Origin of the sequence: Vibrio sp. 1641, from assembly GCF_033339995.1 — a bacterium.
GTDB lineage: Bacteria > Pseudomonadota > Gammaproteobacteria > Enterobacterales > Vibrionaceae > Vibrio > Vibrio alginolyticus.
The window spans coordinates 519,042-576,712 of sequence record NZ_JAWOVP010000003.1; the positions used below are offsets into that span (position 1 = coordinate 519,042).

Sequence of the window (57,671 nt, forward strand, 5' to 3'; positions counted from 1 at the left end):
CAGTTCGACCCGGCTCAATTTGAAGAGGGTATCTACCGCTTCGAACACGGTGAACTACCAGAATGGCTAGAGAACCAATCCAAAGAACTAAAACAGTTCAGTAAAAAAGCAAATCAGAGTGTGGCAAAAATTGCCGACCTTATTGCGGAAAGAGTAAAGGACGGGGAGCTTGCGACAAGGTTGGCTGAACCAGCGCTTGCAGAGCTCGGTTTCTACATTCAAAGGTTAGAAAACCTAGCGCAAGTATGGCATTTAATGGCTGAACCAACTCGTGAAAAAGGTGCGCCTTTAGCTCGCTGGTTAGAAACCCACCCCGATCGCGAGGGTGATTTCATTGTGAGTGTTTCGCCACTTGAAATTGGATGGCAACTCGACCAACAGATTTGGAGCAGATGTATTGGCGCCATTTTGGTTTCCGCAACGATGCGTGCATTAAACTCTTTCCATTACTTTTGCCATCAGGTTGGTATTGATGGAAAACCAGAATCAGGCACTCAGTTTTTAGCGCTTGCGTCACCATTCGATTACCAAAACCAGGCAGAATTGCTCATCCCTGCGATGAAATATGAACCACCAGCGCCTCAATTTACTGAATATCTTATCGAGATATTGCCTAAGTACTTGGAAGACAAGAAAGCCAACTTAGTATTATTCTCATCCTATTGGCAGATGAACCAAGTCGCGAAGGCACTCTCTTCGGAGTTCATAAAAAAAGGCTGGGCGTTGCAAGTTCAAGGTGAAAGCTCACGTCAAGAAATTCTAAAAAAACATAAAAAGTTAATAGAATCAAATAAAACCAGCGTCTTATTTGGTACTGGCAGTTTCTCTGAGGGGCTAGACTTACCTGGCGAATTACTTGAAAACTTGGTGATTACAAAAATTCCATTTGGCGTTCCAACCTCCCCTGTTGAGCAGGCTCATTCCGAATACATTGAGAAAAAAGGAGGAAACCCGTTTATGCAAATAACTGTACCAGACGCAAGCAAAAAGCTGATCCAGAGCGTAGGTCGCTTACTGCGTAAAGAGAGAGATTCTGGTAGAGTAACGATTCTTGATCGACGCCTAGTCACTAAGCGATACGGACAAGCCTTAATCGACTCACTACCTCCATTTAAACGTAAAATAGAATATTAGAAGAATCACCATTTATGGAAATGATTGAGCCAACCATGCTGTTGGTGTTGGCGCTTGTCGCTTTTGTCGCTGGATTTATTGATGCAGTTGCCGGTGGTGGTGGCATGCTTACCGTACCTGCTCTACTGTCGCTGGGCTTGCCGCCTCATATTGCACTAGGCACCAATAAACTTGCCGCTACCTTTGCTTCTTCTACTGCAGCATTTACGTACTACAAAAAACGTCTATTCAAACCTCAATGCTGGAGGCGTGCATTCGTGGCAACACTCGTCGGAGCGACATTAGGTACGCTATTTGTAGATGCGATTAGTACGGATTGGCTGGAAAAAGGATTGCCGCTTGTTATTTTGGCGGCAGCGTTGTATACCGTTTTTCATAAAACACCCCACTCTGCTCATCAAAGTCCAATACCCGAGCCTTGCCCAAAACTTCATAAAAAACAGTACATGCAAGGCTTATCCATAGGATTCTACGACGGACTCGCAGGGCCTGGAACTGGGGCTTTTTGGACAGTAAGTTCAATGGCGCTGTACCGGCTGAATATCTTGCTCGCCTCTGGCTTAGCAAAAGCAATGAACTTTACCAGTAACTTTACCTCTTTGATCACTTTTGCATTCCTCGGACATATCAACTGGGTGCTAGGCTTAACAATGGGAGTATGTTTAATGGCTGGTGCTTTTGTTGGCGCGCACTCCGCTATTAGATTTGGTTCTAAATTCATTCGTCCTGTATTTGTTACTGTCGTCAGCATACTAGCCATTAAATTGGCTTATGACGCATGGTTTGTAGGTTTGTCATGAACATTTCTCAACTCCAGGAAAATCTAGAACAAATGGCGAAGCAAGCCGCTGTTCTTGACCGTCAAAGAGGCGAACATCATGTTCCGCTTTTTGATGAGCGTTTATTTGGTTGCCGCTCTCGCTTACTTACTCCTTGCGTAAAAGAAGCAAAAGCCACGCTGGATGCGATTGTGCGTGAGCAAAATGAAGGTAAGCTCACCGCTTTGCGTGCTGAGTACCTCACTGAACGGTTAGTGGCGCAAATCGGTGCGATTCAACGCGAGATTTCTACCACTAAAATTCGTAAGAATGAAATCAAACATAGCAGCCATTTCCGTAAGCCTATCAACGTGCTTTATCAGGAACTCGCTCAACACCAAGAGTGGGCAAGACGCTTGCGCGAGATGGTGTTAGAAAAAGAACGTGCTGTCGAAAGCGCTCCTAGTTTTATGCGTGCCGACGCTCAAAAAGTATTACTAGCAACCGAGCAACGTTTAGCGCGTTGTGAAGCAGCACTTCTTAAGCTAGAGAACCAAATTACACATAGGGAAAAACATCAATAATGGCTGACCAAACAACCTCGCCTTTAGATGACGCACCTGAAGAGATCAAACTGGCTGTCGATTTAATCTATTTGCTTGAGAGCAATGAGATAGATCCAGAAGTTGCGCTTAACGCTTTAAAGATCGTGCAAAACGACTTAGAAAACAAATTAAAAGCAAAGTAGCTCAGAGCGTTTCACTCCTTTCACCGAGACTCATTTTCAGTGCTCTTACACAATGATACTATTCATAAAAAGTACGCCCCAAAAGGATAAATAATGAAAGTAATCAGCTTTAACATCAATGGACTACGTGCGCGACTGCACCAACTCCAAGCGCTAATCGACAAACACCAACCTGATGTGATTGGTCTTCAGGAAATTAAAGTTCACGATGAAGCATTCCCGATTGAAGCTGTCGAAGCCATGGGCTACAAAGTGTATTTTCATGGTCAAAAAGCACATTACGGCGTAGCAATGCTTTGTAAGCAAGAGCCTCTACACGTACAAAAAGGGTTCCCGACGGATAACGAGGAACATCAAAAGCGCATGATCATGGCAACGTTTTTAAATGAAAACGGCGAAAAGGTAACTGTGCTAAACGGCTATTTCCCTCAAGGGGATAACATCAGCCACGAAACCAAATTCCCATACAAGCGCCAATTCTATAAAGATCTGATGACCTACCTAAACGATCATCACAATAACGACGAGCAATTGATTGTTATGGGTGACATCAACATCAGCCCTATTGATGCAGATATCGGTATCGGCGAGCCAAACCGTAAACGTTGGCTAAAAACAGGTAAATGTTCATTCCAACCTGAAGAACGCGAATGGTTGAAAACCTTACTAGACTGGGGCTTTGTGGACACCTTCCGTAAGCTATACCCAGAGGTGAACGATCAATTTTCGTGGTTTGACTACCGTTCTCGCGGTTTTGATGATAACCGTGGCCTACGAATTGATGTCATTTTGGCAACCCCTTCTCTAGCGGAAAAGTGTATTGAATCTGGTATCGACTATGAGCTTCGTGGTATCGAGAAGCCTTCAGATCACGCACCAATCTGGTCAACATTTAAGTAATATATTGCAAAGCTATAAGCGAGACTCAACGCTAAGCTTAGTCCAATAAAAAGGGAGACTCAGTCTCCCTTTTCATACAAATTACCAGTTAATCACTGATTCAGCGGCCAAACCGTTTGACCATCAATAGTTATCGGTGTTTGAGCAAATTCGTTCAGACAGTAGCCTGTATTACTACTTGCAAAGTAAGTGAGCGGCATCGGCGGTAGATTCAGCGCCACAACCTGCTGTTTCGCTTTTTCTGTGAACGAGAACCCCCACATATCGAGATAGCTAGTCATATCTCGCTGAGAGATGTAGCTCAGAGCAATAAGCAACCAGTCGTTGTTCGAGATGCTATTTGCTTCTTCCCGAGAGTAGTTGGCAAAACCAATGCTCAATCGTCTCTCATCCCAAAGCGCGTCGTCCGATTTTAAGCGGTTAAACTCACGTTCAATCAGGTGCAAGCGCGCCAATAAATGCCAACCATTTTTAAGCACACCTTCATGCTGCGCCGCCATCATCATTTGAATGTAAACACGAGCGCCCCAACTCCAACTGGTTTGATTTTGCGCAGCCATGTATGCGTTTGGATCCGCTTGAGTTCGGCTAGCTTGCAATAATTCAAACTGGCCTTTGAAATCCAAGCTTTGGCAAGTTGAAACTTTTCCCGTATTCTGGAAGAAACGAGACTTACTGTAATACGAGTAGTAATTGGTCGTTGAATGCCCTTCCCAGCCTGAAAATCGGAATCGACCTTTTTCTAAACCATGACCAAGCTCATGTAAATCACCGTGACCGAGTGGGCTGAATGACCAGTAAGCATCGTAAGGGTTACCCGAACAACCATAACCACACGTCGCTTGGTCAGCGTTCATGTGCTTCACTATATCAATATTGGCGATTTCCCAACCTTGGTTTTGGGCGTATTGAATAATTTCAGGCACTTCATCTATGCCCGGCCCTTGGAAACCTGCCAGCACATGCGGGTAGTTGTGAACATATTCTTCTGTTGCAAGCGCCATTTCCGAAGGGGTAGACCACATTTCATCGTTGACCGACTCCAACATTTTGTCGCGCTTTGAGTGTACTTCAAACCCAGGAGTGATCAGCTCAGCCCAATCGAATAAATTGGCTTCTAACTGTTGAATAAAAGCGTCGTTGTCCTTCTCACTTCTCCAAACTGGATGCTGTGCCACATGATTAAATTTCAGTTCAACCGGAACATCATTTTTGTCAAAGTGAACCTGTACTGGACCACCATAAGGAGAAGTCAGCGTGATGGTTTCACCCGGCTTCACTTCATAGCCGAATGAAGTCAGCAGTTTTGGTCGCGTGTATCCATCTTTGCTGAACTCATGAGTTGCACCACTTCTTAAAGTGTTGATGACAATCTTAGTCGCCACATCATTGCTGTCATTACGTTTAACCGTAAAGGTTTCCCCAGGAAGCGCATACACACCAGCCGAACGGAAGTTACGCTTTGATTCCATATTAATCGTTGCACTGATTCTCTTTATGTCAGGGCTAAACTCACTACGGCTGAAGTTCCCCATATTTGGTTGTTTTGGGTTTACGCTTCGGCTGTTGTATTGCACGTAATCGGCAAAGTACGACTTTAGGAATTCGGTCGTTTGGGTTGATTGTTTGTCCATCGGGAAGACAACCGTTTGACGATAATGATCAGCCAGCAATACCATGAGTTTTTCGTATTGGTAGCCGTTTTGATTAAACAAATCTACTTTTTGTTCATCAAGCTTTTGCAACCAATGGCGAATGCTGTTTGCCCCTGCATAAAATTGACTGTCCATATTCGCAGTGTCAGGGCAGGATTTGTCATCACACTTTGACAAGTCAACGTTGAAATTTTGAGATTCAAAACGAGACAACAGCGCTTGTTGTGTGATGACAGAGTCCGGCACAACGTTCATCAACGATGAAGGTTCCCAGTCGACCAAGCCTAACTTACGCCAATAGTTATCTCCCACATAATCAACATGGAATTTTTCCAAAATGTCTTGGCCAAGTTCAGTTAGTCCTCCATCCCAATGCAGGTATAGAACAGGAATTTGGGCTTGCTCAGCGTATTCCAAAGCTTCGAGTACTGGTTTGTTGGTATCTCCAGATTGCAGATGCTGTGACAAGATCAATAAGTTTGGAGTATTGGTTTGCAAGCAGCTAAGTAGCTTCGAACCATCGCATAGGCTGGCCTCGTTAAACGCCAACTCTTGTGAAACATTGTCTTTTAGCCAATTCCGAGTCGCTTGCTCATCCGGAAAGTAATAAGACTGATCCATTTGCGCGATGACGACGTTTGAAGTAACTCCGCCCGACAACCAAGTGACCAGGTTACTTAACCATTGCGTCATCGCAGAGTTGGAAGAGTCGGGAAAACGTTGTGCCGTTCTAAATGGGTTACTCCCTAATAGTGCGTAACGTTGACCATTAGACTTTTCCCCGGCAACGCCAATTGACAGAGCTTGATCTTTGTAACCGCTTGCCATGGCCTTATTGGTCATCAAGATGGTGTCGTTGAAGCCATACTGAGGTGCCAAGATCGCGGCATCATGGGTTGGATCCCAATAAAGACCTGAAAGGTTTTTCGCAATTGCAGATTTGATCGTATTCGACTGCATCTTGTGAGCTTCTACAACCTGACGACTTTTACGAATGAATTCGCTCGGGTCAGAAACGAGCAGTGCATTACCAGTTTCAAGAGCTTGTTGAACTGGAGCTGGCGTTGGTTTTACTTGAGCATTAGGTTGTGATTCTCCCTCTCCCCCACCACATCCTGTGGCTAAGGCGGCAATGCCCAACGATAGAATTGTTTTTTTCATTTTTACTTACTAAACAATGAGTTTACCGAATGTTAATGTAAGTTGATGAATAATAAGAAAGAGTCTTTTACATCGACTGAAAAAATAGGAATGAAGATAACAAAATTATCAAAAGCAATAGCACCCACTCCGATGCTATTGCCTCTATTGATAATTAGCTTAAAGGACGCAGATAAGCTAAGAAACGCTTCTCTGCCACTTTAAAACACCACAAGATCATAAACGTCAGTGCCATGTAGAACAGCCCCGCCGTCAGGAAAGACTCAAATGGTGCATAGTAGCGCGAGTTAACTAGACGCGCAGCACCAGTTAAATCCATGATGGTAACGATGCCCGCGACTGCACTTCCGTGCAGCATAAATATGACCTCGTTGGAATAAGCGGGTAATGCTCGACGCAATGCACTCGGCAAGATAATACGTCTGTATGTCATAAACTTACTCATGCCATAGGCTTTCGCAGCTTCCACCTCACCTTTCGGCAAACCATTAATCGCACCACGAATAATTTCTGCGGTGTAAGCCGATGTATTCAGAATAAAAGCGACCAAAGCACAGAACCAAGCGTTCTCCCACAAGGTATCTTTCACAGGGAAAAACTGATCCATGCCGTAGTAAATCAAATACAGCTGAACCAATAGCGGCGTTCCACGGAAAAAGTAAATGAATCCCCAAGAAGGTAAGCTTAGAGCGTAATTGGTACTATTGCGTGCCACGGCTAATGGGATAGAGACACACAAGCCAATAACCAACGCTAATCCCACTAACCAAACTGTTGTCCAAAGTCCCTGAAGATAAGTTGGAAAGCTTTCAATAATCAAAGAAAAGTCCATAACTTACCTCGCATGAATACTGAACTTACGCTCAACAAGCTTGAGTAGCCCGGTCGAAACGCTGGTAAAAAATAGAAAGATGAGCGCGACAGCCATGTAAAAGGTGAACGGCATTTTCGTTGTACCTGCTGCCAATGAGCTCATTCTCACCATGTCATCCAGACCAATAATGGAAACTAACGCTGTGGTCTTAAGTAACACTAACCAGTTATTACCAAATCCAGGTAATGCATGACGAATCATCTGAGGAAGTAAGATTCTTCTAAACGATAAAGCAGAACTCATCCCATAAGCTTTCGCCGCTTCTAATTCACCCTTGTCCACCGCCATGATCGCTCCACGAAAAGTCTCCGCCATGTAGGCGCCAAAGATAAAACCAATCGTGAGTACACCAGCTATAAATGGGCTGACATCAATATAATCAGGTAAGTAAGACGTCCATTCATGGTTTGGATCACTCGAGGCAAACCACTCGTTGAGCGTTTCGTTGATGGAGTAAAGGCTGTTATTTAAAAGTATTTGTCCACCAAAGAAAATTAGCATCATCAGAACCAAATCTGGAATGCCGCGAATGACGGTGGTGTAAAGAGTGGCAATCGCCCTTGCCCATTTGTAAGGCGCTAACTTAGCTAATGCGCCAAGCATGCCTAAGACCATGGCGAGAATGAGTGAAAGCACTGCAACTTCTATTGTTACTAAAGCTCCTTTCAAAATCGAAGCTTCGTATCCTTGTAAATCTAGCATAGGTGAGTTCCTAATCCCTAAACTCAAAAAATCGACCGTTGACTACTTCTAGGAACAAGCCAACGGTCGCTTAATTACGGTTTATTCACCGTACACATCGTAGTTAAAGTATTTACCAGCAATTTCTTGGTAAACACCTTTCTCACGTAGTGAAATAATTGCTGCGTCGAGTTTCTTCGTCAGATCTTTGTCTTGTTTACGAACAGCGATACCCATACCTTCGCCAAACCATTTTGGATCGGTTAACGATGGTCCAACAAACTCATAAGCTTCGCCACCTGCTTTGTTGATCACACCCTCTTCTAGAGCAGACGCATCACCTAAAACGGCAGCAATTCGACCATTTTCTAGATCAAGATACGCTTCATCAAAAGAGCCATAACGCACAATTTCAACATCATCGCCGTAGTTGTCAGTTAAGTACTTGTCATGTGTCGTCGCACGTTGCACGCCAATTTTGACATCTTTAAGATTATCAAAATCTAGACCCGCACCTTTCTTAGCGATAAATTTATTTGGGATTTGTGCGTACTTGCCAGTGAAATCGACTTTTTTCTTGCGCTCTTCAGTGATAGACATTGCTGCGATGATGGCATCGTACTTACGTGCAAGAAGAGAAGGGATAATACCATCCCAATCTTGAGCGACGATTTTGCACTTCACTTGCATCTCTTCACAGAGTGCATTTGCCATATCTACGTCAAAGCCTTTTATTGAGCCATCAGTTTCTGTCCAGCTAAACGGAGGGTAAGCACCTTCGATACCAAAGCGAACTGTTTTCCATTCTTTCGCTTGGGCAACACCTGATACTGCCGTTGCAGCAATCGTTGCTGCTAATAACCACTTTTTCATTTCCATACTCCTGTGATTGCTATTTTATTTCGTTTTGTTTGTTGTGTTGGCTTAGGAGGCAATAGTCTGCCGCCTAACAAATATTAGTAAATGGATGAGATAAACTGCTGTAATCGTTCTGAATCCGGGTTTGTAAATAGCTTAGCTGGATTTCCCTGTTCTTCCACTAAGCCTTGATGTAAAAACATCACATGGTTTGATACGTCACGCGCAAACGCCATTTCGTGCGTGACCACCAGCATAGTTCGCCCTTCATCTGCCAAATCTCTCATTACCCCCAGAACTTCTCCTACAAGTTCTGGGTCAAGCGCAGAAGTTGGCTCGTCAAACAACATCACCTCTGGGTCAACTGCTAGCGCACGGGCAATAGCTGCACGTTGCTGCTGACCACCAGATAAGTGCCCAGGGTAATAATCTTTACGCTCATACAAGCCTACTTTCTTAAGCAAGACTTCTGCATTTTCAATCGCTTGAGCTTTTGGCACGCCTAAGACATGAACAGGCGCCTCAATCACGTTTTCTAGTACGGTTAGGTGAGACCAGAGGTTGAAACCTTGGAAAACCATTGCCAGGCGTGAGCGAATACGTTGGACTTGCTTTTCATTAGCAGGAACAGATTCACCTGCTCTGTTGTTCTTCATTTGGATTAATTCACCATTTACCCAAATTTCGCCCGCGGTAGGCGTTTCTAGCAAGTTGATACATCTGAGAAAGGTACTCTTGCCTGAGCCGGAAGAGCCAATGATGGAGATAACATCTCCTTTGTGCGCGGCAAGTGAAATGCCTTTTAAAACTTCATTTTGTCCAAATGTTTTGTGCAGGTCTTTTATATCTAGCGCTGGTACATCATTCATGCGCCCTACTCCCTGTGTTTTTGTCACTGCAATTAAGGGACTCCGCCCTCTCTAATTCGGAACAAATTAGCACCGCCCCTTGAAACTTGCAACAAATTATTAACCTAAATAATTCGAATAGAAAGATACGATAGACAAATTAATATGCAATATATAGCAACATATTCTTCAAAAGTTGAATATTAAATATAAAAAAGCCCCTTTCAAAGGGGCTTAATAAATTTACAAAAGTGTTAATTGAAACCTATTCGAGGTCGCAATGAATTAATTAAAACGACTGACTACCAACGAGTTTGAAGTACGTAATGTCACTTCATTTTCCAAGCCTTCTTTTTCAGAAGTAATGATGCCATCTAGGTCTTCATCTAGTTCAGGCTCTGACGCTTCACCATTGGAAAAGAAGCTCATAAAAACTTTAGAATCAATATTACTATCTTCATTCACTACCAAAGCAGTGCGATTAAAATCGTCCGAAGCTGAAACTTTCAAACCGTTAACGGCCGATGTTGGGAAGTTGTAGTAATGCAATTCTGGAACAACAACAGAATCACTATCACTTGTTGTGAAAATGCGATGTGTGACTCTGTAGTCGCCTGAAGTTGCAAAGTAAGCGACACGAGTAAAGCCTTCAGTAGACGATGTTAAGCCCATGTCCAGATCAATCACGGACTCTGCACTTCCTTGCGTTGATACACTTGGTTTTGTGTTCGGCAGGTTATCAATATTTAAGTAAGCACTCGGATCAACGTCAATATCCCATCCGTCAGAGATCGTTTCGTTAAGTAGAGACTCCCAACCATTAACTTGATTCTCTGAGAACGCCATGTATACCCAAGTTTCTTTATTCGTTGCACTAGGGCGATTATATTCAACGGCCGTTTTATCCAGCTTCAACGCGTCATATGCAAAGCCGTTAGTAACAAAGCCAATGTTGAGCGAGTCGTAAGTATAGTCAGAAGACGAATAAATGTTTGACGTATTATCCGCCCTAACTAAGGCTATCTCACCAGTTCCCCACGAACCAATACCATACTGGTAAAGCGCTTTGTCGCTTGAACCTGATTCATACTGAAACAATGCCGTTGGTTCACCTTTAAGCCCCATCAGTTCATCAGTAGGCAACATATCAGGGTTCGGAGACGTGAAAATATCGGTTTGCGAGACAAAGTTGTAATCTCCGCCACCTGATTCAGCGTTTCGGTAATCTAAGTTAGTAAACTTATTGCTTGCTAAGTTACCGCCAGTAAAGCATTTGTTCAAAGAGTCTCGGTTTAGTGCAAAAGTAGCATTACGTAGTTTCTTATCTTGCAAGAACTCTTTTGAAAACGTGTTTACGCGAGCTTCTTTGCCGTTAAATTCTATTGCTTGAAACGTTACAAAGCCGCCGTCAGGGATATCTTCAAGATAAAACTTAAAGTTATCAGTGGTAGGTTTGATAATGTCTCCGGATCTTTTGCCATCGACATCAGAGTAGTAACCGATAACGTAGTTGGTCACTTGCTCTTTTGACGCTGCACTATAGGTTAAAACCGTTTTATCGCCGTTCAGCTCAGTTTTGTGGTCATATACAGTACAACCTTTCGTAGTTGCTTCACTTTCAGTCATTGTTGCTGGTATAGCAAAATCAAAAGTAAACGCAGTTTTCGGCGCTGCACCACCGCCACCGCCGCCACCGCCGCCGCAACCGACCATTAACCCTGAGATGATTGCCACTAGTGGCAGTACTTTAAGCTGTTTCATGTCTTTTTCCTAAACTGAGCGGCAATGATTAGCCAAAAAATTGTCTTTGCTCTGTCCAAAGCAAGAATAAAGCCAGCTTTATATAATCACCGTGAATATTGACATTTAATCTGCATCTCGTGCAAAAGGACAAAAAGTTCTAATTTTATGCAACTTGTGTAATGAAATTACACAAGATCTCCGCATCTCATTCGCATGCCAGAAACTTTCTGTAGTTTTATTTCACAACCATTCTTAAAGTGATCTAAATCAATCACCCTAAATGGCTATCTTGCTAGACTCCTGCCAAAAGATGAGGCTTTTTTTGCGCCTCAACACAATAAGTTATTAGCTATGCTTAGGCACAGTGTCGACGTGTAACAAATCTAACAATAGCTAGCATAAGCGTGCCGCAGGATGCGGATTAACACAATTGAATGAAGAATTCATAACTTTTAAATATATGAGGAATCTATGTCAGACGCAGTTAACAAAACGCACTCTGATTCAGATATCGAGACCAAGAGCTACCGTGAGCTTCATCGTCCAGCATCTGAGTTCGCAAGCCGTTCAGACTACCTAGACCACGAACTACAAATCATGAAGCCACGTCGTTTTGGCTTGAACTTGCCAGGTCGTGACTTCCGCTTTGAGCTTGAAGACCTTGTTCCAGCGCTTGCTGGTACTATCGGTATTATCGCAATGTACTCTGCGGTAATGATGTCTTGGGCTGAAGGTCTTACTGCAGCATGGGACCACGTAAACTTAGGCAAGGACTTTGCTATCGAAGTTGCGCGTGTAGAAATGCTCATCCCTGCACTTCTTTTCTGTGTACTTGCCTCTGGTTTTATTAACCCTAAAGCCAACCTAGCAGGCAACCACGGCCCAATGATCCCTCTTATTGGTACCATCGCTCTTGCTGGTGCTCACCCTCTTGCATTAGCAATTCTCATTGGTGTGTTTGGTTTGATTTTGAGCCTCTTAAAAGGTGGGTCAAAACTGGTTAACCTCACCTCTGAAGGTACGGCTGGTGGCCTTCTTATTTTCTTAGGTTTAACCGGAACCATGAGCCAAATTAACTCTATTCAAGCTTGGGCTGTTGGTTTGCAATCCGATACGGTTGCCGCTGGTAGCATGGGTTACATCGGTCTAATTGTTCTTGCGGTTACCATTGGCTTATACGCGTTCCTTGCTAAAGTGAACAAACGCTGGCTAGCGATCCCTGTTTGTGCCTTCACTGGACTTGCAATCGCACTTGCTCTTGGCGCAGGCTTCGATATTAAATTCGTAACCGAGACAGGCCTTCCAAACCTAAATCCAATCTACTGGTGGGGTTCAACAGAAGAAGGTTGGATGCTTGGTCTTCCTAATATGGAACACTTCATCGCTTCACTACCATTCGCCATTCTTGCGGTAGCAATGTGGTCACCTGACTTCTTGGGTCACCGTATCTTCCAAGAGATGAACTACCCACGTAAGAGTGAGAAAGTGCTGATGGACGTTGATGACACAATGACAATGTGTTCCGTTCGCCAAATGGTCGGTACTGCAGTGGGTGGTGGTAACATCACATCATCTTGGGGGACTTACATGATCCCTGCTGCAATCGCGAAACGCCCTATTCCTGCTGGTGCCATCTTACTAGGCTCTCTATGTATTATTGTTGCAATCCTTGGTTTTCCTATGGACGTTGCAGTATGGCCTCCAGTTATGCGCGTTGCTCTTCTCGTTGGTGTATCTCTACCACTGCTTGAAGCTGGCATGCAGATGGTGAAGGACTCGAAAGACTCACAAGCAGCAGGCATTTGTATCTTTGGTTCTGCCGTTGTTAATCCAGTTCTAGCTTGGGCACTAACTATGCTTTTAGATAACAACGGTTTAATTGGAGATAAAGAGCGCGCGTCTCGCCTATCATTTGTAGACAAGATTGTGATCCCAGTAAGCGTACTTGTTATCTGTTTAGTTGCTATGCTTGCAGTTGGTATGCTTGAAGGCCAGTATGGCATCCAAGCTTGGCTATAAGCTAGCAGTCCAGAAATTTGTGGGTAGCGCTCGTCGCTACCCCATTTTTATCGAGATTTTTGAGGATTTATTGATTTAGTTTAAGGTTTGCAAAAAAATTTTAGTTTAACCTCTAACTGTTGCTTAAAAAGAGAAACGTTAAAACTAGTGACAATATTTATAGTTTTGTAAATCGAATACGTAAATTTAAGACTATAAATATTGTTATTCATAAGAGTGTACTGTTCCCCTCTTTTATCTGGGGATAGCTGGCTCAACGGCGAAGCAGTACGTATTTTTTTCTACTAAAAAGGTAGGTATGTCATGGCAGAGCAATTTGCTAAAGCTTGGGAAGGTTTTGCTGCAGGCGACTGGCAAAACGAAGTAAACGTTCGTGATTTCATTCAGAAGAACTACACTCCGTACGAAGGCGATGAATCTTTCCTAGTTTCTGAAGGTACTGAAGCGACTAACAAGCTTTGGGCTAAGGTAATGGAAGGCATCAAACAAGAGAACGCGACTCACGCTCCTGTTGATTTTGATACTTCAGTTATCTCTACCATCACTGCTCACGATGCAGGCTACATCGAAAAAGACCTAGAAACTATCGTAGGTCTTCAAACTGACGCTCCTCTAAAACGTGCGATCATCCCTAACGGTGGTATCCGCATGGTTGAAGGTTCATGCAAAGCCTACGACCGCGAGCTAGACCCACAAGTTAAAAAAATCTACACAGAATACCGTAAAACTCACAACCAAGGCGTTTTCGATATCTACACTCCTCAAATCATGGCGTGTCGTAAATCTGGCGTACTGACTGGTCTTCCAGATGCATACGGTCGTGGTCGTATCATCGGTGACTACCGTCGTGTTGCTCTATACGGTATTGACTTCCTAATGAAGGATAAATTCGCTCAGTTCTCTTCTCTACAAGAGCGTTTTGAGAACGGCGAAGACCTACAAATGACAATGCAGCTTCGTGAAGAGATCGCAGAGCAACACCGTGCTCTAGGTCAAATCAAAGAAATGGCTGCAAAATACGGTTGTGATATTTCTCGTCCTGCTGAAACTGCGCAAGAAGCTATTCAGTGGACTTACTTCGGTTACCTAGCTGCTGTTAAATCTCAAAACGGTGCGGCTATGTCTCTAGGTCGTACTTCTACGTTCCTAGACATCTTCATCGAACGTGATATCGCGGCTGGTAAGCTAACTGAAGAACAAGCTCAGGAAATGATCGACCACTTCGTAATGAAACTACGTATGGTTCGTTTCCTACGTACTCCTGAGTACGATGATCTATTCTCTGGCGACCCTATCTGGGCAACTGAGTCTATGGGTGGTATGGGTCTTGACGGTCGTACGCTAGTTACTCGTACAAACTTCCGTTTCCTAAACTCACTATACACTATGGGTCCTTCTCCAGAGCCAAACATCACTGTTCTTTGGTCTGAGCAACTACCTGAAGGCTTCAAGAAGTTCTGTGCGAAAGTATCTATCGATACTTCTTCTATTCAGTACGAAAATGACGACCTAATGCGTCCAGACATGAACTCTGACGACTACGCGATCGCATGTTGTGTATCCCCAATGGTTGTTGGTAAGCAAATGCAGTTCTTCGGTGCTCGTGCGAACCTTGCGAAAACAATGCTTTACACCATCAACGGTGGTGTGGATGAGAAGCTAAAAATCCAAGTTGGCCCGCAAATGCCTAAGATCGAAGGCGATGTTCTTAACTACGATGAACTGTGGGAGAAAATGGACCACTTCATGGATTGGCTAGCGAAACAATATGTGACTGCACTAAACGCTATCCACTTCATGCACGATAAGTACAGCTACGAAGCGGCACTAATGGCTCTACACGACCGTGACGTTAAACGTACTATGGCTTGTGGTATTGCTGGTCTATCTGTTGCGGCTGACTCACTATCTGCAATTAAATACGCAAAAGTTAAGCCAATTCGTGACGAAGACGGTCTAGCAATCGACTTCGAAATCGAAGGCGATTACCCTAAATTCGGTAACAACGACCCACGCGTTGATGACATTGCATGTGAACTTGTTTCTGTATTTATGGGCAAAATCCGTAAGCTTAAGACTTACCGTGATGCAATCCCTACTCAGTCAATTCTTACTATCACTTCAAACGTGGTTTACGGTAAGAAAACTGGTAACACGCCTGACGGTCGTCGTGCTGGTGCTCCATTTGCTCCAGGTGCAAACCCAATGCACGGTCGTGACGAGAAAGGTGCTGTAGCATCACTAACTTCAGTTGCTAAACTGCCGTTTGCTGACGCACAAGATGGTATCTCTTACACATTCTCTATCGTACCTAACGCGCTAGGTAAAGATGAGGGTTCACAACGCGCTAACCTTGCTGGTCTTATGGATGGTTACTTCCACCACGAAGCGGGTATCGAAGGTGGCCAACACCTAAACGTGAACGTTCTTAACCGTGAAACTCTAGAAGACGCAGTTAAGCACCCAGAGAAATACCCTCAGCTAACAATCCGTGTATCTGGTTACGCTGTTCGCTTCAACTCTCTAACTGCAGAGCAACAAGCTGACGTAATCGCGCGTACATTCACTGAGTCTCTATAAGACTATAGCGAAATAACGTTCTAGTAATACAACAAAGGCTGATGCTAAGTAGCATCAGCCTTTTTTATTTCTTGAATGAAAGTTGTGATATCGCGAAAGACTTTTGCCCGCATTCTTACGTATGATGCGAAAAAAGTTAGCAAATAAAGTCTATGAGATTTAGTAAATTAATTATTCTTACCCTTCTTTCTCCAGTTGCAATAGCATCCACTAAGTCTACGGTTTCTTTTACCATCGACAACGATGGTATTTTTGGCGTCGATCAAGACTATACGAATGGTGTTTTCCTTTCTTACGCGACAGACCAACTGACACAAGAAAGCCAATGGAAATGGCTGAGTCTAGCTAACTCAGAGCACGCCAATATCGATAAAATAGAGTTGGTTCTTGGCCACAAAATGTGGACTCCAAGCGACATTGAAGCCGATTATCCACTAATCAATGATCGCCCATATGCCGGTTACCTACACACCGAAATCAACTACCTTTCCCTAACGAGTGACAAAGCTGTACGGTACAATTTCACCATAGGAGCTACGGGTGAAAGTTCGCTATCAGAAAAGGCGCAAGAAATCGTTCACGGCATAACAGGATCGACGGACCCTCAAGGTTGGGATTACCAGATTGAAGATAAAGTTGCGTTCAGCCTTGGTTACCGCGTATTTAACAAATTGATGCGCAGCGAAGAACAAAAAACACAATGGGAGATCACCAACATTAACGACATCAATGCGGGTAACTTCCGTAGTGATGTCTCTCAAGGCGTCATGTTTCGTTGGGGTACAAACCTAGCGAATAGCATCGGAGCAGCCAATATCAGTGTCGAAAGCCCTTTCTCAGCAAGTATGATCGCTCAGAACACGTCGAGTTGGTTCTTGTTCACCGGGTTTGAAGGTCGTTACCGCTTTAATGACATGACTATCGAAGGAGATCGTCCTGGCATTCCTGAACCGTCAGCGCCATACGACGTCACACTGCAAAATTGGCAAGCAAGTGCCGTCGCGGGGGTATCTTGGTACAACCAAAATTACGGTGCAAGCATCACCTTTACGATTAAAACACCGGATTATGAAGAAGCCCAAACCGATGTTTATGGGACAGGCTCGTTCTCCGTGTTCGCCTTTTTCTAAAAACTGGATTATCCCAGCATCGAAGTCAATCTAGATACACGGCAAGTTCTCGGGGTAGGTATTAACCACCTCGTGTTCAAGCGTTTATGTAGATTGGCTCCATCTATTTTCTTTCTTCAAATAACCTTGCCTTTAGTACCGACAAAGCTGTTTTAACCCTGCTTTTTGTAATAAAATAACAGCTAGAATTTACTAGTAATGAGAGCAAAAGATGTCAACAGCTGGTCGTATTCACTCATTTGAGTCATGTGGTACCGTAGACGGACCTGGTATTCGATTTATCGTCTTCTTGCAAGGTTGTTTAATGCGCTGTAAGTATTGCCATAACCGCGATACTTGGGACACGCATGATGGCAAAGAAGTCACGGTTGAAGAAATCATTTCCGAAGCGAAAAGTTACCGCCACTTCATGAATGCATCAGGCGGTGGCGTTACTTGTTCTGGCGGCGAAGCGATGCTTCAACCGGAATTCGTACGTGATTTTTTCCGCGCTGCTAAAGCCGAAGGCATTCATACATGTCTAGATACTAACGGTTATGTTCGTAAGCACACTGATGTTATCGATGAAGTACTGGATGCAACAGACTTAGTCATGCTTGACATCAAACACATGAAAGACGAAGTGCACCAAGATCTCATTGGTGTATCCAACCGACGCACATTGGACTTTGCTCGTTACTTGCAAAAAATCGGAAAGAAAACATGGATTCGCTATGTCGTCGTGCCTGGTTACACAGATGACCCAGAAGCAGCACACATGCTTGGTGAATTTATTAAAGACATGGATAACATCGAAAAGGTCGAGTTACTTCCTTACCACAAATTAGGGGCTCATAAGTGGGAAGCGTTAGGCTTAGAATACCCACTCGAAGGCGTAAACCCGCCACCGAAAGAAACCATGGATGAAATTCAATCCATTCTTGCTCAATACAACGATAACGTAAAATACTAAGTGAACCGCAAGACTAACCTCTTTAAAATACCAGCTTATTGCTGGTATTTTTTTGATTATATCTAAGCCTTATCAGTGAGTTTCTCTGCGGTCATTTAGGTATAAAAAGAACGATAGAAATGATTGCGTCATGTTCGCATAGGAAGGAAGTAACATGGATTTGTTTAACTTAGGCTCTCTTGTTGTCTCAATTTGGATAGTAGTAGTCTACTGCCTACCAGATTGGAAAAAAGTCGTTTGGCCCAAACTGGAAAAAGAAAAAGGATTTCAGCACCTCGTTTTTGCAACGCTCTTCTTTTTCAGTATTTTATGGACAGCTCAAGCAGGTGTAAAAGAAGGATTACAGATTCATTTTCTTGCACTAACAACGCTGACGATGATGTATGGTTGGCGCATGGCATTTCTACTCAGCATTCCCGCTATGTTGGTCAACCACCTACTACATGATGTGTCCTTGCTACTCTTACCCACGTCGTTAGTTCTATCAGCCCTAATTCCGATTTTCATTAGTTACTTAGTGTTTCTTCTGAGTTACCACTACTTGCCACGAAACATTTTTGTTTTCATCTTCGTTGCTGGATTTTTCAATGGCGCGATAACAGGAAGTCTGCACCTCATCATTAACTCTTTTTATCACCTATCAGTTGGTCACTACGATTGGGAAACCATTCAACATAACTACTTTGTTTTTGTGCCGTTGCTCGCCTTTCCTGAAGGTCTACTAAATGGTATGGCACTGGCGGTTTTAACCGTATTCAAGCCAGAGTGGCTGAGAGTATTTTCAGACCGAGACTACATATACAATCATTACCATAAATAAGTGTTTTCAAACTGGTCAAAAGTGACAGTTCTTGCCATTTTTTAGTATTAAATATGTGTTGAGATCATGTTTCACTCATGTCTTAAGCGTTAACCTAAGCACATTAAAAATGTATTAGATATCTAGTGAGGTCACCATGGAAATGTCAAACGCTCAACGTTTGATTCTATCAAACCAATACAACCTTATGTCTCAACTTGATCCAAGTAATGCGGCCAAATACAAACGCTTACAAACGATCGTTGAACGTGGTTATGAACTACAAATGCGAGAGTTGAACAAAGATTTCGGCTGCCTCTCAGAAGCAGAATGTCGTGAGATCATCGACGTTATGGAGATGTATCATGCGATGCAAGAATCTTACAACATGCTAGACAATGAAGACCGCAGCAACGTAGATCAGCGCCGCTTGAAGTTCTTGGGATTTGATATCGCTTCAGAAGCGCAACAAGTACATTACGTACGTTTTCTCATCGATTCTGAAGGTTTGTACCCTCAGTTTGACAAGGCAGATCATCACTTTAACAGCCAAATGCCGATGCTAGATAAATACCGCCGTATGCTGCAAACTTGGCGTAACTGCCCTCGTCAGTATCATTTATGTGAAAACGAACTAGCGCAAATCTTCAGCGCATAAAATGGTCGTCTAAGATGAGGAGAGCGCCCGCTCTCCTTGTTATTTACCCTGTCACAAACTTATCTAAGACTTTGCTCTCTTCCTACCTCTTTCACTTACCTTGCTCAATGTAGAACAACGAATCACTGAGACTCTTCTGTCTTTGCCAAATATTTGATTTCTATTGCACCTATTCACGACATAAATTCGTCCTTAATAAAAGAGTGATTCAAATGTCACTTTTACAATAAATTCATAATTGTTAAGCAAAATTGCAAATCCCCGACTAGGCTTAAGTAGAGAAAGGCTGTGATTGAAAAATTCATATCCACCGCTCACCGTTGTAACGAAAAAACCGTCCATAAAGCAAAGTCTTTGGTGTCGCCAATCTTACATTCTGTACGAACCAAATGTGATAACAGGACGTATATTCAAACAACAACGAGCATAACTGTTGGTGGAAAGCCTGAATCAACGTTCGTCGGTAGACTGACTATTAAAGGGGAAAGCGACATGAGTATTTTCGACCACTATCAATCAAGATATGAAGCTGCAAAAGATGAAGAGATGTCGTTACAGGAGTTTTTAGCCCTGTGTAAAGATGACAAAAGCGCTTATGCTAATGCAGCAGAACGCCTACTGATGGCGATTGGTGAACCAGAGATAATCGATACGGCAAAGGATCCGAGACTAAGCCGAATCTTCTCGAATCGTGTTATCTCTCGTTATGAAACCTTTAAAGACTTTTATGGCATGGAAGATGCCATAGAACAAATTGTGTCTTACCTAAAACATGCGGCGCAAGGCCTAGAAGAGCGTAAGCAGATTCTTTACCTACTTGGCCCTGTAGGTGGCGGTAAGTCTTCGCTTGCAGAAAAGCTTAAGGCTCTGATGGAACAGATGCCTATTTATGTTCTTACTGCTAACGGCGAACGCAGCCCAGTGAATGACCATCCGTTCTGCCTATTCAAAGCCACAGAAGATGGCGATATTTTGAAAAAAGAATATGGCATCGAGCACCGTTATCTTCGCTCGATCATGTCTCCTTGGGCCGCTAAACGTCTTCACGAGTTTGGTGGTGATATCACCAAATTTAAAGTAGTGAAAGTACGCCCTTCTATCCTTGACCAAATCGGTATTGCCAAAACTGAACCAGGCGATGAAAACAACCAAGATATCTCATCATTGGTTGGTAAAGTCGATATTCGTAAGCTTGAACACTATTCGCAAGACGATCCAGACGCTTACAGCTACTCCGGTGCGCTGTGTAAAGCAAACCAAGGTTTAATGGAATTCGTTGAGATGTTCAAAGCACCAATCAAAGTGCTTCACCCGCTGTTAACAGCAACGCAAGAAGGCAACTTCAACGGTACAGAAGGCCTTTCTGCGATTCCATTCGACGGTATGATTCTGGCTCACTCAAACGAATCTGAGTGGCAGACCTTCCGTAACAACAAGAACAATGAAGCGTTCTTGGACCGTGTTTATATTGTGAAAGTACCTTACTGTCTACGTGTTTCAGAAGAAGTCAAAATCTACCAAAAACTTCTTGAAAACAGTGAGTTGTCTCAAGCCCCTTGTTCACCAAGCACGCTCGAGACTCTGGCACAATTCAGTATTCTTTCTCGACTTAAAGAGCCTGAAAACTCGTCCATCTTCTCTAAGATGCGCGTATACGACGGTGAAACGCTGAAAGATACGGATCCAAAGGCAAAAAGCTATCAAGAGTATCGTGATTATGCTGGTGTCGATGAAGGCATGAACGGTCTCTCAACACGTTTTGCCTTTAAGATTTTGTCACGCGTATTTAACTTCGACCAAACCGAAGTGGCAGCCAACCCTGTACATCTATTCTATGTGATTGAACAACAGGTTGAGCGCGAACAGTTCCCTGCTGAAACAGCAGAGAAATATCTCGAGTTCTTGAAAGGCTACCTAGTACCTCGATACGTTGAATTTATCGGTAAAGAGATTCAGACCGCTTATCTTGAGTCTTACTCTGAATACGGCCAAAACATCTTCGACCGATATGTCACCTATGCAGACTTCTGGATTCAAGACCAAGAGTACCGAGATCCAGAAACTGGTCAGCTATTTGATCGCTCTTCACTGAATGCTGAGCTAGAGAAGATCGAAAAAACAGCTGGTATTTCTAACCCGAAAGATTTCCGAAACGAAATCGTTAACTTTGTGCTTCGTGCGAAAGCGAATAACAATGGTCAAAACCCGGTTTGGACCAGCTACGAAAAACTGCGCACAGTAATCGAGAAGAAAATGTTCTCCAATACCGAAGAGCTACTTCCGGTTATCTCATTTAATGCGAAAACCTCTTCTGAAGATCAGAAGAAGCACGACGACTTTGTCGCTCGCATGATGGAAAAAGGCTATACCGAGAAACAGGTTCGCCTACTTTCTGAGTGGTACCTACGAGTACGTAAGTCATCCTAACCCAGTATTGAGTTAGGTCGCTTGTGAAACATGAAGAGGGCTATTTCATGGCGCAATTTATAGACCGAAGGCTCAATGGCAAGAACAAGAGCGCTGTTAATCGACAGCGCTTCTTGAAGCGCCACAAAGAGCAAATAAAAGAGTCGGTAGCAGACGCAGTGAATCGACGCTCGATTACGAATACGGAAACGGGCGAAGACGTCTCTATCCCTCACAAAGACATCAATGAGCCTATATTTCATCAGGGCAAAGGTGGTGTTCGCGAACGAGTTCATCCCGGTAACGATCAATTCATTACTGGTGATAAAATTGAGCGTCCCAAAGGTGGCGGTCAAGGTAGCGGCTCTGGAGAAGGGAACGCCAGTCCAGATGGAGAAGGCCAAGACGAATTTGTATTCCAAATATCAAAAGATGAGTACCTCGATATTTTGTTCGAAGATCTCGAGCTGCCTAATCTAGAAAAAAACCAAATTGCCAAAATCACTGAATGGAAAACACACCGTGCAGGCTTTCAAACTGCCGGTATCCCTTCCAATATCGCCGTAGTACGTTCTCTGCAACAATCTCTTGCGCGCCGTACTGCAATGACTGCTGGTAAGAAACGACTTCTTAAAGAGTTAGAAGACGAACTTGCTCGCATCAAAAATATTGAACCTGCTCAGCAGTTTGAAGAGAACCGCTTGAAGGCTGAAATTGAAGAACTGCGCAAGAAAATCGAAAGCGTGCCGTTCATCGATACCTTCGACTTACGCTTCAAGAACTATGAGAAACGCCCGGTACCATCGAGCCAAGCGGTCATGTTCTGTCTAATGGACGTATCCGGTTCGATGGACCAGGCAACGAAAGACATCGCAAAACGCTTCTATGTTCTTTTGTACTTGTTCTTAACTCGTACCTACGAGAATGTCGAAGTCGTCTTTATCCGCCACCATACCCAAGCGAAGGAAGTGGACGAGCACGAATTTTTCTACTCACAAGAAACCGGGGGTACCATTGTATCTAGCGCGCTCAAGTTAATGGATGAGATAGTAAAAGAGCGATACCCGATTGGTCAGTGGAACATATATGCAGCTCAAGCATCCGACGGTGACAACTGGGCAGATGATTCGCCAAGATGCCGGGATCTGTTAGTGAACAAATTACTTCCAAACTGTCAGTACTACTCTTACATAGAGATCACGCGGCGCTCGCACCAAACTCTATGGCATGAGTACGAAAAACTCACTGAAGAGTTTCCTAATTTCGCAATGAAAAACATTCGCTCTGTGGAGGATATTTTCCCAGTCTTTCGTGAACTATTCCAAAAAGAAACGGCGTAAGGAGGCTAGCGATGAATACCGCAACGAGAAACCTCTCAGGAGAGGCGCCTAAGAAGCGTAACAGTAAAGTGTTGCCAGATGGACCAGATTGGACATTTGAGCTGTTAGAGCGATACCACAAAGAAATTAAGCGTGTCGCGGAGCATTATCGCCTAGACACTTACCCTAACCAAATAGAAGTGATTACTTCAGAACAGATGATGGATGCCTATTCAAGCATCGGCATGCCAATCAATTACAACCACTGGTCATTTGGTAAAAAATTCATTCAAACAGAGCAGAACTATAAACATGGTCAAATGGGGCTAGCCTACGAGATTGTGATTAACTCCGACCCTTGTATTGCTTATTTGATGGAAGAAAATACGGTAACAATGCAAGCACTCGTGATAGCACACGCGTGTTACGGCCATAACTCTTTTTTCAAAGGTAATTACCTATTCCAAACGTGGACTGACGCCAGTTCTATTATCGACTATCTGCTGTTCGCCAAAAAGTACTTAGCCGAATGTGAAGAACGATATGGCGTAAAAGAAGTGGAAAAGCTGCTCGACTCTTGTCACGCGTTAATGAACTTTGGTGTAGACCGCTACAAGCGTCCAGAGAAAATCTCAATTACAGAGGAAAAAGCAAGACAAGAAGAACGCGAAGCATACCTACAATCTCAAGTTAATGAGCTTTGGCGCACCGTACCGACAGCCAAGACGAAAGAGGAAGACATTAAAGAGCGATTCCCAAGTGAGCCTCAGGAAAACTTGCTCTACTTCTTCGAAAAACATGCGCCGTTACTAGAGCCATGGCAACGTGAAGTTGTTCGGATCGTCCGTAAGATCAGTCAGTATTTTTATCCGCAAAAACAAACGCAAGTTATGAATGAGGGCTGGGCAACGTTCTGGCACTACACCATACTCAACCATCTTTATGATGAGGGCTTGGTGTCTGAAAAGTTCATTCTAGAGTTCTTACATAGCCACACCAGTGTCGTGGCTCAGCCGCCTTATAACAGTCCTTACTTTAATGGTATTAACCCCTACGCGTTAGGCTTTGCCATGTTCCGAGATATTAAGCGTATCTGCGAAGAACCAACTGATGAGGACAAGGAGTGGTTTCCAGACCTAGCAGGAACCGACTGGTTAGATGCAGTGCATTTCGCGATGCATAATTTCAAAGATGAAAGCTTTATTAGCCAATACCTTTCTCCGAAATTAATGCGTGATTTCAAGCTGTTTGCGATCAACGATGATGATCATAAGAACTTTATTGAAGTCGCTGCTATACACGATGAGATGGGTTATAAACGCATTAGAGAAACCTTAGCCGCTCAGTATAACTTATCTAATCTTGAGCCAAACATTCAGGTGTTCAATGTCGATGTCCGTGGTGATCGATCGCTTACGTTGCAGTACGTTCCTCACAACCGCATCCCACTTGATGATAGTTACGAAGAAGTTCTAAAGCACGTGTATCGATTATGGGGCTTTGATGTCATTCTCCAAGAAGTGAAAGACACCGGTCACCGAGAGGTGTTAGCGACCTGCCCTAAACGGAACCAATACGACACTAACATTTAACTAATACCGCGATACAAGTAAAACAAAAAGGCTCCTAATTCAGGAGCCTTGTTTATTCTTAAATCTATATGAGCATTTGTTACGCTTGCTTCTCAACAATCGCGCGCACGGCTTCTAGGTCTTCGGGCGTATCAACCCCTGCCGCTGGTGCTTCTTTCGCTACCGCCACATGAATTTTTTCACCGTACCAAAGCACTCGCAGTTGCTCAAGACACTCAATCTGCTCTAATGCACTTGGTGCCCAGTTGACATACGTATTAATGAAACCAGCTCGATAAGCATAAATACCAATATGACGCATTAATGGGTTGGCAATAGTTTTGTCTTGTTTAGCAAAGTTATCGCGATCCCAAGGGATGGTTGCTCGACTAAAGTACATCGCATAGCCTTGCTCATCTGCGACAACTTTAACAGCGTTCGGGTTGAACACTTCCTCTTCCGAGTCTATTTCTACAGCTAACGTCGCCATCGGGGCTTCACACCCAGATAAGTTATCAGCAACCTGACGAATGATGGACGGCGGAATCAAAGGCTCATCCCCTTGCACATTAACAATAATGTGGTCTGACGGAATAGCCATCTTTTCAACAACTTCGGCAAGACGCTCCGTACCTGATTCGTGGTGGGGAGAGGTCATACAAACTTTACCACCAAATGACGAAACCGCTTTCGCAACACGCTCGTCATCAGTTGCAACGATGACATCTTCCGCACCCGCTTGTAGCGCTTGTTCATAAACCCACTGAACCATAGGCTTACCACCAATATCCGCTAGCGGTTTACCAGGCAAACGGCTCGATGCGTAGCGCGAAGGGATGACAACCGTAAAAGACATTAGCGTCCCTCATCCATGCTCATAGTGCGAGCTTCAGGCTCTAGCAGAACTGGAATACCCTCTTTGATCGGGTAAGCAAGGCGATCCAATTTGCAGATCAACTCTTGATTATCTTTATCGTACGTCAGCTTACCTTTGCAAACAGGGCAAGCTACAATCTCAAGTAGACGGTGATCCATAAGCCGCTTTAACCTCTTTTATTCTATTTAAAATTTGCTCTGCATCGTTTGACTCAAACTGGGCAGATACAGGCAGATACCACCAATTATCTTGCGCATAATGGCTGCACTTGACGGCATCTTTCTCGGTCATAATCACATTGGTCCCTTGTTGAGCCAATGCTTCTAATTCTTGTTGATCAAAGTCTTGATGGTCAGCAAAACCTTTTGTGACTTTAACATTTGCGTTCATCGAGTTTAGTGTATGAAAAAAACGCGGAGGATGCCCAATGCCCGCAAATGCGACGAGATCTTTCAACTCCGAGACATCCACATGTTGCTTAGTCTTAAGATTAATAGCTTTAGAGGGTGCTAAAGCCATTGCGATTTCGCCCGTATGCGCTTGACCGCCATTGGTGATGATAAAGTCGACTTCTTTAAGTCGCTCAATACCTTCACGTAAAGGACCTAATGGAATCAGGCTTTCATTCCCAAACCGGCGATTCCCATCCACAATCACTAACTCAATATCACGGCCTAACGCATAATGTTGTAATCCATCATCCGTAATTATGATATCCACATCCAAATCTAGCAGTGCTTTCACAGCATTTGAACGCACAGGATCTACCGCAACAGGTGCTCCTGTACGGCGATGAATCAACTTAGGTTCATCGCCACAATGCTTCGCTGGCGTATCTTCTTTTAGCACTAACGGATAGACAGGAGCCTTTGCCCCATAACCACGAGAAACAACCCCCGGCTTAAAGCCCATTTGCTGTAGTTGCTCAACAAGCCACACAACAACTGGTGTTTTACCATTGCCACCAGCAGTGATATTGCCAACCACAACAACAGGTATTGGCGCATTATAAGCTTGCTTACGGCCAGTTTGGTATTGCTTTCGCTTTGACTTGCTTATCGCTCCAAATAATAAACTCAGCGGCCACAAAAGCGGCCACAAGAGGTATTTTATTGGATGGTTTTCAAACCAGATTTTTTCAATCACCGCGCTTATTCACCAAACTGAATACGGTGCAATTGTGCATACGCACCATTTTTCTTAATAAGCTCAGCGTGGTTGCCACGTTCAATGATGGCACCATCATCAACCACAAGAATTTCATCGGCTTTCTCGATTGTGGATAAGCGGTGCGCTATTACAAGTACCGTTTTATCTTTTTGCAGCTCATCAAGTGCAGCTTGAATAGCTCGCTCGGATTCGGTATCCAAAGCCGAAGTTGCCTCATCAAGAATCAGCACTGGAGCATCACGCAATAGAGCTCGCGCAATCGCAACACGTTGGCGTTGACCACCAGACAAGCTAGCACCATTTTCACCAATCATGGTATCAAGTCCATCATCCATTTTGCCGATGAACTCCATCGCATGCGCGAGTGTTGCCGCTTTCTCGATATCACTGCGCTCGTATTGGCCATCCGTTGCGTACGCAATATTGTTTGCTATCGTGTCATTAAACAAATGAACATTTTGCGATACTAGTGCAAATTGCTGACGTAAATTCTTTAGCTCGTAATCACGAATATCATGCCCATCTAATGTGATAGATCCACTGTCAACATCATAGAAGCGGTTGAACAAGTTCGCGATGGTACTTTTACCTGAGCCAGAACGGCCAACTAGCGCCACCGTTTTTCCTCTTGGAATATCGAAGCTGACATTTTCCAATGCTGGTTTTTCTGCACCAGTGTAAGTAAAGCTTACGTTTTTAACTGAAACATCGCCATTTGCGCGTTCAACTGTCAACTTACCTTCGTTTTTCTCAGGCTCGAGGTCAATTAACGCGAAGAGCGTTTGGCTCGCGGCCATACCACGTTGGAACTGAGAAGTAACGTTAGTCAGCGCTTTAAGTGGGCGCATCAGACCAAACATTGCAGAGAACACAACAGTAAATGTACCTGGAGTCAGTTGCTCTTTAATCGAATCAATACTTGCTAAATAAAGAACGGCAACAATTGCAAGTGATGCAATCATTTGGATGATAGGGTTAGCCGCCGCTTGAGCCGTCACCAACTTCATGCTTTGTTGACGCATTTGGTTGCTGACTTTTTCAAATCGTTGACGTTCGATGTCTTGGCCGCCATAGCTCAACACAACTTTATGGCCTTTCAGCATCTGCTCTGCTGATGCAGTTACGTTACCCATCATGGTCTGCATATTTTTGGATATTTTTCTAAAACGTTTAGAAACAACACCAATACCCCATGCCACAACGGGAGCAACAGCAAACAGCACTAGCGACAATTGCCAGCTGTTGTAAAACATCAAAACTAACAGACCAATGATACTTGCACCTTCACGGACAATGCTCACCAACGCTTGGCTAGTTGCCGCTGATACTTGCTCTGAGTCGTAGGTTATACGCGACAATAAGTTGCCCGTCTTTTCCTTATCAAAGTATGACACTGGCATGTGCATAAAGTGATTGAACACCATGCGACGGACTTGCATAACTACGTTGCCAGATACCCAGCTCAAACAGTAGGTGGAGACAAATCCACTTATGCCACGGATGAACATCATGGCAAAAATAATCAATGGAAGCGTGCGTAAAAAATCAGATTCAGCGTTCCCAAAACCTTCATCGAGTAGTGGTTTTAGTAGGGAAATCATATAGGTATCTGATATGGCATTAATAACTAATGCAATGACTGCAACGACAAGACCTGACTTATAAAGGCGAATAAATTGCCATAGACGCTTAAACGTCTGCCAAGTCGTTTCATCAGTATTTATCGACATAGAAGTGCTTTATTTTCTTACATTAAGACTCTCATTCTACTCCCTTACGCAGCATCTGCCTATACCAAGGCTCAAATGTATCGCTACGTTTGGTTTCTGAGCGCCAATTATCACGGTGAATAAAGAAGCTTACCTGACCACCCTCACCAGTATCAAGCCAAGTAATGCCAAGCTTTCGGTATGAAGCAACGACACTTTCCGCTGGCATTCCCCATCGATTGTTTTTTGCTAAAGAAGCAACCGCCACACTCGGGCTCACCGCCTCGATAAATCGAGGATTCGATGAACTTTTACTCCCGTGGTGAGGGACTAGCACCACATCGCTTTGTAACTTTCCGGGTTCTCTAAGCAAAATCCACTCGCTAATGGCCTCAATATCACCAGTAAAAAGCATACTAAAGTTAGAAATAGGGTCAGTAAGTCGTAATACACAGGAGTGCGGATTATACGCACGTTGAACAAGTGCAGGAGGCCAGAGCACTTCCATGTTTAATCCTTGCCATTTCCATTGGTCACCTCTAGTGCAAGGCTCATATCCGATAAAGAATTGACTACTAAGTTTACGCTGTGGAGAAAAGGCATCTTCAATGAAAAAGCGGCCGCCTGCGTGATCATTATCGAAATGGCTTAGAATCAGTGTATCTATGCTTTCATAACCTCGTTGATGCAAAACCGGAGTGACGACCTGCTCTGCGATACTGCCGCTTTGCCATGCTTTACCAGTGTCATACAGCAACACCTTGTCGTCTTTTTCTACAACCACTGCAAGGCCATGACCTACATCTAATACATCGATACGCCAATGCGGTTCATACTCCGATGCAAGCTTGATACTAATAACGATGCCGAGTAACAAATACCACGCGTACTGAGACATGAACCGTTGAAATATTAAGCAAACCACTATCGCCATAACCAGCATTGTCATTTCCATGCTAATAGGTTGCCAAGAACCTATTGCGTACTGTATTGACGTGCTCAATGGCTGTAATGACCAGTCCACCGAATGCCACAGAGGCTTCGCTATCATTTCAAGAAACAAAGATGAGAACAGGGCTAGAAACATCAAAGGTACAACGATAAATCCGAACCAAGGAATAAATACCAAGTTGTAGGCTATTGAGGACAAACTAAAACCGGAGAAGAAATGGCCACCAACAGGTACGATTAAAGCGCTCAACATCAATTGAGTAAGCAATAACGCTTTTAATCGCGCTTTCCAACCTCCCCTTTGATGTCGAATCAAATTAATTGCGAACAATACCGCACAAACGGAGAGGTACGATAACCAAAAGCTCATACTGTAGGATGCAAAAGGTTGGACAAGCAGTTGTAGAGATACTGCAAGCAAAAGAACTCGCCAAGAAGTCCAGTGCACCAGAGTATACTTCAGGAGAACGTAAACAACGCATACCGACACTGCTCGCGTAGTAGGCAGAGAGAAATCCGCTAACCAAGCGTAGGCAACAGCGAAGATCAGCCCATATAAGCTAGGTAACAACTGGTATTGGGGTAATAGATAACGAACGGTACCGCCCACGACTAGCCCAAAAGTAAACGCCATACCAATATGTAAACCAGAAATGGAGACCAAATGCAGTAAACCACTGTCCCTGAGCGCTTGCCAATCTTCCTTAGACAACCAAGAACGGTCAGCAAAAACTAACGCACTTATTAACGAGAAATGATGAAGGGAAGACACATCATCAGCGACATCGGCAATAATGGATTGACGCAGAGATACATTAGAACGAACAATCCACTTAGCATCTTTGTTAACAACCGCTCGGGCGATAATATTTTTACCCATCGCGTGCTTTTCAGCATCAAAGCCAGCTTCGTTGCGTAGACCTGTAATCGGCTTTAACGAGATGGATGTCGTAAACTCACTGTTAACATCGAGTGGAAAAGGCGTAATAAGACGGATTTTAGGTTTAAGAAAAGGTAACAGAGTTTGAGAATTTACCGCTTCTATAGCGACAATACCTTCATAACCGTGACTTATTTGCGTAAAAGGGCTGTCAACTTTACCAATTATGGTAATATTCTCCCCTGCTTGAAAAAGGGCTTGTCTCTGAGACTCCAATACATTGCCGTGGACGATGACAACCATAAAGCCCGCAATTGCGCCTATGCTAATTAAGCCACGACGTAATTTGATTATTGAGCCAGTGGTTATTATTCCCAGCAGCAACCAACGCCAATCTGGTATTGTCGGCCACCAAGCCGACGAGATTACGCTCGCTACAAATAACGCCAAGGTCCAACTTTTTTCTGAGAGAGTCATGCTGTCCTATGCCTAGAAAGCTGATAAAACGCTTCATGCCAGATCATGAATTGATCAAACGCCAAAAAGCATTGAAGGTCTTCGGCAATGTGTTGTACAACCCGAACTTGTGGTGCTTAAACCGCCGCTCGGCATCAGGGGCTTTTGCTGTCGGGTTATTTATGGCTTTTGTTCCGCTGCCGAGCCAAATGATCATGGCCGCTGGTTTGGCCATTATGTTGGGTGTCAATCTGCCCCTCTCCGTCGCTTTGGTATGGATCAGCAATCCTATCACTATGCCTGTGCTATTTTACTTTGCGTACAAGCTAGGTGCTCTAGTGATGCGTCTTCCCCCGCAACCTTTTCACTTTGAACTATCGTGGGAATTCATCATGCAGCAAATGAGCACCATTGGACCTCCATTTCTATTGGGCTGCGCAATTTGTGGGGTTGTATCCGCGATTATTGGCTACTTCGGAATTCGAGGGCTTTGGCGCTACTCGGTGGTACGGAGCTGGCAAAAACGCAAAATAAGATAAGACCTTACTGCGTAAAAATCAGCATTTGAGCTATCAGTTGAGGGGCATCTAACAGTTAGAATGAAACGCGATGTTACTCAAGTAGGATAAATACAAAAAAGGACCGAATTCGGTCCTTTTTGTTTTTCGCATATTGTAAAACAATCCGCTATTTAGAACTCAGTACAGCCGCCGGATTCAACCTTGCGGCACGCGAAGCAGGATACCACGTCGCAAGTAAACTAAGCACTATCGCCGTCACTGACACCAATGCCACATCTGGCCAGTGTAGTTGTGATGGTAAGAAGTCGACGAAGTAAATATCACCCGATAAAAACTGATGACCAATTAAGCTCTCTAACCCTTTAATTAACGGAGTCAGGTTTAACGCCACTAAGACACCGATAACACTGCCGACGAGACTACCAAATACACCAGAGAATACACCTTGCCAAACAAAGATCCGTTTGATTAGGCTATCTTTTGCTCCCATTGTTCGCAAAATTGCAATTTCCGCCGCTCGGTCTTTCACTGCCATCATCAACGTAGACACAATATTAAAACATGCCACGCCAATCACCAGTACCATCACCAAGTACATAATGGTGCGCACGAGCTGAATATCGCGATACAAAAAACCAAACTTTTGCTGCCAGCTTTTCAAATACACGTAAACATCAACCATGCTACCAACCTCGCGAACAATAGAAGGCGCATTGAGAACATCGTCAGTTTTTAGTGAAATGCCTGTGACCCCTTCCCCTAACCTCGCGTATTGCTGCGCATCAGCTAATGGTACTAACGCTAGAGAGTGGTCGATTTGGCCATTCAACGTTAAGAACCCTGACACCTTCACGCGCACACGCTTAGGAGCCTGCACTTTATTTGCGCCGCCTGTTTGCGGAATCATTAACGTCACATAATCCCCCACGCCGACATTTAGCTCGTTTGCTACACCTCGGCCTAAGATCACTTGCTGCTGACCAGCATAAAAGTTTTGCCAAGCAGCTTGGTCAATAAAATTCGACAAACTAGACACCGCTTGCTCGAAAGTAGGCTCTACACCACGAACTTCTATCGCTTTTAGCTTACTGCCTTTTTCTGCCAAACCCGTAAAACGAACATACGGTGCTGCCGCAACAACATGTTCATGTTTTAGAGCTTGATTCATCGTTTTGGTGTAGTCCTGAAGTGGTCCATTAACACCTTCTAACTCGCCGTGTGGGATCACAGACAACACACGCGATTGCAGCTCGCGCTCAAAGCCATTCATTGCAGACAAACCGATAATGATCACAGCAACGCCAACCGCAATACCAATAGTCGAAGAAAGCGATATGAAAGACACCATCTTGTTGCGCTTTTTCGCTCGACTGAAGCGACCACCAATCATCAAAGCTAAAGAGGTAAACAAAACTAGCCCTCCGCAGATGCTGTATCAGTCACAAAACGATCTACGAGCAAACCATCTTGCATGTGCATTTGACGATCCATTTTTGCTGCCAGCTCTTTGTCATGCGTGACAACCAAAAATGCAATGTTTGACTCTTTATTGAGCTCGCGCATCAAATCATAGATAGACAGTGCCGTATTGTGATCTAAGTTCCCCGTAGGTTCATCAGCCAAGACCAGGTCAGGTTTATTCACCAATGCACGCGCAATCGCAACACGCTGACGCTCACCGCCCGATAACTCGGAGGGTCTATGTTGCATCCGATGACTCAAACCAACTTTATCTAACAGCGCTTTAGCCGCCTGTTTTGCATCCGCTACTTTAGCACCGCCAATCATCAGTGGCATCGCCACATTTTCAAGCGCAGTAAAGTCAGCCAACAAGTGATGAAACTGGTATACAAAACCAAGGTGCTTGTTGCGTAATGCCGCCTGTTTGTTCGAGCTCAAAGCTGATAGGTTTTGCCCTAGAAAATCAACTTCACCATGAGTTGCGTCATCTAACGCACCTAAAATATGCAATAAGGTACTTTTTCCCGAACCAGAAGAGCCAACAATAGAAACCAACTCCCCTTTGTCGATATCGAAACTTACGCCTTTCAACACTTCCGTATCTAACGAACCCTCTCGGTAGACTTTACGAATATCACGACATTCTAATAGCTTATTCATAGCGAAGTGCCTCAGCAGGTTTAACAGAAGATGCTCGATAAGAAGGATAAAGCGTAGCAGCAAGGCTAAGAGCAATCGCCAATACCACCACTAAAAGAATTTGCAGTGAATCAATCAAGATGGGTAGATGACCACCAAAGCTGAATAGCGCCACACCAGCAGATTCAAGAATCGCATTTAGATTAAGTGACAAGATCACGCCCGCAGCGCCACCAACAATCGCGCCAATTACACCACTGCTTGCACCTTGCACCATGAAAATGGTCATCACTTGAGATTGAGTCATGCCTTGAGTTTTCAATATTGCGACTTCTGATTGCTTCTCCATTACCACCATGATTAAAGCGGAGATAATATTGAATGCAGCGACACCCACAATTAGACCTAGCATAAGTCCCATCATGTTCTTTTCCATTTTCACCGCTTGGAAAAGCTCACCACGCTGTTCGCGCCAATCACTCCATTCCCATCCATCAGGCATGGGTTGGTCAGCAAAATCCGTCACCATAAATGGGTCAGAGAAAAAGACACGCCAACCAGAAACCGTGTCTTTAGGGAAACGCATCAGCTTAGATGCATCCGTCATGTTCACAATCATTAATTGACCATCAACGTCCGATCCCGTATTGAAAATGCCTGAGACAGTAAAGTTTCGCTGGCTAGGAATACGGCCAAGTGGGGTAAACTGCGTTGCGTTGGTCACCATCAAGCGCACTTTATCCCCGATTGAGACCTTTAGTGAACGCGCCAAACTGTGACCCAAAAATACATTGTAGTCACCTGCTTGAAGTGACGATAATCGTCCGGCAATCAAATGGTTGCTAATCGGATCGCCTTTCTTAGGTTCAATACCGATGAGGTAACCAGCCGTCAGCTGTGCAGAACTCTGAATAACAGCCTCTCCTCTAACGATAGGTTCCGGCTGAGATTCACTCGACATCGCTTGAACAAATGGAGGGGCAGACTCGGTCATAGGCGTTTTTCCATCGTGTTGCGAAACAACGGCATGAGGTAGCACACCTAAAATGCGTTCTTTTAACTGCGATTCAAACCCGTTCATCACAGAAAGAACCGTCACCAACGCCATTACACCGATCGTAATACCCGCCGTCGACATATAAGAAACAAATCGGCTGAACCTATCTCCAGAGCGTCCCCGAAGATACCTTAAGCCAATAAACAATGAGATAGGATGATACATATAAGACAAACCAACTGGTTGTTTTGATATAAAGCTTTAGCGGATTATCTTACCTTACTCTTCTCATTAAGAAGACAAGAGAATCGCTAAATTTGTCAACGACATGCAATAAGTCTGTATTTAGGGCAAAAAGTTCAAGGACAAACCGGCTAAACTTGATAACTTCATTCAGTTAGCGATAATCAGTGCCCTATTTCTCTTTGTTTGTTGAGTGAACAGGGAGCGCTCACTGGCAAAAGGATCGACTATATGACAGAGCAAGAATACTTTACCGTCCATCATAACCTCACCATCAACGTCGAAACGTTGAGTGCGGACTTTGCTTTGCCAGATGAAGAAACATTTGCCTCCGAAATTCCAGCACCATTTATTGTCGCCAGTGAATTTAGTCACTTAGATATGTTGGCAGACAACGCGCGTCTAGAGCTGAAAAACAAAGAGTTAAAGCATGTGATCAACTTGCTTGATACGCAAAACGCGAAACTTAACCTCTTGTTGAGCTTTATGCTTTCACAACAAGATGACGCCTCCATTCGATATCAAACGACGCAGTTTGGTGCTAGTCAACTCAGTTTCCGCTCAGATACAGCGTTAACTACTCAACAACTCGTTCGTGTTAAACTGTTCCTCGATCACCCTGCTGCGGCGATTTATTGTTACGCTCAAGTAGAAGAATGTGATGCTTCAGAGCAAGATTTCATTATCACGCTTAGATACAAGATGCTCCGAGAATCTGATCAAGATTTACTGATAAAGGCGGCACTGTATCAACAACAAAAACTTTTACGTCAGCGCTCGATGGAGCGAGATAAAAAATAATTCCTATGACAAAAGCAACGATTCTTTCCGTCACCAACCCTTCAGAGCGTGGCGACAAAAAACAGCTAGGTAATTTGCCGGGCGCAGCTCTACCTCTAGCCATTGCAGAGCTAGCCAAGCAGCATTCGAGTCACTCGCTACTCGTTGTGCCTGACCCGCAAATCGCTTTAAAGCTTCAGGCAGAGATTGAGCAATTCACCGACCAAACGGTAAGCCTGTTCCCCGACTGGGAAACGCTGCCTTACGATAACTTTTCTCCGCATCAAGAAATCATCTCTGAACGTATCGCACGCCTATACCAACTGCCAAGTCAACGTGATGGCATAACCATCGTCCCGGTCAGTACAGTATTGCAACGCCAATCGCCACGTGATTTTCTGTTGCAACACACTTTAATGGTGAAAACTGGTGATCGGCTCTCGCTAGAGAAGTTACGTGTACAACTTGAAAATTCTGGCTACCGCCATGTAGATCAAGTCTTTGGACCAGGTGAATATGCAAGTCGTGGGTCTATTCTGGATCTCTTTCCTATGGGCAGCAATGACCCGTACCGCATCGACTTCTTTGATGATGAAATAGATACCATTCGCACGTTTGATCCAGAGAACCAACGCTCTATCGACGATATTCAGCAAATCCAATTGCTGCCTGCACATGAGTTCCCAACCACTAAAGAAGCGATTGAAGATTTCCGTACACGTTGGCGCACCCAGTTCGACGCACGCCGCGAGCCTGAATCAATCTACATGCAAGTGACCAAAGGCACGTGGCCCGCTGGTATTGAGTATTGGCAGCCGCTGTTTTTTGACCATACCGAGACTTTATTTGAATATTTGCCAGAAGACTCTCAAGTCATCACATATGGTGATATCGAATCTGCGGTCGATACTTTCTTAACCGATGTCGAATATCGATACGACCAGAAAAAAGTTGATCCGCTGCGTCCTCTTTTGACTCCTGAACAGCTTTGGTTGAAAAAAGACGAACTTTTCAGTCAACTAAAACAGCTCCCTATCGCTCAATTGAGCCTAGATAAAGTGGTTAAGCGTGCCGGTCGTCAAAACCTACCAGTACAATCGTTAGCCGAGCTTGGCGTTCAACAACAAAATAAAGAGCCGCTCTCGCGCCTTCGTCAGTTTAGTGAGCAATTCAGCGGCAAAATCGTTTTCTCGGTAGAGTCAGAAGGTCGTCGTGAAGCACTAACGGAGCTGTTGCAAGGCATCAAAGTTCGGCCAGTCGTACATGGCTCACTTTACCAAGCTCTAGACTCGGGTGATCGATTCAGCTTGGTCTTAGGCGCAGCAGAGCATGGTTTCATTCACGAAGAGCTGAACTTCGCTCTGATCTGTGAAAGTGATCTACTCGGTGACCGTGTTATCCAGCGACGCCGCAAAGATAAAAAAGCCGTCAACAGTGACACCGTTATTCGCCATCTTGCGGAACTAAAACCCGGTCAACCTGTGGTTCATATTGATCACGGTATTGGCCGCTATATCGGTTTACAAACACTTGAAGCCGGTGGTATGAAAACGGAATACGTCACCCTTGAGTATCAAAACGATGCCAAGCTCTACGTGCCAGTTTCATCACTGAATCTTATCAGCCGTTATTCTGGCGGCGCTGAAGAGAGTGCGCCACTGCATAAATTAGGTGGTGAAGCGTGGGCAAAAGCACGTCGTAAAGCGGCAGAAAAAGTGCGTGATGTCGCGGCAGAATTGCTGGATGTGTATGCTAAACGAGAATTAAAACCTGGCTTCAAATTTGAGCTAGATCGTGGGCAATACGCAACATTTAAAGCAACATTCCCGTTTGAAGAAACAGATGACCAAGCGATGGCCATCAATGCCGTATTGTCAGACATGTGCCAGGCAAAAGCGATGGATCGCTTAGTATGTGGTGACGTGGGCTTTGGTAAAACGGAAGTCGCTATGCGCGCAGCATTTGTCGCAACGGATAATAGTAAACAGGTCGCCGTACTCGTACCAACAACCTTGCTTGCTCAGCAGCATTTCGAAAACTTCCGTGACCGTTTTGCCAACTTACCAATCCGAGTTGAAGTACTGTCTCGTTTTAAATCTGCCAAAGAACAAAAAGTCATTTTGCAAGACGTTGCCGATGGTAAAGTCGATATTGTCGTTGGTACGCATAAGCTGCTTTCGAGCGACATTAAATTCAAAGATTTAGGTTTGTTGATCGTTGATGAGGAACACCGCTTCGGGGTTCGTCAAAAAGAAAAGGTCAAAGCAATGCGTGCGGATGTGGACATTCTTACCCTCACCGCAACACCAATTCCACGCACACTGAATATGGCAATGAGTGGCATGCGAGACCTGTCGATCATCGCTACACCTCCTGCACGCCGTTTAGCCATTAAAACCTTTGTTCGACAAAAAGAAGAGCCAGTGGTCCGTGAAGCGGTACTGCGTGAAATTATGCGTGGTGGTCAGGTTTACTTCCTGCACAATCAGGTTGAAACCATTGAAAAAACGGCAGAAGACTTACAGAAACTCATCCCAGAGGCACGCATTACCGTGGCTCATGGTCAAATGCGCGAGCGCGAACTTGAGCGAATCATGAATGACTTCTACCATCAGCGCTTTAATGTGTTGGTGTGTACAACCATCATCGAAACCGGTATCGACGTACCAACGGCAAATACCATAATCATGGATCGTGCGGACAATCTTGGCTTGGCGCAGTTGCATCAATTGCGTGGCCGTGTTGGACGTTCACACCATCAGGCCTATGCTTACTTATTAACGCCACATCCAAAAGCCATGACCAAAGATGCCATCAAGCGTCTTGATGCGATTGCTTCACTGGAAGACTTAGGTGCTGGCTTTACGTTAGCAACCCACGATTTAGAAATCCGTGGTGCTGGTGAGCTGCTTGGTGATGAGCAAAGTGGGCAAATTCAATCCGTTGGTTTTACACTTTATATGGAAATGCTGGAACAAGCAGTGCAAGCATTAAAAGAAGGCAAGGAGCCATCTTTGGATGAGCTGCTTCGTGAGCAAACTGAAGTGGAAATGCGAATCCCAGCGCTCTTACCAGATGATTACATTCCGGATGTAAACACACGACTGTCGATGTACAAACGCATTGCGAGTGTCACAAGCAGTGATGAACTATCAGAGCTAAAAGTGGAACTGATTGATCGCTTTGGTCTGCTTCCAGACGCAACAAAGAACTTACTTGCCGTCTCAGAATTGAAAATTTCGGCTGGTAGTTTAAAAGCGAAAAAGATAGAAGCCCATGATAAAGGTGGATTTATCGAGTTTTACCCTGATGCTGACATAAATCCAGCGTATTTAGTTAAACTGCTGCAATCACAGCCGCAAAAATTTGCAATGGAAGGTCCAACTAAGTTCAAGTTTAGCGTACCATTGGTGGACCGACGTAAACGCATTCAGTTTGTTCAAGACTTACTGAATGATTTTAAACAGAATTTATTACCAACGAGCTAATAGTCGAATGAGAATACTGATCCCGTTATTGCTTCTATGTGTCTCAATGCCCTCTTGGGCACAGCGCCAATTTGATATTGAAGTGATCATTTTCAAGCGAGCAGTCGACGCTGAAAGCACAACAGAATCTTGGCCGAATCAACTGCCAAAAATCGATATGGAAAATGTCGGTAGCCTAGAGAGTGAATCCTACCGCCGCTCTAAAGGCGTGACACTTTTGCCAAGTTCTTCTTTCCGTCTCAACGCGCAAGAAGCGGCACTAAATAATCATGCCGGCTTTAAAGTGCTTAAACACGTAGCCTGGCGTCAAGGTGACCGAGGTAAATCTAGCGCCCCAATTTTCCGCATCGTTGGCGGTCGAGATTTCTCTGATTCTTATCAAGCAGATGGCCGCCCAATCAATGGCAATAGTAATCAAACATTTTCCAGCGACGGTTACAGTGAAGAGACGGTCAATGGTCCTTTATATGAACTAGATGGTCGATTCCAAATATACGTACAGCATTACCTCTTCGCCGAAACAACACTAGATCTGCGCGAACCAAGTGTTAGAGAGGTGCGTTTTGAACCAACCTCAACTGAGCAATTGGCGGATGACTTAGGTGAAGTAGACGGTAACGTCCAAGTCGGTAACTTGGCAGAAATATCGCCGACAGTAACCGAAGAGAAATTCCTGAAGAGTTATCGAATGGATCAAAAACGTCGTATGCGTAGCAGCGAGACTCATTACCTAGATAACCCGTTGATGGGTATGATCATTCAAGTTCGTCGGGTTCGATAAGCACGAGCGGTTCGACAAAGCGCAGCAAAGCTGCGCTTTGTTTTTATCTGCTATACCTCAGTTATTCCTAACCAACGCAGAGCAAGGAAAATAGCTGCGTTCAAGTATAAATAGACAGCTTTCAATTTACTTACACTCAACATGGAAGTCGTATTAGTTCATGAGTCCAGACTTTGAAATCATTGCGCCCCGCTTAGCGCTCAAGCTCATCCCTGCTGAAGAAGCACATTCACTACAACGATTACTTGCAGAATCCCCTTCGCTGCACCAATGGCTTGACTGGTGTGATAAAAACGTCACATTGAAAACCGCGCAGGACTTTCTGTTGGCAACCCGTCTTAACTGGGTCAAAACTGAGGCTTTTGGTTTCGGTATCTATGAGCGGCAAAGTAACACTTTGGTTGGAATGGCAGCGGTTAATGAGTTATATCATACGTTTAATATGGCGAGTATTGGTTACTGGGTTGCCGACCGCTATCAACGGCAAGGCTATGCCCAAGAAGCCGTTAAAGCCTTAGCAGAATTCTGCTTCGCAAAGCTAAGTTTAACTCGACTAGAAATTGTTTGTGACCCCGACAACGAAGCTAGCCAAGCCTTAATTGAGTCCGTCGGTGCACAAAAAGAAGCCATCGCCAGAAACCGGTTTATTTTTCATGGTAAGCCTAAAGATGGCGTTGTGTACTCACTTTTACCGACAGATCTAACATAAACAAAAAGCCACCGACTTGCGGTGGCTTCTGCATTTTTTAAGATACAACACATCCACACAGAGTGGATTTAAAACCTTAGTGCAGCTTAAGGTTTGGACGCAGCACGCGATTAATGCGGCCGACGAGCATCATCAGACCGGTTTTGAATACACCGTGCAACGCCATTAGGTGCATGCGATACAATGAGATGTAAACGACACGAGCAATACGACCTTCTACCATCATCGACCCTTTAGTTAGGTTCCCCATCAGACTACCAACGGTTGAGAAGCGACTTAGAGACACTAATGAACCGTGATCTTTATATACGTAGTCTTTCAACTCGCGCCCGTTGATCTTCGCGACGATGTTACTAAATGCCTGGCTTGCCATTTGGTGTGCAGCTTGAGCGCGTGGCGGCACGAACGAACCGTCAGACTGGGTGCATTGTGCTAAGTCACCAATAACAAAGATGTCATCATCTCGTGTTGTCTGTAGTGTGTTTTTCACTACAAGCTGATTGATACGGTTCGTTTCTAAGCCAGCGATATCTTTAATAAAGTCTGGAGCTTTGATACCCGCAGCCCAAACCATGATTTGAGCTGGGATCTTCTCACCATCTTTTGTAGTAAGGCCATCTTTTTCAGCTTTAGTCACCATAGTGGCGGTGCGCACGTTTACGCCCAACTTCACCAACTCTTGATGAGCAGCAGAAGAAATACGTGGAGGTAACGCTGGTAAAATACGCTCACCTGCTTCAATCAGATTGACGTTCAACTTGCTAGAATCAAGATCACCGAAGCCATAAGTGCGCAGCTCTTTAACAGCATTATGTAACTCAGCTGATAGTTCAACGCCAGTTGCACCAGCACCAACAATCGCAATATCGACCGTACCGTTACCGTTTTTCGCGTGCAGCTTTAGGAACTCGTTGTTCATTTCTGTACGGAAACGGTGTGCTTGCTCAGGGCTGTCTAGGAAAATACAGTTTTCACGAACGCCAGGCGTGTTGAAGTCGTTTGATGTCGAGCCAATCGCCATCACTAGAATGTCGTATTCTAGCTCACGGCTTGGCATAAGAAGTTCACCGTGTTCGTCTTTAAGCTCACTTAAGATGATCACTTTACGTTCACGGTCGATGTCTTGAAGACTACCCATTTGGAAGTCGAAGCTGTGGTTTTTTGCATGAGCTCGATAGCTCAGTGCATCTACTCCTTCGTCCAAAGAACCTGTAGCAACCTCATGCAATAATGGCTTCCACAAGTGGCTCGCTTTTCGATCGACTAGCGTAATTCGCGCACGGTTTTTGCGACCTAGAGTTCGACCAAGCTTAGTTGCCAACTCAAGACCACCTGCACCGCCGCCTACAACGATAATGCGTGTCACAATGATTTTCCTCTACAAAAATGAATATATGGGGTTCAGCTCGATGCATGACTCACAAACATTTGTGGCATCCATCCAACCGATGAATTCTTGGTTCTTAGAGGTGTCTCAATTACTTGGATTAAAAAACTACCACCCACTTTGATTCTTTATCTATCAATGACTTGTCAGGGTTTGGCATGTTTATCTGGTACGCATACGACGCCAGAAGTTTTTGGGCAAGTTTATTACTCGCTCTCAATTTTTTTTGATATTTATCAAATTATTTTAGTCCGGTTCATTATATAGAGACCAACTTTGAAGGCAACCAAAATCCGTGTAACGAGTACGGATTGACTACTTTTCGACTACTCTACAACAAGGTGTTCGTGCTACATAGGAGGGAAGTAAGAAAACGGTAAGGAGAACACAATATTCAAAGCGTTAAACCAAGAAAATGTGCCTTTCAAAGAGACAGTGGCTCGGCATACTCAAGAGAAGGAATCGCAGCAAAGCAGCCAATAAAAACGCCGCTTTACTGTCTACACTCAACATTAGTAAGTATTTTTAAATGCCTTTATCGCTTGTAAATGATGAGAGATTTTTTTGAACTTATGAGACTGAGTTTCATCCCAAATGATTTGATAGTGTTTTTCTAACTCAGCTGCCGTTTTCGAATTGTCATGCACTTCATCATCTTTAGAGAGAATCACTAAGCAGTGAGCTTGATTTTTCGCTCGGAACTGATCAACACATTTTGTTGCGATATCTTCGTACTCTTCTGGGCGATCGATTCGACCAGCCATCGTTTTTTCTGGGTGCAAGTTCGGGTTGAACATCACTTGCTTGATACCGCATAGAAAACCAATTCGCTCAGACCAGTAACCACCTAAACCTACCCCACAGATTAACGGGTTTGGGTCATCAGATTGATCGATAACTTTAGACACTTCTTTTAACAAGTGTTGCATGTCGTGCTTTGGGTGAAGGGTGCTGTAATTGATAAAACGAACGTCGTCGTCGATAAATTGCAGTTGAAGAACTTTTTCGTGGTTACCCGGGCTTGTGCTGTCAAAGCCGTGTAAGTAAATAATCATCTGTACCTCTCCCTGTGTGTATCTGGTACTTTTATTAAAACTACCACTATTTCCTTACTGTTAAAGGGGAAAATATCACGAGTTCTCAAAACAGTGATCTTCCATACACAATGAGCCTTTCAACTCATACGCACTGTTTAAGTATTGTTCATTTCCCCACAATTTATAGGCAAGTAGATACCAGAGCATCGCCATCACCAAGGTTCTTGGTTGCCAAGCATGTACACCTCTCAGCCAAAGAGACACATCTTCGATACCTCGAATTTGGCAATACTGCTTTACCGCTTCTTCCACAGGCGAATTCGCGACCTGAATAGTTAAGGTCAAATCAAGCCTAGGGTCAGCAATCCCGGCATACTCCCAATCAATGACTTTCACCCCATTCTCTCCTCGCACTAGGTTATAACACCCCAGATCGAAGTGACATAGGGCAAGTGGAACAGGTTCAACGTTCGGTTCCGTGCGCCACTTCATGTACAAAGCCTCAAACTCCGTACCCACATACTGACCATCAAGCTCAAGCCAATAATGATCGATGCGAGAAATATATGAAAATGGAACCAAAGGAATTGCGCTTATCGGATATTGATGAATCTTCGCCGCAATGGATAATAAATCGCTTAGTGCTAAGCCTGACTCCGTCAGTGCCTCTCCTTCTATCCATTCCACCAGCAACCCTTGCTCATGAATAAAAACTGGCTTGGGGCCAATTTCCAATGAAGAGACCACATTCAGCACTTGATATTCACTGTGACGAGAAATTGAAAAAGCCTTGCAGACATGACTGGTCGGTCGCCAGATGTATGCAAGGCCTTGAGAAGATTCCAACCGCCAACAGCGGTTGGTTAGCCCCCCGGTAACAGTTTGTACTTTTACCGGAGGCTCCGTAAAGAAGCCATCGAGAGCATTAAGACTCGGATCTAACTGTTTTGCTTGTTGCCAAGAAAACCATGCCATTGATGACTTCTCCACCCTGTTCGATTAAAGACCGAATAGGCTCTTAGATTGCGCTTTACGAATTTCAGTTTCATCCGCCCACTCAATCAAACCTGTTTCTAGGTCCATTAGGCGCATGGTCATCTTGTAGTATACATCTTTATCGCTACCTGCATTTTTCACAATGCTAGATAGGTTGCCGTAAAGCATGTATTGAGCACCAACCATTTTACCAAATTGGATCGCTGTGCTTTGGTTAACAAGCTCATCCGTATTTTGGAAGTTAAGTTGTTCACGCACAGACTCAACACGATCCATATCAACAAAACGGAACTTACCTGAGTTCAACATCTTAGTAGAGATCGTGTCAGTAATGGATTCAGTGTCAATATGTTCACTGGTTTTGTTCTTAATTCGCTCAACAAAAACGATAGGACGTTGGTCACGAGTAATTGCTGCGACAGAGCCCGACATCATCATGCTATCCACCATTTCAGCCGCGATTTTTTGTAAATCTGTTGAGCCAAAATCGATAGTCGTGGTTTCTGTTGCTTGCGCATCGCCGTAAGAGACTTTGTTAGAACAGCCACCTAAAATGACGGCAAGACCTAAAAGAGCAATAATACTTTTTTTCATGAGAGTTCCTTAGTTTTTCAATACCAGCGCATCGTTAGCGCGGCAGCTTCGGCAGAGCCGTTAAGATTAATCGTCTTGTGCTTCTCTAATTTGCACACGGAATTTTGTGCCATTTGGATTCACAGTAACTTCAGATAACGTGACTTGCTCAAATCCTCGCACAATCATTTTTCGCCACGGACCAGGTTTGGTATTCACTTCTAAACCATTGTTGTCATACCAATAAAATCGGTAAAGAATGTGCTGATCACCTTTGTAATTGCTACTCAGCTGCACGACTCCTCGTGGGCGATCATCAACGTAAGTGGTGGTGATGTTGTCAACTAATAAGCGACTACCTAAAACGTTATCATTAAAGAATACTTTTTGCGTTTGGCCATCAATTCGAATACCAGCCGTGTTTTCGGCGCATCCAACTAAACCAATAGCCATTGCTAAACAAACAAGCCATGCTTTCATTACAGTCTCCCTAGCTGTTTATGCCACACGGTTGAGTGTGCTCCCTGACGAGATACCCATACCAATGTAGTCTGCTGTGCAGGCACTTCAAACTGATAGGTTTGATCACCCAAGTTTAAACTTTGTGTTCCCGGTTTCACGATTTTTGAAGCCGTTTTCACTTGCGCTGGCAATGTTTGCCAACTTCTCGTATCTGGCTGTTCGGTCAATGTGTTCCATACATTGAAAAGTATGTTGCCCACATCATCGCCTTTTTTCGCCGCCTCTTTTCGGATTCGATCTTTTGCCCAAACACGAAGAGCTTGACGGATCACTATTGTAGTAAGACGTTCATTAAGATCGTTTTGCGCCATCGCATTAACATCAGTCAGCGTACTGGAAGGCAATACCTGACCATTTAAAACAACATCGCTAAAACGTTGAGCACCTCGGTTCTGATAATAAGGAAGCGCCAACGAATAAATCGCGCCATTATCGCGACTGTCGTAAATCGGTAAATCAATACGCCACCCTTTCATCGCCTCAACAACACCCTGCTCATCAATAACGATGACTCGCCCTTGTGACTGAGTTAATCCAGAAGGTGCTTTGCCATACCGCTTCTCTAGCATGCGCAAGTCTTCACGCATGCCCAGCTTCTTAGCAGCGTATAAGGTGCTTTCCACAACTTGCTTGTTGTCTGGCATTACAGCGAGTGCTCGTCGGTAATCAACATAAGCACTGTTTAAGTCTCGCGACGCTTCATATAACAAGCCAGAAAGATAGAACAGATAACCATTTTGTACCGCGCTTAGTTTTTTACCAGCATCAGGGTAGTTCGCTAACACACTGCCTAAATTGGCAGACATGCCTTGCTTGTTAAGGTCTTTCTCTGCTGCTTTTAGCTCTTTTTCACGCGCCTTTCTTGCCGCTTCCTGAACTTGATTAGCACGACGCACTTCAACTAGTGCTCCTTCTAAATCGTTTTTCTGTAAGTAATTTAGTCCTAGATACAGGTGCAAAAAGCCAAGTTCGTAATCGGCGGGATGATAGTCTTGGAGATTGTCGTTCACTGCGAGAGAGCCGACGCTCGTTGCCGTGTCTGACACAGATATCGTCGCTCGATCTTGTTGAACACGTACGGCACGATCGCTGCTTTCTAGCGCATTCAAACTTGTCGGGTAATCTTCAGCAAGAAAAGAGATGCGACCTTTTTCAAAATTGCCAAGTATCTCGCCACCCACTTCACTTGATTGAAGTTGTTTTGCTTTGGCATATTCCCCTGCAACAACGGCTTGATAAACTTCTTGATTCTGGTTGCTGTAATGACTAAACAGATTGCCCGCAGATAAATTCGCGCAGCCAGAGGCCATTAAAGCCCAGCTCATCAGCCCTAACAGCTTTACACCTAGTTTCACATTTATCTCCACAAATGTGTCATTCGACAGGAAAAAGAAGTGGGTGAATCACCACCCACTTTTAAAAGCTTAGCTCAATACCATTGGACCTAGAGGGCGGCCGCCTAGTAGGTGCATGTGAATATGGTAAACCTCTTGGCCACCATGTGGATTACAATTAACGATTAGGCGATAGCCGTCTTCAGCAATACCTTCTTCTTTCGCTAACTTTCTAGCAACAGTGAACAAACGCCCCATCATTGCTTCATCTTCAGCTTCTACATCATTCGTTGTTGGGATCAGTTTATTCGGAATAATGAGAATATGGCTTGGTGTGCGAGGGTTAATGTCGCGAAACGCAGTCACCAAATCATCTTGATAAAGGATATCGGCAGGGATTTCCTTGCGAATAATTTTACTAAAGATCGTTTCTTCCGCCATGAGGACTCCATTTTATAAACGTAATTAGACCCCAATTAGTATGCGCCAACCAAAAGCGGAGCTCAATAAAAACAGTGTTCACTTAACATTATTAATCAAATGCTAATTAACGAAGCTTTTTTTGTCGTGTGCGTCATAAAATGCGCGTCACAAACTGAATACAATCCAATGAATTTTGTTACTTTTTTAAGACAATTAGTATTTTTATACCCAAGTAAACTCAAAAATGCTTGGGTAGCTTGTCTATTTTTGGGAGAGGAAGCTCACTTATGCGAGGTTCAGTTATTAAAAGGATGTATGCCGGCTTTGCACTGATCATCATCCTATTTGCCGTCACAATTGCCATTATGATGGGAGGAATGAGTGATATTCACGGAAAATTTGGCACGGTTTCTAAATCATCCCTACCGTTGGTATCGTTATCTAATCAAACCAGTGTTGAGCTGCTTTCTGCCGACAAATCATTTAAAGACTTCCTGACGACAGAGAATAAACAACGCATGGATGAAATGCGTCAGGAATTTGCTAGATCTCAACAGCGCTTCGAATCCACATTGGCTCAACTGAAAACCGCAAGCCAAATCTACCCTTCTCTTGCCGAACCGTTTTCACAGTTAAAAACGTTAGAGCAGAGCTATTTTACAGAAGCTCTAGAGGCCATGGACAACTACGAAGCAATGTTCGCGGCTCAAGAAGAAGTGCAAAAATCCTCACGCCGCTTCCAAAAACTGAATACCGAACTGTCGGTTGGTCTTAAAGAATATGTGGCAGATCAAACCAGCATTTCTGTCAAAGTCATGGCAAAGAGCTACTTTATCAAGTTAAAAGATGCCGAAGTAATTACCTCTGATGCCCTCGCCAGTTCCAACCCTGAGTTTGTTACGCAAGCCGTAGCTAAAAACCGCAAAGCAGTAACGCACTTGAATTACGCATTCCGCGGGTTGGTGACTCAGCTTCCTGAGCTAGAAAAAGCATTTGGCGAATCTGTAGAGCAATTTACTCGCGACGTTGGTATGCGTGGCGGTGTGTTAGACCAACATAATAATTACCTCAATGCTCGCGCCGCTTTGTATAACAATATCGCCAACCTAGCAAATAAAGTGGATTCAACCATGGCGATTCTTGAGCAATTCACGACAACCGCAACAGATAAGCTCAATGAATCATTGGCAGATGCAGGTGACATATATTCAGCGGGTGTAACGAAAGCCATCATCATTGGCGTTATTGTCGTTTTACTCGCGACAGCGATTGGCTACCACATCGCACAAAGCGTTCGCGAACCGTTGACTCGTATTCTAAAAGTGTTAGAAGGCCTGACTGAAGGTGATATGACACAGCGTATCGATATTCGCTATAACAACGAATTCAGCCGTGTGAGTGGACACATTAACTCACTCGCCGACAACCTTCACGAGATCTTGGTGAAACTCAACGAAGCGTCAGAAAACCTATCGTCAACCGCGACAACCAACGAACGCACCTCTTCGCAAGCACAAATTAAATTGAGCTCTCAACGCGAACAAACAGCAAACGTCGCTACTGCGATGACAGAAATGTCTCATTCAGTGCAGGAAGTCGCGCAAAGTGCGCAAGGCTCGCTAGAAATGGTGCAACGCGTCGAATCTGCCTCTGAAGAAGGCAGAAATGTTATGAGCAGTAACATCTCAACCATTAATCAACTAGAAACACGTTTGAACGAATCGGTCTCCGCAGTTTCTGAGCTACAAAAGATGAGTGGTCAAATTGGGTCTATCCTTGATGTGATCCGCAACATTGCGGAGCAAACCAACCTACTGGCATTGAACGCGGCAATTGAAGCGGCTCGCGCTGGTGAACAAGGTCGCGGCTTCGCGGTAGTGGCAGATGAAGTACGAGTACTCGCATCAAGAACGACTCAATCAACCACTGAAATTGAATCCATGATCAGTAATCTGCAAGCTAGCTCGCAATCGGCGAACCAAGTCATACAAAGCTGTATGAGCGATATGGAGATGTCGGTTGAGCAAGCATCAAAAGCGAACAGCTCAATGGAAGAGATCCAGGCGCTAATCATCGAAATCAGCCAAATGAGTACGCACATTTCACAAGCAGCAGCAGAGCAAAGTGAAACATCAACAGACATTGCTCGCAGCATTGAAGATATCAACAGTATCGCCGATGAAAGTTTCCAAGCCATGTCGAGTATCGCACAAACCAGTGAATCACTGACCCACTTGGCTCATCAGCAAAATGAATTGGTCCACCGCTTTAAGTTATAAATACTTTATAACTAAGAGCATTAATTAGTGCAATCAACTGTATAAGGGCGACTTTTTGTTAAGTCGCCCTTGTTTTTTGTCGGCCATGTCTACATATGATTAATAAGGCCAGCTCATCCCCTTGCACAACTCTTTTCGAGCGGCCTCATAAAAAGGAAAATCTATGGCTGTTCATGTTGGTATTATCGACCAAGACCCAGTGAGATTGGTCACTCCTCTATTAGATAATCGTACGCTAAGCACACATATCGTCTTCATCGGAGACAAGAGCCAGTTAGATATATTTGACCGACTGAGTGCCGTTTTAGATCAACGAGAAATTACTTCTGAATTTTTTGAAATTCCATCCGCTGTTAATACATCTCTGATCAAACAAGCAATTCAAAAATTGGCAAAAGACCTCCATGAACGCGGCGAAGATGTAAAATTGAACGCGAGCTGTGGTCTTCGTCATCGCTTGTTGTCGGTGTACGAAGTTTTCCGTACCTATCGCTGGCCAATTTTTGTGGTAGAGCCTAGTAGCGATAAGCTTTGTTGGTTATACCCTGATGGCAAAGAAGATACCCAAGTCGAAGATCACATTACGATTGCAGATTACCTCACTATCTTTGGTGCACGCGGCGAGTTTCACCACGTTGATTTACCACCTCTTCTTGATAAAAAATTGTATGAACTTGGTGAACGATGGGCCTCAAATGCGCTTGAGCTTGGGCCAGGTCTAGCAACACTTAACTACCTTGCAACCACATGCCGCAAAGAACAAAAGCTTGATGTCGAGCTCTCCGAAAAACAGCAGGGCTACCGTGAGCTCAACATGTTGCTTTCAGATTTAGTAGAAGCAGAAATCGCCACCTATGAGAATGGCGTTTTAACGTTTGCAGATGAAGATGCTCGACGCTTTTCAAACGGTGAGTGGTTAGAAACTTTGGTTCACAGCACCGTGAAGCAAATCCAAGACACCATGCCGACGATCCAAGATCGATCGTTAAATGTTCAGGTTTATCGCAAACTTGGTGAAAGTGAAGTACGCAATGAGTTAGATGTCGCAACAGTTGTAAACAACAAGCTGCACATCATCGAGTGCAAAACCAAAGGCATGAGAGATGACGGCGACGATACTTTATATAAGTTAGAATCGCTTCGCGATTTATTAGGTGGCTTACAAGCGCGCGCAATGTTGGTGAGCTTCCGTCCTCTTCGTCACAATGACATTACTCGTGCTGAAGACTTAGGGCTAGCCCTGATTGGCCCTGATGAGCTTAAAGATTTAAGAACGCACTTAACGGCTTGGTTTAAAGACGCGGGCGGTTCAGACGAGATATAGTGCCATTAAGAAAAGCTAAAATTCACAACGATAAAAAGCAGCATTAATGCTGCTTTTTTTATACCTAAATTTTAGCTGTACGCATTTCTATAAGTAGAAAAAAACCAGAGGTTAGCCTCTGGTTTTTTCTGTTTGTTTAAATGCCAACTATAGCGGCTTAAAGCATTTTACGCGCTGCTTCTACAACCACTTTAATTGAACGCGCTTCCGTTTCTTTCAGAGTTGAATGATCTGGAATCTCTTTTTGTGTACGGTTGATGATAACACCAGCCACACAACCCGCTTTTAAACCAGAGCTCGCACACATTGTTAGCAGTGTTGCAGACTCCATCTCGAAGTTAAGTACGCCCATGTCTTGCCATTCTTGCATAGAGCCTTGGAAACGCTTAACAACACGACCAGAGAACGTATCGTAACGTTCTTGACCAGGGTAGAACGTGTCGCTTGATGCAGTCACACCCATGTGAACTGTAGCGCCAGACTCTTCTACTGCTGCTTTCATTGCGGTTGCTACTTCAAAGTCAGCAACTGCTGGGAATTCCATAGGAGCAAAGTGTAGGCTCGCACCGTCAAGACGAACTGACCCCGTCGTTACGATCATGTCACCCACGTTTACATGTGGTTGAATTGCACCCGTTGTACCAACACGTAGGAAAGTACGAACACCAAGCTGTGCCAATTCCTCAACTGCGATAGAGGTAGAAGGACCACCAATACCTGTAGAACAAACCACAACAGGTTTACCGTCTAACTCTGCACGGTATAGCGTGTATTCACGATGGCTTGCTAGAAATACTGGATTTTCCATTTGTTCTGCGATTTTTTGAACACGCGCTGGGTCACCAGGAATGATCGCTAGAGTCGCACCATTAAGATCAGCTTCAGTAACACCTAAATGGAATACAGCTTGAGACATAAGTCGCTCCTTATTGTGGCTTATTTTATGAACAATAAGCTCATTAATCAGTTATTGGGTACAGATGCACTGTAGCGAACCTTTCACCAACATAGAGTGATCACAATCACAATGACAAAATGTAATGAAAATTAAATTTCAAACAAAACTGGTATTGATCACACTTTAAGGGGCGTTAGATCATTTTGTTGCATAGCAATGCGTGATTTCAAGGACGAGAAAAACGTCTGATCGCATCAGGTTAATACGGTTAAAAAAAGCCCGATACACGAATGCCTCGGGCTATTAATGAGTGGGATCAATGGTTAGGTCAGTTATTTGATCTGCTTGGACTCAAAACGAAGTAATCTCAACGCATTCAATGTCACCAGTGCTGTTGCACCACTGTCGGCTAATACAGCAACCCACAACCCAGTTACACCAAGTAAACTTGTCACTAAGAATACACCTTTCAAACCTAGCGCTAACGCGACATTCTGACGAATGTTACTTAGCGTCGCACGCGACAGTTCTATCATGGCAGGTAGCTCAATCAAACGGTTGTGTGTTAACGCCGCATCAGCAGTCTCGAGCGCAACATCCGTACCGCCTCCCATCGCAATGCCGATACTCGAAGCTTTCATGGCTGGAGCATCATTGATACCGTCTCCCACCATCGCAACGGTATGTTGTTGTGATAGCTTCTCGACGTAATGCACCTTGTCTGCAGGTAACAAACTCGCTTTATAATCCAAGCCTATTCTATTTGCCATTGCTTCTGCACTTCTCGGGTTGTCACCCGTTAGCATCACCGACGTGACCCCAAGTTCCTTCAGCATTGCGATGGCTTGCTGGGCATCTGAGCGCAATGTATCTTGCCATGCGATCACGCCAATGACCTCGTCATCGAAACGCACAATGACAACCGTTTTACCTTGTTGTTCCAACGTAACCACTTGCTCTTTGGCTTCTTGAGAAAGTGGAAAGTCTGCCTTTGAAGGCGTGACCACTTGGACCATTTTTCCATCGACGTAACCAGTGACACCAGAGCCTACTTGCGCGGTTTTATCCAACGCTTCAGGAATAGTAAGCCCCTGCTCTTGCACTTTGGTAACTAAAGAAACCGCTAGAGGATGACTTGAACCAACCTCGATTGACGCAGTTAGGCTAAGTAACTTGTCTTCATCCATATCAAAAGCAAAGACGTCAGTCACTTCTGGTTTACCTTGCGTCAGTGTCCCAGTTTTATCAAATGCGACAGACTCAACCTTGCCAAGCAACTCAAGCGCCGCTCCACCTTTGATCAATGCGCCCCGCTTAGCAGCTGCCGCCAAGCCAGAAGTGATCGCCGCAGGCGTTGAAATTACTAATGCACATGGACAAGCAATCAACAGCAGGGCAAGTCCTCGATAGATCCACGTTTCCCACGGTTGGGCAAATAGTAATGGCGGCGTAACGATAACCACCAGAGACACCAACATCATTAGTGGCGTATACCAACGGCTAAATTTATCAAGAAAGCGTTCTAATGGTGCCTTACGGGATTCTGCTTCTTCAATCAAATGAAGAATTCGGTCTATCGCATTCTCGCCCTGACGGGAAGTCACCTGTAAGCGAACCACTTTATCGACAACCACAGCCCCGGCCATCACTTTGCCACCGGTTTGATGCTCAACGGGAACAGATTCTCCCGTTAACGCACTTTCGTCAAAACTCGCAAGCGCATCTTGCAAAACACCGTCGGCAGGCAAACGACCTCCGGGTGCGACTTCTATGATATCCCCTGGTTTAAGCTGAGCAGCTGGTACTTCTTTACGTTCACCATCAATTATTAAAATTGAACTTTCTGGGACTAAGTCCATTAACGCCTGGACACCGCTTCGCGCGCGAGATGATGCATATGCTTCTAACTTTTCACCAATAAGGAAAAGCAATAACACCATTGCGGCTTCGGCGGTTTCACCTAAATATAAAGCGCCGAGCGCCGCTACACTCATTAACGTTTCAATCGCAAAAGGCGTACCGCTACGCGCCAACTTAAATGCTTTGAGCGCGATTGGGTATAAACCAAGTAAACACGTCAAAGTGAATAACCAAGCGCTTATTTGAGGGTCGATCTTAGAAATTACTGCCGCAGTAGCCATTGCACCAGCAATCGAGAGAATTTGGATGTTGTCTCTTATGACGCCAAGCCAGCCTTTCTTTGTAGTGCTTGGTTTTGGAGCATCCAGTGAAGAGAGCGGGAAACCCGTTTTTTGGGCTGTCTGCTCTATCGTAGCTATCAGCTCTAGACCATCAAAATCGACGACCAGTTTTTCTGTTGCAAACAAAACCTTGGCTTGGCTGACGCCTTGTAAAGACGTAATGGCTTTCTCAAGCTTTTGCGCACAAGATGGGCAATCCATACCTGACACAAGCCAAGCATTCCGAACGGAGGAATTACTCTCCCTTGTGGGATCGTCTTCCTCGCCTGTGTCAACGCTGCAGCCTCCTCCACTACAGCAAGAGCTTTCAGAAACATCAACACTGGCCTGAGAGATATTGAGCGAAGATTTTACTGCCGCACAGCATGACTCGCTTGCACCAAGCGGCACCGCAGTTTTGATTTTGCTAGATTGGCAACCTTGATGTTTTGTACACATAATTTTTTCCTTATTGGTATCGGTGATTTACCTATTGCTAAGGATAAACCTTAGAGTAAGCTCCAAGGTCAAGATAAATTTGTACAGTTCGGCGATAGAAAATAAAAAAGACGCCGAAGCGTCTTTCCAAACCAGTTTAAAAGCAATATTCCGTAAAATTTAAACAGAGAGGTTAAACGGGATGCTTAAAACACTCATTTAATGTCATTCCGATGGCACGCAGCACGTCTCTTCTTGTGATAACACCAACCAACTTACCTTTGCCATCCACCACTGGATACATTTTCGGCTTTCCAACTTTCATCATGTCAGCCAGTTCAATTACTGACATTTCTGGAGAAACAGATAAGACATCATCATGCATACACTCTTGTACCGTATGTGTATCTTGGCAGTGATAACTTGCTTTCACCAACTTATCTAATAAGTCTTGCTCCGATAAAAACCCAACCACTTTTTCATTTTCATCAATGACAGGGCCACCTAGTGTGACACTTTGCATTACTTTGTTTAAAGCTGCCGAAAGTGACATATCTTTCGTGAAAGTCACCGCTTGCAACGTCATGTAATCTTTTACTTTTAATGAATGCATTCTTATCTCCTTAAGGGCATTTTATTGCGGCCTTTAGATAAGTGTCGCCTAATTTCCTGATTTTACTAAATGGAAAGGAGTAATTTTATTTATAGGCACAGCCTATTGAACTAAAACAAAATTAACTCACCGAACAACATTCACTGTATTTCGTTAAACGCAAGATTCAGCCAGGCTGATTTTTCTAGGCAATAAATACAACAAAGCCAGTCAAATTGACTGGCTTTGTTATTAAGTAATTGTTGCGTTAGCTATGTTGGCGGCGCATGTTGTCTAAAATAATGCCAGTCGCCATCGCGACATTCAGTGATTCGGCACCGCCAAACGCCGGAATCGTGATCTTATCTGTCACTAATTTTGCTGCGGCTTCTCGCACACCATGAGATTCGCTGCCCATCAACAAAATACCTTCAGCAGCGAAATCCGTTTTATGAACGCTCTCTCCTTCCAAAAACGCGCCATATACTGGCAATTTGGCGTGTTCCAAGTAACTTGGCAAATCCACCAAACTCACTTGTACGCGGCCAAAGCTGCCCATGGTCGCACTGATCGTTTTAGGATTATAAGGATCAGCACAATCTGTACTCGCAATAATGTGCTTGATGCCATACCAGTCTGCAACACGAATAATCGTACCTAGATTACCAGGGTCGGATACACCATCTAGCGCAATCATCAATCCTTTCGCTTGAGGCTCTTTTACACTCGGAATTTCAACCATAGCAATGGCCGCATTATTGCTCACAAGCGTGCTCGCTTTGGTCAATTCATCAAGCGATGCTTCAACACAATCAAAACGATTTAGCGTACCAGCATTTTGTTCGAGAAATGCCGCTGTTGCAAAAACCTGCTTCACCTTCAATGAACTACTTGCTAGCTCTAGTACGTTCTTTTCACCCTGAACTAGGAATAAGCCATGCGCTTTACGCTGTTTCTTTTGACCTAAAGCACGAAGCAGTTTTAATTGGTTTTTTGAAATCATTAAAGTATCCCAGGTGAAAATGATTATTCGGCGAGTGTACCCTAAACAATCTTCACGACAGTTCGGTATCAAGCGGATGAGATTATAAATTATACCTAAATAACCTCAAGAAGCTTGATCATCAGAAGACGTTGAACACCAAGCGTAGCCAAAATAAAAGAAGGCTCAAAAACGAAAAAAGCCCTGCGATAACGCAGGGCTTTCAAAGGGTGGGACCCCAGCCACATCCCGGCACACAAGTCACACGCTGCGGCTGCTTCCTTCCGGACCTGACCGAGTTCACGAGCTATTGTTGCGAGAGGACCAGAGCCCCATAATTCTTTTCGAGAGGTCTTGCCTCAATCGATGGGGCGATTATTCAGTATCAGCTCTCATAATGCAAGAGCAAAAACCTTGAATTTCATCATTTCATTACCGTTTGGACAAAACTCGATCAATTCATTCCTTTATGATGAAACCGTACAGTCACGATAAGAGGAGTCGTGCCGTGAGGACTGCTTACTCATGTACATGTCTTCATCAGCCAAATGCATCGCTTGCTCTAAGCTCATGTGCCGTTCCCTTTTTGCAGAGAAACCAATAGAGATACTTATAGACTCCAAATCACTACATAATTTGCCTTTCACGTCGATTCTACTGAGCTCTCTCATTGCTCTAGTTAACTCGGCTTGCGTTGGATAACCCAGCAATATGAACTCATCCCCTCCAATTCGATAACATCTTCCCGACCAGACATAATGAATTTTTAGTGCCAGTAGTTGTAAAACTTCGTCCCCAGCGCGATGCCCATAAGTGTCATTGATTCGTTTGAAATGATTAATGTCTAAGTAAAGTATGGATAGATCTTTGTTTACTCCTTTTCGATACTTTACTTGCAACGCACGACGGTTCCTTAACCCTGTTAAGTTGTCAGTGTTCGATTGACGGTAAAGATAAAGCGAAACACAAATAGCAAACAATAATACAAAGATAAACACAGCTTGTGTTTGCGTCGCTAATCGAATCTCATATTCAAGTGCGGTACGCCAATCTGGGCGTACATCGTACTGAGCAATGATCTTATCAACTTCTAACATCGCTATCGCTCGACTGAAGAAAGGCGCAAGCATGGCTCCTTTTTCATTCGCGACCAATCCAACAGAGAGTTGTGACTCATAAAACTCGCCAATAGCGGTATCCTGCTCTATCGGAACCAGTTCACTGAGACGTAAAAAATGATTGAGCATCGCCGTATCCATCGGAATGTAATCGACTTCTTCATTTAATAGCCCCTGAATGAGCTCTTGTTGAGTACGATAACGTTTGAGTTCTTTTAGCGGTAACAGTTGCGTCATCATTTGATCGAAAAAGTCATCCTTAACCACGCCAATCCGCTCAGATATCAACTGTGAAACATGAGAGTATGTGCTCGGCTTGTAACCTAAACGCTTGACCATCACCGATGCTGGCGCGTAATGGGGCTTTGGAAAGTAGCTAAATGCGCGCCGCTCACGGCTGACCGTTAACGGCGCCAAAATTTCGAAATTACCTTGGATAAACTCATGGTACATAGAACCCCAGCTTTCACCAGGCTCACTAATGATCAAGCAGTTTAAAGCCAAGATCTCACAGCTTCTCAGGACTACATCAGCCGTCATCCCTTCGACACTACCATCTGCGTTGTATACAACATATGGAAAGATAGATTCGAGCTTAATCCGTATTGGTTCATTAAAATCAAGGGGCAATAAACGAATAGACTCACGCAACGCTGCTCGCCTTAATTCAAATTGATACTGGGAAATTTCTTCGCGAAGCTGCTTTTGCACCGCTTCTCCGTGAATAAACGTGGCGAACGTGTCCAACTCCTCAAGATGATGATCTTTTTTACTGATGATGGATACGGGCTTTATCGAAATCTGATCATTGAGCATCTTGGCGTCAAACCCCTCCATCAGCATCGGCTTGAGCTGGTTAATGGCATCGACAACGCCGTCCACAGCACCTGAACGTAGCAGTGTTACTGCTTGTTCGTGACCTTGATAAGAGATCTGTTCTAGACCAGGGTAGTGTTGTTTAAGTAATTGGGCATAAACTGTATCTTTGGGGACGCCAACACGCGAAATATCACTCAACGTCGAATCTTTTAAGCCAAAGAGGTAGGTATATTCGATATTTGTTGGGCGGGAATAACTAAAACGTTGAGCACGTTCTTGTGTGTAAGTGATATTCGCAGCAAAGTCCGCTTCC

47 protein-coding genes and 1 other RNA gene (2 of these 48 cut by a window edge) are annotated in these 57,671 nt (G+C 44.2%); 21 read left to right on the plus strand and 27 right to left on the minus strand.

Annotated elements, in window-relative coordinates; genetic code table 11:
- From dinG to xthA, 5 genes are all read left to right on the plus strand, one after another.
- On the plus strand, positions 1-1,134 hold the 3' portion of the coding sequence (gene dinG, locus R7Z47_RS10180) for an ATP-dependent DNA helicase DinG (protein WP_017634733.1). The gene continues 942 nt to the left of window position 1, outside the view; 1,134 of the gene's 2,076 nt are visible here — the last part of the coding sequence; the start codon falls outside the window, past its left edge; it ends in the stop codon at positions 1,132-1,134.
- A gap of 14 nt (positions 1,135-1,148) precedes the next feature.
- A complete protein-coding gene (locus R7Z47_RS10185) occupies positions 1,149-1,934 on the plus strand; it encodes a sulfite exporter TauE/SafE family protein (protein WP_005387866.1) in 786 nt (261 codons plus the stop codon).
- A complete protein-coding gene (locus R7Z47_RS10190) occupies positions 1,931-2,476 on the plus strand; it encodes a primosomal replication protein (RefSeq protein ID WP_005378431.1) in 546 nt (181 codons plus the stop codon). Before R7Z47_RS10185 ends, R7Z47_RS10190 begins: the two co-directional genes overlap by 4 nt.
- Complete coding sequence (rsmS, locus tag R7Z47_RS10195; RefSeq protein ID WP_137281831.1) at positions 2,476-2,640, plus strand: pleiotropic regulatory protein RsmS; 165 nt, start codon at positions 2,476-2,478, stop codon at positions 2,638-2,640. Before R7Z47_RS10190 ends, rsmS begins: the two co-directional genes overlap by 1 nt.
- A gap of 93 nt (positions 2,641-2,733) precedes the next feature.
- Complete coding sequence (xthA, locus tag R7Z47_RS10200; protein ID WP_005378433.1) at positions 2,734-3,540, plus strand: exodeoxyribonuclease III; 807 nt, start codon at positions 2,734-2,736, stop codon at positions 3,538-3,540.
- Between the two features lie 92 nt (positions 3,541-3,632).
- Here the strand turns inward: xthA and R7Z47_RS10205 are convergent, their stop codons facing one another.
- From R7Z47_RS10205 to R7Z47_RS10230, 6 genes are all read right to left on the minus strand, one after another.
- On the minus strand, positions 3,633-6,356 hold the full coding sequence (locus R7Z47_RS10205) for an ImpA family metalloprotease (RefSeq protein WP_318130040.1): 2,724 nt from the start codon (positions 6,354-6,356) through the stop codon (positions 3,633-3,635).
- 154 nt (positions 6,357-6,510) lie between these two features.
- Positions 6,511-7,188, minus strand: a complete 678-nt coding sequence (locus tag R7Z47_RS10210) for an ABC transporter permease (RefSeq protein WP_005378435.1) — start codon at positions 7,186-7,188, stop codon at positions 6,511-6,513.
- A 3-nt stretch (positions 7,189-7,191) separates the two neighbouring features.
- The gene (locus tag R7Z47_RS10215; protein ID WP_005378436.1) at positions 7,192-7,932 is read right to left on the minus strand and encodes an ABC transporter permease; all 741 of its coding nucleotides are present in this window, start codon (positions 7,930-7,932) and stop codon (positions 7,192-7,194) included.
- An 81-nt stretch (positions 7,933-8,013) separates the two neighbouring features.
- Complete coding sequence (locus R7Z47_RS10220) at positions 8,014-8,784, minus strand: ABC transporter substrate-binding protein (RefSeq protein ID WP_005378437.1); 771 nt, start codon at positions 8,782-8,784, stop codon at positions 8,014-8,016.
- An 83-nt stretch (positions 8,785-8,867) separates the two neighbouring features.
- Positions 8,868-9,638 (minus strand): ABC transporter ATP-binding protein, encoded by a 771-nt coding sequence (locus R7Z47_RS10225; RefSeq protein WP_005378438.1) that lies wholly within the window; start codon positions 9,636-9,638, stop codon positions 8,868-8,870.
- A gap of 264 nt (positions 9,639-9,902) precedes the next feature.
- Entirely contained in the window at positions 9,903-11,378 is a 1,476-nt protein-coding gene (locus R7Z47_RS10230; RefSeq protein WP_262638026.1) for a 54K polar flagellar sheath protein A, read from the minus strand.
- Between the two features lie 453 nt (positions 11,379-11,831).
- Here R7Z47_RS10230 and R7Z47_RS10235 point away from each other — a divergent pair, with 453 nt between their 5' ends.
- The 9 genes from R7Z47_RS10235 to R7Z47_RS10275 all read left to right on the plus strand — a co-directional run bounded on the left by R7Z47_RS10235 (position 11,832) and on the right by R7Z47_RS10275 (position 24,815).
- Entirely contained in the window at positions 11,832-13,379 is a 1,548-nt protein-coding gene (locus R7Z47_RS10235) for a DUF3360 family protein (RefSeq protein ID WP_005378441.1), read from the plus strand.
- A gap of 303 nt (positions 13,380-13,682) precedes the next feature.
- Positions 13,683-15,959, plus strand: a complete 2,277-nt coding sequence (gene pflB / locus R7Z47_RS10240; RefSeq protein WP_005378442.1) for a formate C-acetyltransferase — start codon at positions 13,683-13,685, stop codon at positions 15,957-15,959.
- 152 nt (positions 15,960-16,111) lie between these two features.
- The gene (locus R7Z47_RS10245; RefSeq protein WP_005387855.1) at positions 16,112-17,089 is read left to right on the plus strand and encodes a lipid A deacylase LpxR family protein; all 978 of its coding nucleotides are present in this window, start codon (positions 16,112-16,114) and stop codon (positions 17,087-17,089) included.
- 211 nt (positions 17,090-17,300) lie between these two features.
- Positions 17,301-18,041, plus strand: a complete 741-nt coding sequence (gene pflA / locus R7Z47_RS10250; RefSeq protein WP_005378444.1) for a pyruvate formate lyase 1-activating protein — start codon at positions 17,301-17,303, stop codon at positions 18,039-18,041.
- Positions 18,042-18,195: 154 nt separating this feature from the next.
- Positions 18,196-18,861 carry an energy-coupling factor ABC transporter permease gene (locus tag R7Z47_RS10255; protein WP_005378445.1) on the plus strand — a complete coding sequence of 222 codons (666 nt, stop codon included), beginning with the start codon at positions 18,196-18,198 and terminating at the stop codon, positions 18,859-18,861.
- Positions 18,862-18,997: 136 nt separating this feature from the next.
- Complete coding sequence (locus R7Z47_RS10260; protein WP_064367974.1) at positions 18,998-19,498, plus strand: YfbU family protein; 501 nt, start codon at positions 18,998-19,000, stop codon at positions 19,496-19,498.
- 492 nt (positions 19,499-19,990) lie between these two features.
- The gene (locus tag R7Z47_RS10265; RefSeq protein ID WP_005378447.1) at positions 19,991-21,925 is read left to right on the plus strand and encodes a PrkA family serine protein kinase; all 1,935 of its coding nucleotides are present in this window, start codon (positions 19,991-19,993) and stop codon (positions 21,923-21,925) included.
- Between the two features lie 47 nt (positions 21,926-21,972).
- Entirely contained in the window at positions 21,973-23,244 is a 1,272-nt protein-coding gene (locus tag R7Z47_RS10270; protein WP_005378448.1) for a YeaH/YhbH family protein, read from the plus strand.
- An 11-nt stretch (positions 23,245-23,255) separates the two neighbouring features.
- Positions 23,256-24,815: a SpoVR family protein gene (locus tag R7Z47_RS10275; protein ID WP_005378449.1), complete on the plus strand. Its 1,560-nt coding sequence runs from the start codon at positions 23,256-23,258 to the stop codon at positions 24,813-24,815.
- A 79-nt stretch (positions 24,816-24,894) separates the two neighbouring features.
- Here the strand turns inward: R7Z47_RS10275 and kdsB are convergent, their stop codons facing one another.
- Genes kdsB through R7Z47_RS10300 form a run of 5 tightly spaced genes read right to left on the minus strand, consistent with a single transcriptional unit; the run spans position 24,895 to position 30,858 of the window.
- On the minus strand, positions 24,895-25,650 hold the full coding sequence (kdsB, locus tag R7Z47_RS10280) for a 3-deoxy-manno-octulosonate cytidylyltransferase (RefSeq protein ID WP_064353742.1): 756 nt from the start codon (positions 25,648-25,650) through the stop codon (positions 24,895-24,897).
- A complete protein-coding gene (locus R7Z47_RS10285) occupies positions 25,650-25,829 on the minus strand; it encodes a Trm112 family protein (protein WP_005378451.1) in 180 nt (59 codons plus the stop codon). The genes kdsB and R7Z47_RS10285 overlap by 1 nt, the downstream gene beginning before the upstream one ends.
- Positions 25,810-26,817, minus strand: a complete 1,008-nt coding sequence (lpxK, locus tag R7Z47_RS10290; RefSeq protein WP_064353741.1) for a tetraacyldisaccharide 4'-kinase — start codon at positions 26,815-26,817, stop codon at positions 25,810-25,812. The genes R7Z47_RS10285 and lpxK overlap by 20 nt, the downstream gene beginning before the upstream one ends.
- A gap of 5 nt (positions 26,818-26,822) precedes the next feature.
- The gene (gene msbA / locus R7Z47_RS10295) at positions 26,823-28,571 is read right to left on the minus strand and encodes a lipid A ABC transporter ATP-binding protein/permease MsbA (protein WP_017820018.1); all 1,749 of its coding nucleotides are present in this window, start codon (positions 28,569-28,571) and stop codon (positions 26,823-26,825) included.
- A gap of 31 nt (positions 28,572-28,602) precedes the next feature.
- Positions 28,603-30,858, minus strand: a complete 2,256-nt coding sequence (locus R7Z47_RS10300; protein ID WP_318130045.1) for a DNA internalization-related competence protein ComEC/Rec2 — start codon at positions 30,856-30,858, stop codon at positions 28,603-28,605.
- An 8-nt stretch (positions 30,859-30,866) separates the two neighbouring features.
- Here R7Z47_RS10300 and R7Z47_RS10305 point away from each other — a divergent pair, with 8 nt between their 5' ends.
- On the plus strand, positions 30,867-31,376 hold the full coding sequence (locus R7Z47_RS10305) for a DUF2062 domain-containing protein (RefSeq protein WP_005387834.1): 510 nt from the start codon (positions 30,867-30,869) through the stop codon (positions 31,374-31,376).
- 148 nt (positions 31,377-31,524) lie between these two features.
- Here the strand turns inward: R7Z47_RS10305 and lolE are convergent, their stop codons facing one another.
- From lolE to lolC, 3 genes are read right to left on the minus strand one after another with little or no spacing between them, the layout of a single operon-like run.
- Positions 31,525-32,769, minus strand: coding sequence for a lipoprotein-releasing ABC transporter permease subunit LolE (gene lolE / locus R7Z47_RS10310; protein WP_186584400.1), 1,245 nt, complete (start codon positions 32,767-32,769; stop codon positions 31,525-31,527).
- Between the two features lie 2 nt (positions 32,770-32,771).
- Positions 32,772-33,479, minus strand: a complete 708-nt coding sequence (gene lolD, locus R7Z47_RS10315; protein WP_005378457.1) for a lipoprotein-releasing ABC transporter ATP-binding protein LolD — start codon at positions 33,477-33,479, stop codon at positions 32,772-32,774.
- Entirely contained in the window at positions 33,472-34,680 is a 1,209-nt protein-coding gene (gene lolC, locus R7Z47_RS10320) for a lipoprotein-releasing ABC transporter permease subunit LolC (RefSeq protein ID WP_031778997.1), read from the minus strand. The genes lolD and lolC overlap by 8 nt, the downstream gene beginning before the upstream one ends.
- 249 nt (positions 34,681-34,929) lie before the next feature.
- Between lolC and R7Z47_RS10325 the strand changes: the two genes are divergently transcribed.
- From R7Z47_RS10325 to R7Z47_RS10340, 4 genes are all read left to right on the plus strand, one after another.
- The gene (locus R7Z47_RS10325; protein ID WP_017634743.1) at positions 34,930-35,499 is read left to right on the plus strand and encodes a hypothetical protein; all 570 of its coding nucleotides are present in this window, start codon (positions 34,930-34,932) and stop codon (positions 35,497-35,499) included.
- A 5-nt stretch (positions 35,500-35,504) separates the two neighbouring features.
- Positions 35,505-38,966 carry a transcription-repair coupling factor gene (mfd, locus tag R7Z47_RS10330; RefSeq protein WP_054576370.1) on the plus strand — a complete coding sequence of 1,154 codons (3,462 nt, stop codon included), beginning with the start codon at positions 35,505-35,507 and terminating at the stop codon, positions 38,964-38,966.
- Positions 38,967-38,973: 7 nt separating this feature from the next.
- Positions 38,974-39,747, plus strand: coding sequence for a peptidoglycan binding protein CsiV (locus R7Z47_RS10335; protein ID WP_005387825.1), 774 nt, complete (start codon positions 38,974-38,976; stop codon positions 39,745-39,747).
- A gap of 160 nt (positions 39,748-39,907) precedes the next feature.
- Positions 39,908-40,456: a GNAT family N-acetyltransferase gene (locus tag R7Z47_RS10340; RefSeq protein ID WP_025766936.1), complete on the plus strand. Its 549-nt coding sequence runs from the start codon at positions 39,908-39,910 to the stop codon at positions 40,454-40,456.
- A gap of 76 nt (positions 40,457-40,532) precedes the next feature.
- Here the strand turns inward: R7Z47_RS10340 and R7Z47_RS10345 are convergent, their stop codons facing one another.
- From R7Z47_RS10345 to hinT, 7 genes are all read right to left on the minus strand, one after another.
- Positions 40,533-41,822 (minus strand): NAD(P)/FAD-dependent oxidoreductase, encoded by a 1,290-nt coding sequence (locus R7Z47_RS10345; RefSeq protein WP_025766937.1) that lies wholly within the window; start codon positions 41,820-41,822, stop codon positions 40,533-40,535.
- A gap of 533 nt (positions 41,823-42,355) precedes the next feature.
- Entirely contained in the window at positions 42,356-42,898 is a 543-nt protein-coding gene (ycfP, locus tag R7Z47_RS10350; RefSeq protein WP_005378464.1) for an alpha/beta hydrolase YcfP, read from the minus strand.
- A 75-nt stretch (positions 42,899-42,973) separates the two neighbouring features.
- Positions 42,974-43,855, minus strand: a complete 882-nt coding sequence (thiK, locus tag R7Z47_RS10355; protein ID WP_262607025.1) for a thiamine kinase — start codon at positions 43,853-43,855, stop codon at positions 42,974-42,976.
- Positions 43,856-43,879: 24 nt separating this feature from the next.
- Positions 43,880-44,470: a penicillin-binding protein activator LpoB gene (gene lpoB, locus R7Z47_RS10360; protein WP_005378467.1), complete on the minus strand. Its 591-nt coding sequence runs from the start codon at positions 44,468-44,470 to the stop codon at positions 43,880-43,882.
- A 66-nt stretch (positions 44,471-44,536) separates the two neighbouring features.
- The gene (locus tag R7Z47_RS10365; RefSeq protein WP_005378469.1) at positions 44,537-44,929 is read right to left on the minus strand and encodes a YcfL family protein; all 393 of its coding nucleotides are present in this window, start codon (positions 44,927-44,929) and stop codon (positions 44,537-44,539) included.
- Positions 44,929-46,326, minus strand: coding sequence for a COG3014 family protein (locus R7Z47_RS10370; protein ID WP_025766940.1), 1,398 nt, complete (start codon positions 46,324-46,326; stop codon positions 44,929-44,931). Before R7Z47_RS10370 ends, R7Z47_RS10365 begins: the two co-directional genes overlap by 1 nt.
- Before the next feature lie 69 nt (positions 46,327-46,395).
- Positions 46,396-46,746: a purine nucleoside phosphoramidase gene (hinT, locus tag R7Z47_RS10375; RefSeq protein WP_005378473.1), complete on the minus strand. Its 351-nt coding sequence runs from the start codon at positions 46,744-46,746 to the stop codon at positions 46,396-46,398.
- Between the two features lie 269 nt (positions 46,747-47,015).
- On the opposite strand from hinT, the gene R7Z47_RS10380 reads away from it, so the two are divergent.
- The gene (locus R7Z47_RS10380; RefSeq protein WP_047100874.1) at positions 47,016-49,007 is read left to right on the plus strand and encodes a methyl-accepting chemotaxis protein; all 1,992 of its coding nucleotides are present in this window, start codon (positions 47,016-47,018) and stop codon (positions 49,005-49,007) included.
- A gap of 163 nt (positions 49,008-49,170) precedes the next feature.
- Positions 49,171-50,331 carry a DUF1887 family protein gene (locus R7Z47_RS10385; protein ID WP_005378476.1) on the plus strand — a complete coding sequence of 387 codons (1,161 nt, stop codon included), beginning with the start codon at positions 49,171-49,173 and terminating at the stop codon, positions 50,329-50,331.
- Positions 50,332-50,488: 157 nt separating this feature from the next.
- On the opposite strand, the gene udp is transcribed toward R7Z47_RS10385, so the two are convergent.
- The 6 genes from udp to R7Z47_RS10415 all read right to left on the minus strand — a co-directional run.
- Positions 50,489-51,247: a uridine phosphorylase gene (udp, locus tag R7Z47_RS10390; protein ID WP_005378479.1), complete on the minus strand. Its 759-nt coding sequence runs from the start codon at positions 51,245-51,247 to the stop codon at positions 50,489-50,491.
- Between the two features lie 314 nt (positions 51,248-51,561).
- Positions 51,562-53,868 carry a zinc/cadmium/mercury/lead-transporting ATPase gene (locus tag R7Z47_RS10395; RefSeq protein ID WP_318130047.1) on the minus strand — a complete coding sequence of 769 codons (2,307 nt, stop codon included), beginning with the start codon at positions 53,866-53,868 and terminating at the stop codon, positions 51,562-51,564.
- Positions 53,869-54,040: 172 nt separating this feature from the next.
- Positions 54,041-54,460, minus strand: a complete 420-nt coding sequence (locus R7Z47_RS10400) for a CBS domain-containing protein (protein WP_005378483.1) — start codon at positions 54,458-54,460, stop codon at positions 54,041-54,043.
- Positions 54,461-54,707: 247 nt separating this feature from the next.
- Positions 54,708-55,442, minus strand: coding sequence for an RNA methyltransferase (locus tag R7Z47_RS10405; RefSeq protein ID WP_262607026.1), 735 nt, complete (start codon positions 55,440-55,442; stop codon positions 54,708-54,710).
- Between the two features lie 212 nt (positions 55,443-55,654).
- Positions 55,655-55,751, minus strand: an RNA gene (ffs, locus tag R7Z47_RS10410) — signal recognition particle sRNA small type.
- A gap of 137 nt (positions 55,752-55,888) precedes the next feature.
- A protein-coding gene (locus R7Z47_RS10415; protein ID WP_262607027.1) for a GGDEF domain-containing protein crosses the window boundary here: on the minus strand, positions 55,889-57,671 show its 3' portion. 221 nt of this gene lie beyond the right edge of the window; 1,783 of the gene's 2,004 nt are visible here — the last part of the coding sequence; the start codon falls outside the window, past its right edge — the gene reads right to left on this strand; the stop codon is at positions 55,889-55,891.

Excerpts from the sequence above, each read along its gene's own strand:
- pflA (WP_005378444.1), top strand. The coding sequence starts at position 17,301 with ATGTCAACAGCTGGTCGTATTCACTCATTTGAGTCATGTGGTACCGTA.
- thiK (WP_262607025.1), bottom strand. The coding sequence starts at position 43,855 with ATGGCATGGTTTTCTTGGCAACAAGCAAAACAGTTAGATCCGAGTCTT.
- R7Z47_RS10300 (WP_318130045.1), bottom strand. The coding sequence starts at position 30,858 with ATGACTCTCTCAGAAAAAAGTTGGACCTTGGCGTTATTTGTAGCGAGC.
- ycfP (WP_005378464.1), bottom strand. The coding sequence starts at position 42,898 with ATGATTATTTACTTACACGGCTTTGACAGCACAAGCCCGGGTAACCAC.
- R7Z47_RS10340 (WP_025766936.1), top strand. The coding sequence starts at position 39,908 with ATGAGTCCAGACTTTGAAATCATTGCGCCCCGCTTAGCGCTCAAGCTC.
- R7Z47_RS10265 (WP_005378447.1), top strand. The coding sequence starts at position 19,991 with ATGAGTATTTTCGACCACTATCAATCAAGATATGAAGCTGCAAAAGAT.
- R7Z47_RS10325 (WP_017634743.1), top strand. The coding sequence starts at position 34,930 with ATGACAGAGCAAGAATACTTTACCGTCCATCATAACCTCACCATCAAC.
- R7Z47_RS10365 (WP_005378469.1), bottom strand. The coding sequence starts at position 44,929 with ATGAAAGCATGGCTTGTTTGTTTAGCAATGGCTATTGGTTTAGTTGGA.
- R7Z47_RS10210 (WP_005378435.1), bottom strand. The coding sequence starts at position 7,188 with ATGGACTTTTCTTTGATTATTGAAAGCTTTCCAACTTATCTTCAGGGA.
- R7Z47_RS10400 (WP_005378483.1), bottom strand. The coding sequence starts at position 54,460 with ATGCATTCATTAAAAGTAAAAGATTACATGACGTTGCAAGCGGTGACT.
- R7Z47_RS10235 (WP_005378441.1), top strand. The coding sequence starts at position 11,832 with ATGTCAGACGCAGTTAACAAAACGCACTCTGATTCAGATATCGAGACC.
- pflB (WP_005378442.1), top strand. The coding sequence starts at position 13,683 with ATGGCAGAGCAATTTGCTAAAGCTTGGGAAGGTTTTGCTGCAGGCGAC.
- R7Z47_RS10405 (WP_262607026.1), bottom strand. The coding sequence starts at position 55,442 with ATGATTTCAAAAAACCAATTAAAACTGCTTCGTGCTTTAGGTCAAAAG.
- R7Z47_RS10285 (WP_005378451.1), bottom strand. The coding sequence starts at position 25,829 with ATGGATCACCGTCTACTTGAGATTGTAGCTTGCCCTGTTTGCAAAGGT.
- hinT (WP_005378473.1), bottom strand. The coding sequence starts at position 46,746 with ATGGCGGAAGAAACGATCTTTAGTAAAATTATTCGCAAGGAAATCCCT.
- msbA (WP_017820018.1), bottom strand. The coding sequence starts at position 28,571 with ATGTCGATAAATACTGATGAAACGACTTGGCAGACGTTTAAGCGTCTA.
- R7Z47_RS10380 (WP_047100874.1), top strand. The coding sequence starts at position 47,016 with ATGCGAGGTTCAGTTATTAAAAGGATGTATGCCGGCTTTGCACTGATC.
- R7Z47_RS10335 (WP_005387825.1), top strand. The coding sequence starts at position 38,974 with ATGAGAATACTGATCCCGTTATTGCTTCTATGTGTCTCAATGCCCTCT.
- lpoB (WP_005378467.1), bottom strand. The coding sequence starts at position 44,470 with ATGAAAAAAAGTATTATTGCTCTTTTAGGTCTTGCCGTCATTTTAGGT.
- R7Z47_RS10230 (WP_262638026.1), bottom strand. The coding sequence starts at position 11,378 with ATGAAACAGCTTAAAGTACTGCCACTAGTGGCAATCATCTCAGGGTTA.
- R7Z47_RS10255 (WP_005378445.1), top strand. The coding sequence starts at position 18,196 with ATGGATTTGTTTAACTTAGGCTCTCTTGTTGTCTCAATTTGGATAGTA.
- R7Z47_RS10220 (WP_005378437.1), bottom strand. The coding sequence starts at position 8,784 with ATGAAAAAGTGGTTATTAGCAGCAACGATTGCTGCAACGGCAGTATCA.
- R7Z47_RS10395 (WP_318130047.1), bottom strand. The coding sequence starts at position 53,868 with ATGTGTACAAAACATCAAGGTTGCCAATCTAGCAAAATCAAAACTGCG.
- kdsB (WP_064353742.1), bottom strand. The coding sequence starts at position 25,650 with ATGTCTTTTACGGTTGTCATCCCTTCGCGCTACGCATCGAGCCGTTTG.
- R7Z47_RS10305 (WP_005387834.1), top strand. The coding sequence starts at position 30,867 with ATGCCTAGAAAGCTGATAAAACGCTTCATGCCAGATCATGAATTGATC.
- R7Z47_RS10225 (WP_005378438.1), bottom strand. The coding sequence starts at position 9,638 with ATGAATGATGTACCAGCGCTAGATATAAAAGACCTGCACAAAACATTT.
- rsmS (WP_137281831.1), top strand. The coding sequence starts at position 2,476 with ATGGCTGACCAAACAACCTCGCCTTTAGATGACGCACCTGAAGAGATC.
- R7Z47_RS10270 (WP_005378448.1), top strand. The coding sequence starts at position 21,973 with ATGGCGCAATTTATAGACCGAAGGCTCAATGGCAAGAACAAGAGCGCT.
- R7Z47_RS10185 (WP_005387866.1), top strand. The coding sequence starts at position 1,149 with ATGGAAATGATTGAGCCAACCATGCTGTTGGTGTTGGCGCTTGTCGCT.
- R7Z47_RS10205 (WP_318130040.1), bottom strand. The coding sequence starts at position 6,356 with ATGAAAAAAACAATTCTATCGTTGGGCATTGCCGCCTTAGCCACAGGA.
- R7Z47_RS10215 (WP_005378436.1), bottom strand. The coding sequence starts at position 7,932 with ATGCTAGATTTACAAGGATACGAAGCTTCGATTTTGAAAGGAGCTTTA.
- R7Z47_RS10245 (WP_005387855.1), top strand. The coding sequence starts at position 16,112 with ATGAGATTTAGTAAATTAATTATTCTTACCCTTCTTTCTCCAGTTGCA.
- udp (WP_005378479.1), bottom strand. The coding sequence starts at position 51,247 with ATGTCTCAAGCTGTATTCCATTTAGGTGTTACTGAAGCTGATCTTAAT.
- R7Z47_RS10385 (WP_005378476.1), top strand. The coding sequence starts at position 49,171 with ATGGCTGTTCATGTTGGTATTATCGACCAAGACCCAGTGAGATTGGTC.
- lolD (WP_005378457.1), bottom strand. The coding sequence starts at position 33,479 with ATGAATAAGCTATTAGAATGTCGTGATATTCGTAAAGTCTACCGAGAG.
- lolC (WP_031778997.1), bottom strand. The coding sequence starts at position 34,680 with ATGTATCATCCTATCTCATTGTTTATTGGCTTAAGGTATCTTCGGGGA.
- R7Z47_RS10260 (WP_064367974.1), top strand. The coding sequence starts at position 18,998 with ATGGAAATGTCAAACGCTCAACGTTTGATTCTATCAAACCAATACAAC.
- R7Z47_RS10275 (WP_005378449.1), top strand. The coding sequence starts at position 23,256 with ATGAATACCGCAACGAGAAACCTCTCAGGAGAGGCGCCTAAGAAGCGT.
- xthA (WP_005378433.1), top strand. The coding sequence starts at position 2,734 with ATGAAAGTAATCAGCTTTAACATCAATGGACTACGTGCGCGACTGCAC.
- mfd (WP_054576370.1), top strand. The coding sequence starts at position 35,505 with ATGACAAAAGCAACGATTCTTTCCGTCACCAACCCTTCAGAGCGTGGC.
- R7Z47_RS10190 (WP_005378431.1), top strand. The coding sequence starts at position 1,931 with ATGAACATTTCTCAACTCCAGGAAAATCTAGAACAAATGGCGAAGCAA.